The sequence below is a fragment of the Streptomyces silvae genome, assembly GCF_016745505.1.
Lineage (GTDB): Bacteria > Actinomycetota > Actinomycetes > Streptomycetales > Streptomycetaceae > Streptomyces > Streptomyces silvae.
Genome location: NZ_JAERUC010000064.1, coordinates 1 through 50176 on the forward strand (window position 1 = coordinate 1; position 50176 = coordinate 50176).

General features: G+C 72.1%; 51 protein-coding genes and 1 pseudogene. 21 read left to right on the forward strand and 31 right to left on the reverse strand.

Annotation, left to right across the window (positions count from 1 at the left end; all coding sequences use genetic code 11):
- Positions 1–36 precede the first annotated feature (36 nt).
- The 12 genes from moeZ to JKV81_RS08315 all read right to left on the reverse strand — a co-directional run bounded on the left by moeZ (position 37) and on the right by JKV81_RS08315 (position 14603).
- Positions 37–1215, reverse strand: a complete 1179-nt coding sequence (moeZ, locus tag JKV81_RS08265; RefSeq protein ID WP_124274576.1) for an adenylyltransferase/sulfurtransferase MoeZ — start codon at positions 1213–1215, stop codon at positions 37–39.
- Between the two features lie 84 nt (positions 1216–1299).
- Positions 1300–2142, reverse strand: a complete 843-nt coding sequence (locus JKV81_RS08270) for a spherulation-specific family 4 protein (protein ID WP_202075282.1) — start codon at positions 2140–2142, stop codon at positions 1300–1302.
- Positions 2130–3095, reverse strand: a complete 966-nt coding sequence (locus JKV81_RS08275) for an NAD-dependent epimerase/dehydratase family protein (protein WP_129265345.1) — start codon at positions 3093–3095, stop codon at positions 2130–2132. Before JKV81_RS08275 ends, JKV81_RS08270 begins: the two co-directional genes overlap by 13 nt.
- A gap of 132 nt (positions 3096–3227) precedes the next feature.
- Positions 3228–4424: a hypothetical protein gene (locus JKV81_RS08280; protein WP_202075283.1), complete on the reverse strand. Its 1197-nt coding sequence runs from the start codon at positions 4422–4424 to the stop codon at positions 3228–3230.
- A 34-nt stretch (positions 4425–4458) separates the two neighbouring features.
- The gene (locus JKV81_RS08285; RefSeq protein ID WP_202075284.1) at positions 4459–6309 is read right to left on the reverse strand and encodes a DUF3492 domain-containing protein; all 1851 of its coding nucleotides are present in this window, start codon (positions 6307–6309) and stop codon (positions 4459–4461) included.
- Between the two features lie 189 nt (positions 6310–6498).
- Positions 6499–8139, reverse strand: a complete 1641-nt coding sequence (locus JKV81_RS08290) for a dipeptide ABC transporter ATP-binding protein (RefSeq protein ID WP_202075285.1) — start codon at positions 8137–8139, stop codon at positions 6499–6501.
- Positions 8136–9125, reverse strand: coding sequence for an ABC transporter permease (locus JKV81_RS08295; protein WP_202075286.1), 990 nt, complete (start codon positions 9123–9125; stop codon positions 8136–8138). The genes JKV81_RS08290 and JKV81_RS08295 overlap by 4 nt, the downstream gene beginning before the upstream one ends.
- Positions 9122–10129 (reverse strand): ABC transporter permease, encoded by a 1008-nt coding sequence (locus tag JKV81_RS08300; protein WP_129265340.1) that lies wholly within the window; start codon positions 10127–10129, stop codon positions 9122–9124. Before JKV81_RS08300 ends, JKV81_RS08295 begins: the two co-directional genes overlap by 4 nt.
- A gap of 2 nt (positions 10130–10131) precedes the next feature.
- The gene (locus JKV81_RS08305) at positions 10132–11871 is read right to left on the reverse strand and encodes an ABC transporter substrate-binding protein (protein ID WP_202075287.1); all 1740 of its coding nucleotides are present in this window, start codon (positions 11869–11871) and stop codon (positions 10132–10134) included.
- A gap of 209 nt (positions 11872–12080) precedes the next feature.
- On the reverse strand, positions 12081–12176 hold the full coding sequence (locus tag JKV81_RS36780; protein WP_315985674.1) for an Ms4533A family Cys-rich leader peptide: 96 nt from the start codon (positions 12174–12176) through the stop codon (positions 12081–12083).
- Between the two features lie 88 nt (positions 12177–12264).
- Positions 12265–13629: a DUF3152 domain-containing protein gene (locus tag JKV81_RS08310; protein WP_202075288.1), complete on the reverse strand. Its 1365-nt coding sequence runs from the start codon at positions 13627–13629 to the stop codon at positions 12265–12267.
- An 8-nt stretch (positions 13630–13637) separates the two neighbouring features.
- A complete protein-coding gene (locus JKV81_RS08315; protein WP_129265337.1) occupies positions 13638–14603 on the reverse strand; it encodes an alpha/beta fold hydrolase in 966 nt (321 codons plus the stop codon).
- A gap of 110 nt (positions 14604–14713) precedes the next feature.
- Here JKV81_RS08315 and JKV81_RS08320 point away from each other — a divergent pair, with 110 nt between their 5' ends.
- From JKV81_RS08320 to JKV81_RS08335, 4 genes are all read left to right on the forward strand, one after another.
- Positions 14714–14929 carry an Rv3202a family protein gene (locus JKV81_RS08320; protein WP_129265336.1) on the forward strand — a complete coding sequence of 72 codons (216 nt, stop codon included), beginning with the start codon at positions 14714–14716 and terminating at the stop codon, positions 14927–14929.
- A 168-nt stretch (positions 14930–15097) separates the two neighbouring features.
- Complete coding sequence (locus tag JKV81_RS08325; protein WP_099174612.1) at positions 15098–15739, forward strand: TetR/AcrR family transcriptional regulator; 642 nt, start codon at positions 15098–15100, stop codon at positions 15737–15739.
- 135 nt (positions 15740–15874) lie between these two features.
- Positions 15875–16102: a DUF3107 domain-containing protein gene (locus JKV81_RS08330; protein WP_161198847.1), complete on the forward strand. Its 228-nt coding sequence runs from the start codon at positions 15875–15877 to the stop codon at positions 16100–16102.
- 196 nt (positions 16103–16298) lie between these two features.
- On the forward strand, positions 16299–16571 hold the full coding sequence (locus JKV81_RS08335) for a hypothetical protein (RefSeq protein ID WP_099174614.1): 273 nt from the start codon (positions 16299–16301) through the stop codon (positions 16569–16571).
- Between the two features lie 8 nt (positions 16572–16579).
- Here the strand turns inward: JKV81_RS08335 and JKV81_RS08340 are convergent, their stop codons facing one another.
- Entirely contained in the window at positions 16580–17326 is a 747-nt protein-coding gene (locus JKV81_RS08340; protein WP_129265335.1) for a ferritin-like fold-containing protein, read from the reverse strand.
- Between the two features lie 450 nt (positions 17327–17776).
- Here JKV81_RS08340 and JKV81_RS08345 point away from each other — a divergent pair, with 450 nt between their 5' ends.
- Positions 17777–19780: a DEAD/DEAH box helicase gene (locus tag JKV81_RS08345; RefSeq protein WP_236055799.1), complete on the forward strand. Its 2004-nt coding sequence runs from the start codon at positions 17777–17779 to the stop codon at positions 19778–19780.
- Between the two features lie 143 nt (positions 19781–19923).
- The gene (locus JKV81_RS08350) at positions 19924–20778 is read left to right on the forward strand and encodes an alpha/beta fold hydrolase (protein WP_202075289.1); all 855 of its coding nucleotides are present in this window, start codon (positions 19924–19926) and stop codon (positions 20776–20778) included.
- Between the two features lie 24 nt (positions 20779–20802).
- Here JKV81_RS08350 and JKV81_RS08355 read toward each other — a convergent pair whose 3' ends face one another.
- A complete protein-coding gene (locus JKV81_RS08355; RefSeq protein WP_129265332.1) occupies positions 20803–21714 on the reverse strand; it encodes an NYN domain-containing protein in 912 nt (303 codons plus the stop codon).
- Positions 21715–21924: 210 nt separating this feature from the next.
- Here JKV81_RS08355 and JKV81_RS08360 point away from each other — a divergent pair, with 210 nt between their 5' ends.
- The gene (locus JKV81_RS08360; RefSeq protein ID WP_014154223.1) at positions 21925–22077 is read left to right on the forward strand and encodes a DUF8834 family protein; all 153 of its coding nucleotides are present in this window, start codon (positions 21925–21927) and stop codon (positions 22075–22077) included.
- 107 nt (positions 22078–22184) lie between these two features.
- Here JKV81_RS08360 and JKV81_RS08365 read toward each other — a convergent pair whose 3' ends face one another.
- From JKV81_RS08365 to JKV81_RS08375, 3 genes are all read right to left on the reverse strand, one after another.
- The gene (locus JKV81_RS08365) at positions 22185–22790 is read right to left on the reverse strand and encodes a MarC family protein (RefSeq protein WP_202075290.1); all 606 of its coding nucleotides are present in this window, start codon (positions 22788–22790) and stop codon (positions 22185–22187) included.
- A 114-nt stretch (positions 22791–22904) separates the two neighbouring features.
- On the reverse strand, positions 22905–23771 hold the full coding sequence (locus JKV81_RS08370; RefSeq protein ID WP_129265330.1) for a PHP domain-containing protein: 867 nt from the start codon (positions 23769–23771) through the stop codon (positions 22905–22907).
- A gap of 86 nt (positions 23772–23857) precedes the next feature.
- On the reverse strand, positions 23858–24502 hold the full coding sequence (locus JKV81_RS08375; RefSeq protein ID WP_202075291.1) for a DUF6758 family protein: 645 nt from the start codon (positions 24500–24502) through the stop codon (positions 23858–23860).
- Positions 24503–24659: 157 nt separating this feature from the next.
- Here JKV81_RS08375 and JKV81_RS08380 point away from each other — a divergent pair, with 157 nt between their 5' ends.
- Positions 24660–25892, forward strand: a complete 1233-nt coding sequence (locus JKV81_RS08380; protein ID WP_202075292.1) for an MFS transporter — start codon at positions 24660–24662, stop codon at positions 25890–25892.
- Between the two features lie 78 nt (positions 25893–25970).
- Here the strand turns inward: JKV81_RS08380 and JKV81_RS08385 are convergent, their stop codons facing one another.
- The gene (locus tag JKV81_RS08385) at positions 25971–26555 is read right to left on the reverse strand and encodes a suppressor of fused domain protein (RefSeq protein WP_129265327.1); all 585 of its coding nucleotides are present in this window, start codon (positions 26553–26555) and stop codon (positions 25971–25973) included.
- A gap of 413 nt (positions 26556–26968) precedes the next feature.
- On the opposite strand from JKV81_RS08385, the gene JKV81_RS08390 reads away from it, so the two are divergent.
- Entirely contained in the window at positions 26969–28084 is a 1116-nt protein-coding gene (locus JKV81_RS08390; RefSeq protein WP_129265326.1) for a magnesium and cobalt transport protein CorA, read from the forward strand.
- 13 nt (positions 28085–28097) lie between these two features.
- Complete coding sequence (locus JKV81_RS08395) at positions 28098–28616, forward strand: hypothetical protein (protein ID WP_129265325.1); 519 nt, start codon at positions 28098–28100, stop codon at positions 28614–28616.
- A 35-nt stretch (positions 28617–28651) separates the two neighbouring features.
- On the opposite strand, the gene JKV81_RS08400 is transcribed toward JKV81_RS08395, so the two are convergent.
- Positions 28652–29404 carry a hypothetical protein gene (locus JKV81_RS08400; protein WP_202075293.1) on the reverse strand — a complete coding sequence of 251 codons (753 nt, stop codon included), beginning with the start codon at positions 29402–29404 and terminating at the stop codon, positions 28652–28654.
- Between the two features lie 173 nt (positions 29405–29577).
- Here JKV81_RS08400 and JKV81_RS08405 point away from each other — a divergent pair, with 173 nt between their 5' ends.
- Genes JKV81_RS08405 through JKV81_RS08415 form a run of 3 tightly spaced genes read left to right on the forward strand, consistent with a single transcriptional unit; the run spans position 29578 to position 32579 of the window.
- Complete coding sequence (locus JKV81_RS08405; RefSeq protein WP_202075294.1) at positions 29578–30852, forward strand: magnesium transporter MgtE N-terminal domain-containing protein; 1275 nt, start codon at positions 29578–29580, stop codon at positions 30850–30852.
- A complete protein-coding gene (locus JKV81_RS08410; RefSeq protein ID WP_129265322.1) occupies positions 30842–31402 on the forward strand; it encodes a DUF1003 domain-containing protein in 561 nt (186 codons plus the stop codon). Before JKV81_RS08405 ends, JKV81_RS08410 begins: the two co-directional genes overlap by 11 nt.
- A gap of 43 nt (positions 31403–31445) precedes the next feature.
- Entirely contained in the window at positions 31446–32579 is a 1134-nt protein-coding gene (locus JKV81_RS08415; RefSeq protein ID WP_099174629.1) for an Mrp/NBP35 family ATP-binding protein, read from the forward strand.
- Positions 32580–32650: 71 nt separating this feature from the next.
- Here JKV81_RS08415 and JKV81_RS08420 read toward each other — a convergent pair whose 3' ends face one another.
- The 5 genes from JKV81_RS08420 to sigE form a co-directional block, all read right to left on the reverse strand.
- Positions 32651–33397 carry a hypothetical protein gene (locus tag JKV81_RS08420; RefSeq protein WP_236055813.1) on the reverse strand — a complete coding sequence of 249 codons (747 nt, stop codon included), beginning with the start codon at positions 33395–33397 and terminating at the stop codon, positions 32651–32653.
- Positions 33398–33521: 124 nt separating this feature from the next.
- The gene (locus JKV81_RS08425; protein WP_099174631.1) at positions 33522–33998 is read right to left on the reverse strand and encodes a sec-independent translocase; all 477 of its coding nucleotides are present in this window, start codon (positions 33996–33998) and stop codon (positions 33522–33524) included.
- Positions 33999–34115: 117 nt separating this feature from the next.
- A complete protein-coding gene (locus JKV81_RS08430) occupies positions 34116–36086 on the reverse strand; it encodes a trypsin-like peptidase domain-containing protein (RefSeq protein WP_202075295.1) in 1971 nt (656 codons plus the stop codon).
- Between the two features lie 89 nt (positions 36087–36175).
- A complete protein-coding gene (locus JKV81_RS08435) occupies positions 36176–37138 on the reverse strand; it encodes an anti-sigma factor family protein (RefSeq protein ID WP_202075296.1) in 963 nt (320 codons plus the stop codon).
- A complete protein-coding gene (gene sigE / locus JKV81_RS08440; protein ID WP_187281819.1) occupies positions 37135–37896 on the reverse strand; it encodes an RNA polymerase sigma factor SigE in 762 nt (253 codons plus the stop codon). The genes JKV81_RS08435 and sigE overlap by 4 nt, the downstream gene beginning before the upstream one ends.
- Before the next feature lie 177 nt (positions 37897–38073).
- Between sigE and JKV81_RS08445 the strand changes: the two genes are divergently transcribed.
- Entirely contained in the window at positions 38074–38739 is a 666-nt protein-coding gene (locus JKV81_RS08445) for an O-methyltransferase (protein WP_099174635.1), read from the forward strand.
- A gap of 138 nt (positions 38740–38877) precedes the next feature.
- Here the strand turns inward: JKV81_RS08445 and JKV81_RS08450 are convergent, their stop codons facing one another.
- A complete protein-coding gene (locus JKV81_RS08450; protein ID WP_003966491.1) occupies positions 38878–39045 on the reverse strand; it encodes a DUF3117 domain-containing protein in 168 nt (55 codons plus the stop codon).
- A gap of 315 nt (positions 39046–39360) precedes the next feature.
- Between JKV81_RS08450 and chcB the strand changes: the two genes are divergently transcribed.
- The gene (gene chcB, locus JKV81_RS08455; RefSeq protein WP_202075297.1) at positions 39361–40170 is read left to right on the forward strand and encodes a 2-cyclohexenylcarbonyl CoA isomerase; all 810 of its coding nucleotides are present in this window, start codon (positions 39361–39363) and stop codon (positions 40168–40170) included.
- A gap of 29 nt (positions 40171–40199) precedes the next feature.
- On the opposite strand, the gene JKV81_RS08460 is transcribed toward chcB, so the two are convergent.
- The gene (locus JKV81_RS08460) at positions 40200–40784 is read right to left on the reverse strand and encodes a DNA-3-methyladenine glycosylase I (protein WP_129265317.1); all 585 of its coding nucleotides are present in this window, start codon (positions 40782–40784) and stop codon (positions 40200–40202) included.
- Entirely contained in the window at positions 40781–41173 is a 393-nt protein-coding gene (locus tag JKV81_RS08465; RefSeq protein WP_236055848.1) for a DivIVA domain-containing protein, read from the reverse strand. Before JKV81_RS08465 ends, JKV81_RS08460 begins: the two co-directional genes overlap by 4 nt.
- A gap of 102 nt (positions 41174–41275) precedes the next feature.
- Here JKV81_RS08465 and folP point away from each other — a divergent pair, with 102 nt between their 5' ends.
- The gene (folP, locus tag JKV81_RS08470; RefSeq protein WP_202075303.1) at positions 41276–42136 is read left to right on the forward strand and encodes a dihydropteroate synthase; all 861 of its coding nucleotides are present in this window, start codon (positions 41276–41278) and stop codon (positions 42134–42136) included.
- A gap of 79 nt (positions 42137–42215) precedes the next feature.
- On the opposite strand, the gene JKV81_RS08475 is transcribed toward folP, so the two are convergent.
- Positions 42216–43001, reverse strand: a complete 786-nt coding sequence (locus tag JKV81_RS08475; RefSeq protein WP_014154245.1) for an LOG family protein — start codon at positions 42999–43001, stop codon at positions 42216–42218.
- Positions 43002–43086: 85 nt separating this feature from the next.
- A complete protein-coding gene (dapE, locus tag JKV81_RS08480; RefSeq protein WP_129265314.1) occupies positions 43087–44166 on the reverse strand; it encodes a succinyl-diaminopimelate desuccinylase in 1080 nt (359 codons plus the stop codon).
- Positions 44167–44228: 62 nt separating this feature from the next.
- On the opposite strand from dapE, the gene JKV81_RS08485 reads away from it, so the two are divergent.
- Together JKV81_RS08485 and JKV81_RS08490 are read left to right on the forward strand one after the other, a co-directional pair.
- Positions 44229–45125, forward strand: coding sequence for a VldE C-terminal domain-containing protein (locus JKV81_RS08485; RefSeq protein WP_129265313.1), 897 nt, complete (start codon positions 44229–44231; stop codon positions 45123–45125).
- Positions 45126–45423: 298 nt separating this feature from the next.
- Entirely contained in the window at positions 45424–45786 is a 363-nt protein-coding gene (locus tag JKV81_RS08490) for an ATP-binding protein (protein WP_129265312.1), read from the forward strand.
- Positions 45787–45946: 160 nt separating this feature from the next.
- Here the strand turns inward: JKV81_RS08490 and dapC are convergent, their stop codons facing one another.
- Both dapC and fdxA read right to left on the reverse strand, forming a co-directional pair.
- A complete protein-coding gene (dapC, locus tag JKV81_RS08495) occupies positions 45947–47050 on the reverse strand; it encodes a succinyldiaminopimelate transaminase (protein ID WP_124274542.1) in 1104 nt (367 codons plus the stop codon).
- A 99-nt stretch (positions 47051–47149) separates the two neighbouring features.
- Positions 47150–47470, reverse strand: coding sequence for a ferredoxin (gene fdxA / locus JKV81_RS08500; RefSeq protein WP_014154250.1), 321 nt, complete (start codon positions 47468–47470; stop codon positions 47150–47152).
- Between the two features lie 117 nt (positions 47471–47587).
- Here fdxA and JKV81_RS08505 point away from each other — a divergent pair, with 117 nt between their 5' ends.
- The 3 genes and pseudogenes from JKV81_RS08505 to JKV81_RS08515 all read left to right on the forward strand — a co-directional run.
- Complete coding sequence (locus JKV81_RS08505) at positions 47588–48589, forward strand: GNAT family N-acetyltransferase (RefSeq protein ID WP_202075299.1); 1002 nt, start codon at positions 47588–47590, stop codon at positions 48587–48589.
- A gap of 30 nt (positions 48590–48619) precedes the next feature.
- Positions 48620–49471, forward strand: a complete 852-nt coding sequence (locus JKV81_RS08510) for a transglutaminase-like domain-containing protein (protein ID WP_202075300.1) — start codon at positions 48620–48622, stop codon at positions 49469–49471.
- Between the two features lie 256 nt (positions 49472–49727).
- A pseudogene (locus JKV81_RS08515) lies at positions 49728–50176 on the forward strand (coagulation factor 5/8 type domain-containing protein); the annotation flags it as partial.

The following is a 50176-nucleotide window of genomic DNA, read 5'->3' on the forward strand; positions in this document are numbered from 1 at the left end:
CCCTCCGGGCGGACGGCGCTACTTTCAAAACACGCCCTAGTAGACCGGCTTCTCCGGCTCGACCTGGTTGACCCAGCCGATGACGCCGCCGCCGACGTGCACCGCGTCGGCGAAGCCCGCCGACTTGAGGACCGCGAGGACCTCGGCGCTGCGGACACCGGTCTTGCAGTTCAGGACGATGCGCCTGTCCTGCGGAAGGTCCTGGAGGGCGTTGCCCATCAGGAACTCGTTCTTCGGGACCAGCCGGGAGCCCGGGATCGAGACGATCTCGTACTCGTTCGGCTCGCGGACGTCGATGATCTCGATCTTCTCGTCGCCGTCGATCCACTCCTTGAGCTGCTTGGGAGTGATCGTGGAACCGGCCGCCGCCTCCTGGGCCTCCTCGGACACGACGCCGCAGAAGGCCTCGTAGTCGATGAGCTCGGTGACGGTGGGGTTCTCGCCGCAGACCGCGCAGTCGGGGTCCTTGCGGACCTTGACCTGGCGGTACTGCATCTCCAGCGCGTCGTAGATCATCAGACGGCCGACCAGCGGGTCACCGATGCCGGCGAGCAGCTTGATGGCCTCGTTGACCTGGATGGAGCCGATGGACGCGCAGAGCACGCCCAGGACACCGCCCTCGGCGCAGGACGGAACCATGCCGGGGGGCGGGGGCTCCGGGTAGAGGCAGCGGTAGCAGGGGCCGTGCTCGGACCAGAAGACGGAGGCCTGACCGTCGAAGCGGTAGATCGAGCCCCAGACGTACGGCTTGTTCAGCAGGACCGCGGCGTCGTTGACGAGATAGCGGGTGGCGAAGTTGTCCGTGCCGTCCACGATCAGGTCGTACTGGGCGAAGATGTCCAGCACGTTGTCGGCTTCGAGCCGCTCCTCGTGAAGGACCACGTTCACCAGGGGGTTGATCCCCTGCACGGTCTCCTTGGCCGACTGGGCCTTGGACTTGCCGATGTCGGCCTGGCTGTGGATGACCTGACGCTGCAGGTTCGACTCGTCGACCTCGTCGAACTCGACGATGCCGAGCGTGCCGACACCGGCCGCGGCCATGTACATCAGGGCCGGCGAGCCGAGGCCGCCGGCTCCGACACAGAGCACCTTCGCGTTCTTCAGCCGCTTCTGTCCGTCCATCCCGACATCCGGGATGATCAGGTGGCGGGAGTACCTGCGGACCTCGTCGACGGTGAGCTCAGCAGCTGGCTCGACCAGGGGTGGCAGCGACACAGGAACCTCAACAATGCAGGTGGTCGGTTTCTACGTACTTCATCTACGTACGGTTGTTCTCCCGTAACACTGCCACGCCGCTCCTCATTCCGAGATACCAGGTCCGATCCGCGAGACGAATTCGTCCCAGTAGCTGGGCAGTGCCGCAAATGGATCGGTTTGCCCCTGCACTCCGTTCCGGTTCGTTCCGTCCCGGTCCGTGAAGAAGATCGTGCCCGCGCCCTGCCAGCGCGCGATGCGCATGGCCTCCTCCAGGTGGGTGCGCGGGACGCCGTGGACGAAGTGGGCGAAGCGGCCCGGTTCGTACGCGGCGGTCCACTCGGCCACCTGGGACCAGCGGTAGTCCGTCCACGGCCCCCGGAAGGTGACCAGCTGGTCGGCGGCCTCGGCGTAACCCGGGTGCGGGTGGGTGCCGTGGCCGAGGACCAGCCGCCCGCCCTCCTCGTCCGCGCTGTCGCTGTCGGCCAGAAGGGCGGAGAGGGTGCTGGTCAGGCGGCGGACCGGCTGGAGCCCGTCCCGCCCGGCCGGGCAGTGGTCCAGGTAGAAGCCGCCCACGCGGTACCAGTCGAGGTAGGACTGGGCGTCGGCGATCAGCTCGCCGAAGGGGCGGCCGCCGAAGGCCAGGTCGAGGTGGCCCAGCAGCCTGCCCCCGGAGGCGCGCACGGTGTCCTCGGGGGCCTCCCCGTGCAGAGCGCGCTCGCGGGCGTTGCGCAGCCGGCCGGCGGCCTCCAGGCAGTGCGGGTCGGGCCGGGCCCCCGGCCCGTTGTCGATGTTGAGGACGGCCCAGTGCAGCGGGGTGCCCGGCCGGTTGAGCCCGGCCCACTCGGCGGGCGCGAGCAGCGGGTGCGCGTATCCGGGAATGCCGACGCCGAGCTGCTCGGCGCCGCCGGTCCGCAGGGTGGAGCCGGTACTGGTCAGATGCGGCACGCCGCCTCCATCCAGATGTCGGCGAGGGACTCCTCCAGATTGATCCGGGGGCGCCAGCCGAGCCGGTCCCTGGCGGTGCGCACATCGGCCTGCTGCCAGGCACCGCAGCCGTCGGGGTAGGGCGACGGGGTCGCGGCGAGGTGCTCCACGATCGATTCCGAGGAGGCGCGGGGGGCGCCGATGGGGAGCCGGCCGGGGGGCGTGTCGAGCTCGTGGAGCGCGCCCGCGTAACCGGCGACCCTGGCGAGGACCGCCGCCGCGTCACGCAGCCGTACGGCCCGCCCGGTGCCGATGTTGACCACGCCCTGGGCGGCGGAGAGCGAGGCGGCGTGCACGGCGCGCGCCACATCCCGTACGTCGACGAAGTCACGCTGCACCCCGAGGCCGCTGAGCTTCAGCTCGGGGTCGCCGGTCTGCATGGCGCGGCGCATGGTCTCGGCGAGCCGGCCGAGCGGGGAGCCGGCCGGGGTGCCGGGCCCCACCGGCGAGAAGACCCGCAGGACGACCGCGTCGAGACCCGAGCCGAGGACCAGCTCGGTGGCGGCGAGCTTGCTGACCCCGTACGGCCCTCCCGGACGCGGTACGGCGTCCTCGGCGGTGGACGAGCCGGGCTGCGAGGGCCCGTACTCGGAGGCACAGCCGACCTGGACGAGCCGCGCGCTGCACCCGCTGCGGCGCATCGCCTCGCAGACGGTGGCCACGGCGACGGTGTTGTGGCGGGTCAGGTCCCGGGCACCGCCACGGGTGGCACCGGCGCAGTTGACGACGACCCCGGGGTGGACGGCGTCCAGGAAGCGGGTGAGCGCTCCGGGGCTGCCGCCCGCGAGGTCGAAGCGCACATCGGCGTCGTCGCCGCGGCCGAGTGCCGTGAGGTGCACGGCGGGGTCGGCGAGCAGACGGTCGGCGACGAAGCGTCCGAGGAACCCGTTGGCTCCGAGCAGCAGAACCCTCATCGCGCGCCCCCTCGGTGCCGACGGCGAGCTGCCGGTGCGGGGGATTGGGGGGTCATGTCGGTGTCTCCTTGAGGAAGTGGTGTGCGGTACGGGGAGACCCGCGGCGTCGGCTCCGCGGGGGTGGGGCGGGGCCTAGGCGGCGTGGGCCGATGCCCGGGTGAGGGTGACCGATGCGTGGACCAGCAGCCCGAACGCGGCGACACCGCAGGCCAGGACCGGTACACCGGCGGGGCCGGCTGCGGTGAGCACGGCGTCGACCGGCCGGGCGAGGAGGCCGAGACCGGGCAGCCGGCCGGCCAGGACCAGGAAGGGGGCCGCGACTTCGACGGCGCAGGCCGCGGCGAGCCCGGTGGCGGCCGGTTCCGGGAAGCCGTGGACGGCCAGCAGGCGGGCCAGGAAGAGCAGGGCGCCGAGGGCAGCGGGTCCCAGGAGGCCGCCGCCAGCGCCGGGATGGCCGAGGCGGGCGAGGAACAGCAGCGCGGTCAGCGCGCACAGGAAGAGCGCGACCGTGCCGAAGAGCAGGGGGCGTACGCCCGCGCCGAAGTCCGACAGCCCGTGGGACCCGGCGAGCCGGCGGCGCGCCTGTACGGAGAACAGGTGGGCGCACCAGGCCCCCGGGGCCAGCGCGAGCGTGAGCCCGAGCAGGGGGGCGGGCGCGGCGGTCCAGTGGCCGTCGGGTCCGCCGCTGACGACCTGGGCGAGCAGGTCGTCGCCGTACACCGCGTAGCCGAGGAGCCAGCAGACGTACAGCGTGACGCCTCCGGTGCCGTCCGGGGCGCGCAGCGGCCCGGCGCGCAGAGCGAGCCGGAGCCCGAGGACGACGAGCAGCGCCCCGGCGGCCGTCACGGCGAACCGGGCCTCGCCGCCGAGCACCCCCTCGGTGACCCTGAGGGCCCCGGCGGTCGCCAGGCAGGCGGCGCCGGGCAGCAGCGCCTGGAGCGTCCAGCCGGCCCGCGCCTCCCCGCCGGGGTCCGGCTCCGTGCCGGGGGTCCGGGGGGCGGGCCTGCCGGCTCCGGGGACGCGGGCGTAGAGCTCCTCCGCGAGGGAGAAGACGTCGCGGTGCCGGTAGCGGGCGGCGGCGCGGTCGGTGAGCCCGTGCGCCTCCAGGCCCGCGGCGATCTCCAGCGGGTCCACCGCGCGCTCGCAGAGCTCCCGGTGGCGGTGCATGAGCACCTTCACGGGGTCGGCGGGTCCGCGCCTGACCACGGTCCTGCGGGCGGGGTGGTAGGCGATCTCGGGTGCCCGGACGGCGGAACGGACCGCGCTCCTGCCCTCGTCCGCCGGCTCGCCCCCGGCGTCCTGGTCCGGGGCGTCGTTAGGTCCGCCCATCGGGGCTCCTCCGTGGTCGTGGCCCTTCATGTCGTCACGCATCGCCGTCCCCCGCCCCGGGTGCGCCCGCGCACACGCCCTCCGCGTCGAGCGCCCAGCTCGGCACCCGCGAGGCACCGGCGGCGGCCGGGGCGCCGACGGCCACTCCTGCGGTCGGCCGGGCGGCCCCCGCGGGCAGCGCACCGGCGATCCGTCCGGGTGGCAGGGCGCCCAGCACATGGGCCTCCGGCGGGGTGGCGAAGGGGCGCGGCGGGCCGGCCGGGTCGCCGGGATCCGGCGGTGTCGCCCAGCGGGACGGGGCATGGCCCACGAGGTCCAGGTAAATGCCGCGAAATGCCGCGAGGTTCTGCTCGACGGTGAAGAGTTCGAGCGCCCTGGCGCGCGCCGCCGCGCCCAGGCGTGCGCGGCGCTCGGGGTCGCGCAGGAGCGCGACGCAGGCGTCGGCGAGCGCCCGCGGATTGCGCGGGGGCACCACCAGTCCCGTACCGCCGACGACCTCGACCACGGCGCCCACGTCCGTCGACACCGTGGCCCGGCCGCAGAACATCGCCTCGACCAGGCTGATGGGGAAGCCCTCGACGACGCTGGAGAGCACGACGACGCCGCCCGCGGCGTAGGCCTCGGCGAGGTCGGGCACCTCGGGGCCGCCGATCTCCTCGAAGGTCACCGGGTTGTCGCCCACCGCGTGCGCGTCCGTGGCCTCGTCGGGGAAGAGCTGGGCGGCCAGCGCCCTGCACTGGGCGAGGTAGGTGTCGCCCTCGGCCCCCTGGACCGGCGCGCCGAAGATCCGCAGCCGGGCGTCCGGTTCGGCCCTGAGCACCTCGGCGAAGGCGTGGAGCAGGGCGATCAGGTCCTTGGCGGGTTCGATCCGCCCGATCCACACCAGCGTGGCGGGGCCGCCCTCGTCGTCGCCCTCCCCCACGGCCGCGAACCGCTCCGCCTCCATGCCCGGGTAGACCGTGCGCAGCTTGTTCCGGTCGGCGCCGAAGCGCTCCTGCCAGCGGCGGACATGGGTGTTGCCGGGGGTGATGAGCGCGGCCTGCCGGTAGACCTCGGAGGCGAGCAGCCCGTGGAAGTTGGCCAGCAGGGCGCGCACCGGCGCGCCGAGCGGCGCTTCGGGCGCCGCGAGGTAGTGGGCCCGCAGCGGCACGGCGTGCTCCGTCACCAGCAGGGGTACACCGAAGAAGCGTTTGGCCAGCAGACCCGGCAGAGCGGCCGCGCCGCCCGACGCCGCGTGACAGAGGTCGACCGCGCCGAGGCCGTCCTCGTCGTACCAGTCGAGGGAGAGGGGACGCAGGGAGCGCTCCAGCTCGGCGACGAAGGCGAGGTAGTCGGGGACGGTGGCACCGTGCACGGTCCGCCCGGTGCCCGGGGCGCGGCAGGCCGTCTCCACGATGCGTACGGTCGTCTCGGAGCGCAGGGCGTGGTGCAGTCCGCCGCCCTCCCCGGCCAGTTCGGCGAGGCCGTAGAGGCCGTCCGTGAAGAGGCCGGCCGCCGTCCCGGCGTCCACGCCCTCGGATTCCGGACCGGTCTCCGCGCCGGCGCAGACCGCGCCGACGAGTGCCGCCATGTGCGCCGTGAAGCGCCGGCGGTCCCGCCGTCCGTACGAGCGCCCCAGGCCGGTGGCGAGTCTGCCCGTCAGTCCCCGGGGGCGGCCGGTGTGCCGCGTGTCCTCCGAGAAGTGCGTCCACATCGCCGCGGTCCGCACCCGGCCGACCCGGTCGGGGAGTCTGACCCAGCCCTGCTGTTCCTGGTCGGCGGAGCGGCTGAGCGCGAAGAGGTCGAACTCGTGCTGGGGAAGACCGCGCACCAGACGGTCGCACCAGAGTCTGGACTCACCGGTCGCATACGGATAACCACCGTCCGTGAGGAGTCCGATCCGCACGAGCACACCCCCGATCTCCCTTGTGGGCGGCCGCCGTTGATCGGCGACTCGCAGCGGGACGACCGTATGCGGATTCATGGGTGGTGCGACGGACGGTTGTCCGTCACACCACCGAAAGGGGTGAACCGGAGTAACTTTCCCGCCCCAGTCGCGTTCTGTTGCGATAGGCAGGGGTTCGGTGACTCAGGGTCAGGCTGCGGCCAGCTCCGAGCGGGTCGCACGGCGTGCCGCGGCGTGTGCGGGGTCCAGCGCCGGCACCGCCGCCAGGAGCTGCTTGGTGTACGGGTCCTGGGGCGAGCCGTACACCTCGTCGACGGCCCCCTGTTCGACGATCCGGCCCTGCCGCATCACCGCGACCCGGTCGCTGACCTGCCGTACGACGGCCAGGTCGTGGGCGATGAAGACGAGTCCGATGCCGAGCTCGCGCTGGAGCTCGCCGAGCAGGGCGATCACCTGGGCCTGGGTGGTGACGTCGAGCGCGGAGACCGGCTCGTCGCACACGATCAGCTTCGGTTCGGCGGCGAGCGCACGCGCGATGCCGATCCGCTGGCGCTGACCGCCGCTGAACTCGTGCGGGTAGCGCTCGTACCGGCTTCCGTCGAGCCCGACCCGTTCCAGCAGTTCACGCACCCGGTCGCGGATCCGGGTCTCGTCGCTCTCCCCCGCGGCCCTGAGCGGATCGGCCACCGACTCGCCGATCGAGCGGCGCGGGTTGAGCGAGGCGACCGGGTCCTGGAAGACCATCTGGAGCTCGCGGCGGTGCGGGAGGAAGGCCTTCTCCGAGAAGGAGCCGATCTCCTCGCCGGCGTACCGGAGCCGGCCCGACGTCGGGTCGAGCAGCCGGACGAGCATGCGCCCGAGGGTCGTCTTGCCGCTGCCGCTCTCGCCCACGATGCCCAGGGTCTCGCCGGCGTGGACGGTGAGCGAGACCCCGTCCACGGCGGTGACGCGGCGCGCGCCCCGGCCGAACTCACGCCGGAGGTCCACGGCTTCCAGGAGCGGTGCGGCGTCCGGGTCCGCGGCCCGCGGTCCGGGGACGGCCGCGCGCTTCTCGTCGATCCGGGGCACCGACGCCAGGAGCTCGCGGGTGTACGGCTGCCGGGGGGCGCCCAGCACCTCGGCGACGGGGCCGCGCTCCACGGCGCGGCCGTGCTGCATCACCAGGACGTCGTCCACGCTCTCCGCCGCGACGCCCACGTCATGGGTGACCAGCAGGAGCCCCATGCCCGTCTCGCGGCGCAGTTCGTGCAGCAGGTCCAGGATCTGGGCCTGCACGGTGACGTCGAGGGCGGTGGTCGGCTCGTCCGCGACGATCAGCCGGGGTTCGCAGGCCAGGGCCATCGCGATGAGCGCCCGCTGCCGCATCCCGCCGGAGAACTCGTGCGGCCGGGACCGGGCGCGGCGGGCCGCGTCCGGGATGCCGACCCGGTCCAGGACCTCGACGGCCCTGGCCCGCGCCGCGCGCCGGGAGGCGGAGTTGTGCACCCGGTACACCTCGGCGATCTGGTCGCCGACCGTGTAGTACGGGTCGAGTGAGGAGAGCGGGTCCTGGAAGACCATGGCGGCCTTCGCGCCCCGCAGCGCCCGCAGTTCGGCCTCGCCCGCCGTGCCGACGTCCGTGCCGGCGACCCGGACGGTCCCGGTGACCCGGGCGCCGGTGCCCCGGTGCAGCCCGAGCAGCGCGGAGGCGGACGCGCTCTTGCCGGAGCCCGACTCGCCGACGACGCCGAGGGCGGCGCCCGCCTCCAGGGTGAAGGAGAGCCCGTCCACGGCGCGGACGGTGCCGAAGTCGATGGTGAGGTCCTCGACCTGGACCAGCGGTGTTGTCATGACAGGACCACCCGTCGGTCGGCCAGCGCGTACAGGAGGTCCGCGACGGCATTGGCGAGCACCACGAAGAACCCGGTCACCAGCACCATGCCGACGACCACGGGCAGGTCGACGACCTTGACCGCGTGCACCAGTTCGCGCCCGATGCCCGGGATCCCGAAGAGGGACTCGGTGAGGACGGCGCCGCCGAACATGGAGCCGAAGTCCAGGGCGCTGAGCGCGATCACCGGGGCGACCGCACCGCGCAGGGCGTGCCGCCGCATGATGGCGGGCTCCCCGACGCCGTACGCGCGGAAGGTGCGCACATGGTCCTCGGCGAGCGTCTCCAGCATGGAGCTCCTGGTCAGCCGGGCGTATTTGGCCGACTCGATGAGCGCCAGGGACACCCAGGGCAGCAGGAGGCCCCAGGCCCACTGCTCGGGGTCCTCGGTGAAGGGCACGTACGTGGGCGAGGGCAGCCACTGGAGCGTGGAGCAGAAGATGATGATGAGCAGCAGCCCGATGACGAAGACCGGGGTGGCGATGCCGGCCAGGGTCAGCCAGGTGAGGACCCGCTCGGTGATCCGGCCGCGCCGCCACGCGGACAGCACGCCGGTGCCGACGCCGAGCAGGATCCACAGGGCGAACGCGCCGATGACGAGCGATCCGGTGACCGGCAGCTTCGTCAGGATCAGCTGCATGACCTGCTGGTCGCTCTGGTACGAGACCCCGAGGCAGGGGGCGGCGCAGTGCTCCACGCCCGTGCCGGTGGAGAAGTCCCGTCCGGCGACGATGCCCTGGAGGAAGTGCCAGTACTGCGTGTACACGGGGTCGTCGAGCCGGAGCTGCTCGGTGACCTGGGCGACCTGGGCGGGTGAGCAGCGTGGGCCGCAGGCGATCTGGGCGACGTCGCCGGGGGCCACGTAGAAGACCGCGTACAGGATGACGGTCAGGGAGAGCAGCACGAAGACGGCGCCGCCGAGGCGCCGCAGCAGGAATCCGGTCACGACGCCCGCTCCTTCGTACGTTCCCCGCGCTCCTCGCGTCCGGTGCCGATCCGCAGCCGGGAGGCGGCCCGCGGGTCGAGTGCCGTGCGGACGCCCTCGCCGAGGACGGTCAGCGAGAGCACGGTGACGAAGAGCAGCCCGGCGGGGATGAGGAGGTAGGTGGGGGCCGACTGGTACCAGGTGTCGGCCTCGGTGAGCATCTGTCCCCAGGACGGTGTGGGCGGTTTGATGCCGACGCCGAGGAAGGACAGGGCCGCCTCCACGGTGATGTTGACGGGGAAGAGCAGCGCGGCGTACGTGATGACGGGCGCGGCCAGCGAGGGCAGCAGTTCGCGCCGGGCGATGCTCCACCGTCCGCGGCCGGCGAGCCGGGCCGCGGAGACGAAGTCGAGGGACTTCAGGGCGAGTGCCTGGGCCCGGACGATCTTCGAGGTGCCCGCCCAGTTGATGCCGCCGATGACCAGCGCGATCAGGACGGGCCGGGGGAAGGAGGGCGGCACGATCGCCAGCAGGGCGAGGGCGATGACCATGAGGGGCAGGGCCACGTTGATGTCGGTGATCCTGCTGAGGACCTGGTCGATCCAGCGGTTGCCGAGGGCGGCCGCCAGTCCCACGACCAGGCCGATGGCGACCTGGAGGACGGTGGCGGCGACGGCGACGCCGAGCGAGACCCTCGCTCCGTACACGACGCGGGCGAAGAGGTCGCGCCCCGTCTGCGGTTCGACGCCGAACCAGTGGTCGGCGCTGATGCCGCCGAAGGAGCCGATGGGTACCCCGCCGGCCGCCGAGTCGACGAGGTCGGGGTGGTAGGTGTCGGGGTCCTGGCCGGCGAGCGCGGCGAGCAGCGGCGCCGCGAGGGCGGCCAGGAGGAGCAGGAGGACCACGGCGGCGGCGACCGCGGCCGCGCGCTGTGCGCGCAGCCGCAGCCAGAACTGCCGGGCCCCCGAGGCGGGGGCGGCGACCGGCGCCGCTCCCGCCTCCTGGACCAGAAGTGCTTCCGACATGGTTACTTGACCGCGGCCTGCGAGATGTCGAGCACGCCGGTCCAGTCGCTGATGACCACGTTCTTCACGTCCTGGCCGAAGAGCCGCTTGTAGACCGGGTGGAAGAGCGGCACCGTCAGCGCCTGCTCACCGATCTTCTTGTCGAGCGCGCCCCAGCGCGTGGCGGCGGCGTCCAGGTCGGTGAGCTTGTTGATCTCGTCGATCTCCTTGTTGACCGACGCGTCGTTCAGGAAGCCGGTGTTGAAGTTGGCACCGTCCTTCACGATCTGTCGGCCGTCGAAGATCGGCGCGAGGAACGGGCCGCCGGAGGGCCAGTCGGCTCCCCAGTGGGCGAGGAAGAAGCCGGGCTCCTTGGACGCGCTGTGGATGGTGTCGGAGTAGTCGTTGCTCTCCAGGCCCTTGAGCTCGACGGTGATCCCGGCCTTCTTGAGCGCGGCCTGGAGCGCCGTGGCGATCTCCGGGCTGGTCTCGAAGTCCTTGTCGTTGGAGTGCGTGAGGGTGACCTTCAGGCCCTTGGGGTAACCGGCCTCCTTCAGCAGCTCCTTGGCCTTGGAGGCGTTGCCGGTCCCGCCCGCCGGGAAGTGGTCGTACGGGGTGTAGCCGAAGGACTTCTGGTTCGGCAGGTAGGTGGTGGCGGGCTCGGCGAGCGAGGAGCCGCCGGCCGCGTTGATCACGGAGGAGCGGTCGACGGCGTACGAGATCGCCTGGCGCACCTTGGGGTTGTCGAACGGCTTCACCTTCGGGTTGAAGGCGATGTAGTTCGTGTAGCCGAAGTGGCCGGTGCCGACGCGGGCGGCGAGCTTCTTGTCACCGGAGACCTTGGCGAGCTCGGCCGGGCCGAGGTTGGTGTCGGTCGTGACGGCGGCCGCGTCGACGCCCTGCGAGGCGGAGAGCCGCTGGTTGATGACGGCGGAGTCCAGGCCGGAGCGTACGTCGATCTTGTCCGGGTAGGCCTTGCGCTCCTCGTCGGTCTCCGCCGACCAGTGCTCGTTGCGCTCCAGGACGAGCCGCTCGCCGTCGTTCTCGTTCGTGACGACCTTGTACGGCCCGGAGGAGACGGGGTGCTCCTCGTACTTGGTGCCCGTGTCCTTGGCCTTCGGCACCGGGGTCGTCTGGGTCTGGGTGGCGAGGAAGGGGAATTCGCCCTCGGGCTTGTTCAGGTGGAAGACGATGGTCTTGTCGTCCGGCACCTCGATCGACGCGAGGCCCTTCTTGTCCTTGTACGGGCCCTGGTAGTCGGCCCCGCCGATCAGCCAGTCGCGCAGGTAGGGCGCTCCGCCGGACAGCTCGGCGGCGAAGGACCGCTCGATGCCGTACTTGATGTCCGCGCTGGTGATCGCGGTGCCGTCCTCGTACTTCAGCCCGTCCTTGAGGGTGTACGTCCAGACGGTGGCGTTCTTGCTGGGCGTGCCCAGGTCCGTGGCGAGGTCGGGGACGACCTCGGCGCCCGCCGCACCGTTCTCACGGTTGCGGGTGGTGAGCGTACGGAAGACCAGCGAGGGGACGTTGCCGCCGCCGGAGGTGTAGAGCCGCGCCGGGTCGAAGTCCTCCTGCGGGTTGCTGTTGAGGACCGTGAGGGTGCCGCCCTTCTGCGGCTTGCCCGAGGTGCCGGAGCCGCCGCTTCCCCCGTCGGCGTCGTCCGAGCTCTTGGGGCCGGCGCAGGCCGCGAGACCGGCGACCAGGGCGAGGCTGACGGCGGCGGCGGTTGCCACACGGCGCGATATGACGGACGGCTGACTCATCGGAAGATGACCTCTCGGTGTGCTGCGGCGGGAAGAGACGGGACGGGATGTCCGCGGCGGCGCAGCGGGTCCCGCCCCGCTGAGGGGAGAGGGACCGGATACCGGAATGCCGCGCCTGCGGACGGAGTACGCCCGGGCGCGGCAGAGATGGGGCCGAGGAGCCCGGAAAGAGGGGCTCGTCAGGGTGCCGACGCGCGCTCGAGCAGGCGTCAGCGACAGAGAATGTCGGCTACGCAGTGCCCGGCCACGCCGAGGAGCGCCAGCTCAAGGGCGGCGCGCTCGGAGGATGCGGGGCTGCGTGACATGCGGAGAAATATCTACGACCCCTCTCCCGATGTCAACGCGCACTGAGACGGCCGTCCCGCCATCCGGACAGGACGGTCCGACCGCGGCTCAACTTCCCGGATACACCCAGGGGTTGGGGCGGCACTTGATGCCGTCCAGGTCCAGGGTCTTGGTCTGCTGCTGCATCACGGGCGCCAGGGCGCCGGGGGTGCGGCAGCTCACATGGTTGTGGCCCAGCCGGTGGCCGACCTCATGGTTGATCAGCATCTGACGGTAGGGCAGAAGCTTGTCCGGCCCGAAGGTCGAGGCGCCCTGCGCCCAGCGGTAGGCGTTGATCATCACGCGGTCGGTGGCGGCGGAGTCGCAGGAGACGTTGTCCTCGGTGGTGTCCAGGCCCGACTTCTCGCACCACTCCGCCGTGGTCCCCGGACTCGCGAGGGTGATCACGAAATCGGGCTGCCCGGAGGAGATCCGCTCGAAGGTCATGGCGCCGTTGTGCGCCCAGCTGCGGTCGTCGTTCAGCGTCTTCTGCACGGCTTCGGCGAAGAGTCCGGCGTCGAGGCCGAGCCCCTTCTCCACATCGATGCGGTACCGGTGCTTGGTCCCCTTGCCCGGAGCCTTCGCCAGCCCCGCCACCGCCTCGAACGCTCCGGACCCCTTCAGGTCCGCGGCCAGCGGGAAGGGGGTGGCCATCTTCTGCGCGTACGACAGGGGCTTGACCTGCTCGCGCGACTTCGCCTCGGGAGTGGACCGGTCCACCGAGCGGGAGGCGTCCCCGGAGTCCTGGCGGTCGACGCCGGTGGAGGACGGACCGTCCGTGGTGCTCCCGGAGTCCTGCGCCACCTGACCGGCCACCACGACGGCGAGCACCGTGGTCACGGCGGCGGCGGCGATTCCGGTGAACACGCGGCCCTTGCCCCCCTTGGCACCCTGGGTCTCCGCACCGTCCGGGGTGTCGGGGCCGCCGGGCTCCATGGAGGTGGCCGCGGCGCTCTCGCCGGTCTCGGGCTCCTCCGGCCGGAGCGGGGGCGCGGGGCGTGAGGGCGCGGTGTCGAACGCCTCCAGGAACTCCTTGCGCGGGCCCGGTATCAGCGTGGCGCTGCCGGTCTGCGGCCCGGCCGTGGGGCGCCGTCCGGCCGCCTGCTGGGCGGCCTGCTGCCGCGCCACGGCGGCCTGCCTGGCGCGGAAGAGCTCCTGGGCGCCCGGCCCGTCCGGGTCGCGCCGGCTGTCGTACTGCGGCTGCGGTCCCGTGCCCCAGCCACCGCCCGGCTCGCGCTGCTCGGGGTGGCCGCCGCGCACCTGCGGGGCGTCGTGGAACGGGGTGCGGCCGTCCCGCGGAGGAGGCGGCGCGGGGGCTTCCCGCCCGCGCCTGCCGGTGCCGCGCTCCACACCGGTGCCGGTGCCGGTACCGGTGCCCGGGGTCCCGGTCTCGCGCCGGGTGACCCCGGGGCCCTTTCGACTGTGTCGTCCCACGCCCCGGATCAGCTCCCGCCGCGTTCGTCGAGCAGTTCCCGGAAGGCCTGGGCGACCGCCTCCGGGTACTCCATCATCGCCACGTGCCCCGCGTCGGGCAGTGTCAGAAGGCGCGAGTCGCGGAAGGCCGCGGACGCCTTGCGTGCCATCCGGTACGAGACCAGCTGGTCCCGTCCGCCGTACACCAGGAGGGTCGGTGCGAGCACCCTCTCGGCCTGGCGCCACAGCCCGTGCTGTCCTCCCAGCGTGTAGGCATCGACGATGCCCCGCGCCGAGCGTGTCATGGCGTCCCAGAAGTACGGCAGTTCAAGCCGGCGCTCCATCTCGGCCACCGCATGGCGGAAGGCTTCGTCGGAGATACGTGCCGGATCGCCGTAACAGAGTGCCATGGCGCCACGGGTGCGCTGTTCCGCGGTCCAGTCCCGGGTGAGCCGGGCGAACAGGGTTGCGACGCCCGGGAGTGCGAGCAGGGCGGTCGGCACGGCGGGCCGCTGCACCCTGATCTCGGGCAGAGCCGGGGAGATCAGGGTCAGGGTGCGCACCAGATCGGGCCGGGCGGCCGCGACCCGGGTGGCAACGGCGCCGCCCAAAGAGTTACCGAAAAGGTGAACGGGCCCCCGGCCGCCCGCGTCCAGCAGCCGGATCACCGCACGGGCGTGGCCGGTCAGGGAGTAGTTGCCGTCGTCCGGCGGCGGGGAGTCCCCGAAGCCGGGCAGGTCGACGGCCTCGCTGTCGAGCGTGTCCGCCAGCAGCGGCATCAGGGCCGACCAGTTCTGGGAGGAGCCGCCCAGGCCGTGGACGAGGAGGGCGGGCTCCGCCCCCTCCGCCTCCGCCGGGCGGGAACGGACGGTCAGGGTGAGGCCGGCCAGCGTGACGGAGCGCAGCTTCTCCCCCTCCGCGACCCGGACGGCACTGACCGTGGGCGCCACCGCGGCAGCGGCGGCTTGGATACCGGGCAGCTCGGTCGAAGACATGCGGCAATGTTACGAGACGATCACGCGGTGGTTCATGTGTTCGCGGTCACAGGCCGCATAGCGTCCCCCGTGGGTTGCTCCTAGGCTGCAAGGGAAGGAAGGGAGCCACCATGACGGTCGATCCGAGCGACCCGGAGACGTTCGAGGATCCGCAGCCGGACGAAACGGACCCCGAAGCCCCCGAAGCCGACACCGCCGAACAGCAGGCCGCCGTCCGCCCGGAGAGCGACGAACCGCTCACCGACCTCGACCGCACCACCGCGAACGAGGCGGATGCGGCGGAACAGGCCCGCGTGGTCACACATGATGAGGACGATTACCGGTAAAACGCACCGCTTTGCGGCATGGGCCGACGAATCCGTGGCTACCGCAGCCGTCCGGTCCGTGAAATTCTGCGTCCGCGCCGCGCGCACCCGGGTTACTCAAAAGTACGATGGCCCCACGGCGCAGCGTGCACGGTACGGCTGTGTTCGAACACGAATTTGGGAGGCGGCGTGACAGCCATCGAGCAGACAGAGGCGGCGCGCCCGCGGGGCACCCGGCTGCCCCGCCGTGCCCGACGCAATCAGCTGCTGGGCGCCGCCCAGGAGGTCTTCGTCGCCCAGGGCTACCACGCCGCGGCGATGGACGACATCGCCGAGCGGGCGGGCGTCAGCAAGCCGGTGCTCTACCAGCACTTCCCCGGCAAGCTGGAGCTCTACCTCGCCCTCCTCGACCAGCACTGCGAGTCGCTGCTCCAGGCGGTCCGTACGGCGCTCGCCTCGACCACGGACAACAAGCTGCGCGTCGAGGCGACGATGGACGCCTACTTCGCGTACGTCGAGGACGAGGGCGGCGCCTTCCGTCTGGTCTTCGAGTCCGACCTGACCAACGAGCCGGCGGTCCGCGAGAGGGTCGACCGGGTCTCGCTGCAGTGCGCGGAGGCCATCTCCGACGTCATCGCGGGTGACACGGGACTGTCCAAGGACGAGTCCATGCTGCTGGCCGTCGGCCTCGGCGGCGTCTCGCAGGTCGTGGCGCGCTACTGGCTGTCCAGCCCGTCCGGCATTCCGCGCGACTCCGCCGTGCAGCTGCTGACGTCTCTCGCCTGGCGGGGCATCGCGGGATTCCCGCTGCACGGAGCCGATCAGCACTGAGCCGGGCGTGAGCCGCGGCCGGTGTTCGCTGCGGGCGTTGCCGGTCGACCCGTGGTCCGTCCCTTCACCGGGCTAATGTGTGCTGCGTACGGCGCGGTTCACCGCGCAGAGACGGACCGTCGGAGGGACATAGCCGTGGAGGTCAAGATCGGGGTGCAGCACACGCCCCGCGAGATCGTTCTGGAGAGCGGACTTTCCGCCGAAGAGGTCGAGAGCGCGGTCGGCGAGGCGCTCAACGGCAAGGCGCAGCTGCTCAGCCTCACGGACGACAAGGGCCGCAAGGTCCTGGTGCCGGCCGACCGGATCGCCTACGTGGAGATCGGCGAGCCCACCGCCCGTCGGGTGGGGTTCGGCGCGCTGTAGCCCGCGCGACACGGCAGCAGAGGTGGAGGCCCGGCGGAATCGTCCGCCGGGCCTCCACCTTTTCTCCTCCGGATCCGCTCCGGGTCCTTCCCTCGATGGGCTTCCCACCGGCCGGGGAGGGTTGTATTCCGCCGGCCCCGGGTAGGACGGCCTGTGACCGACCGACCGCCGCGCAATCAAGCGAGGTGACCCCTTAGTGCTCTGGGAATCCATCAGCTCCGTCGTGCTCGGACTCGCCCTGTCATGGGTCGCGCTCCGCACCCTGCCCGGCCGGCTCCCGTCCCTCCGCGTGGTGTTCGTCACGGGAGGACTGGGCGCCCTGTTCGGCGCGTATCTGACGCACTCGACGGTGGGCTCCGGCCATGCCCTGACCACGGTCACCGGCGCCGTGCTGGTCGCGGCGGTGACCCTGTCCCTGCTGATCCGCCCGCGCGGCAGCCGCCCGGTGCGCTCGGCGGCCGCCCAGTAGGTCCCTGATCAGGCGGCGAGGCCCAGCGCGGCCATCCGCTTGGTGTGCGCCTCGGTGATCCGGGAGAACATCCGGCCGACCTCGGCCAGGTCGAAGCCGTCCGCCACGCCGCCCACGAGCATCGTGGACAGGGCGTCGCGGTCGGCGACCACCCGCTGCGCCTGCGAGAGGGCCTCGCCCATCAGCCTGCGCGCCCACAGGGCGAGCCTGCCGCCGACGCGGGGCTCCGCCTCGATCGCGGCCCGCACCTTCTCGACCGCGAAGTTCCCGTGGCCCGTGTCGTCGAGCACGGACAGGACGAGGGAGCGGGTGTCCGTGTCGAGGCGGGCGGCGATCTCCCGGTAGAAGTCACTGGCGATCGAGTCGCCGACGTACGCCTTGACCAGGCCCTCCAGCCAGTCCGACGGGGCCGTCTGGCGGTGGAAGTCGTCCAGCGCCTTGGCGAACGGCTCCATGGCGGCGGTCGGCGGCTCGTCGACGGCCGTGAGCCGGTCGGTCAGCTGCTCGAAATGATGGAATTCGGCGGACGCCATCTTCGCCAGTGCCGCCTTGTCGTCGAGTGTCGGCGCGAGTTTCGCATCCTCGGCGAGCCGCTCGAAGGCCGCGAGTTCCCCGTAGGCGAGTGCGCCGAGCAGATCCACGACCGCGGCGCGGTACTGCGGGTCGGCGGACGCGGTGGCCCAGTCCTGGGCGGCGATCCCGGTCGGTGCGGGTGCTTCGTCGGATGCTTCAGTGGCGTTGTCAGGCGTCTCCATGCAGCGCAGAATAGCCCGCCCCGAAGGGTGCGGAAGGGCCTGGTCAGCAGGAGACATCACACCGTTCCGATGAATTCGCCCAACACACATGCGCGAATCCGGGGTACAGTGGTATTGCGCTTACTGAGCATTTTCTTGTGCCAGGAGCGCGACCTTGAATGAGGATGCCCGGTCGGTGGCCCGATCGGCTCCGACCCGACAGCCCTCCACGCGGGGCGTACACCACGTACGACCGCAGAGGAGGGGACCCCTCAGCGGCACGAGCGCTCGAGCGACGGCAGTGGTCCCGCGCCACCCGGCCCCTCCATGGCCGGATGACCAACCCCGGCACGGTACGACCCCCAGCGTTCGCCTCGGTCCGCGTCTCACAGAAGAGGCAGCACCCTGACTACGTTCCGCGACCTCGGAATCCTTACCGAGACGGCCGAAGCCCTCGAGGCGGTCGGCATCATGTCCCCCTTCCCCATCCAGGAGATGACGCTCCCCGTAGCGCTCTCCGGCTCCGACGTCATCGGCCAGGCCAAGACCGGCACCGGCAAGACGCTCGGCTTCGGCCTGCCGCTCCTGGAGCGTGTGACCGTCCCCGCCGACGTCGAGGCCGGCCGCGCCGCGCCCGAGAAGCTGACGGACGCGCCGCAGGCCCTGATCGTCGTTCCCACCCGCGAGCTGTGCCAGCAGGTCACCAACGACCTGCTGACCGCCGGCAAGGTGCGTAACGTCCGCGTTCTCGCGATCTACGGCGGCCGGGCGTACGAGCCCCAGGTCGAGGCCCTCAAGAAGGGCGTCGACGTGGTCGTCGGCACCCCGGGGCGCCTGCTCGACCTGGCGGGCCAGCGCAAGCTCGACCTCTCGCACATCCGTGTCCTCGTCCTGGACGAGGCCGACGAGATGCTCGACCTGGGCTTCCTGCCCGACGTCGAGCGCATCATCACGATGCTGCCGCCGAAGCGCCAGACGATGCTGTTCTCGGCCACCATGCCCGGTGCCGTCATCAGCCTCGCGCGCCGCTACATGTCGCAGCCGACGCACATCAACGCCACGTCGCCCGACGACGAGGGCACGACCGTCAAGAACACGGTCCAGCACGTCTACCGCGCGCACAACATGGACAAGCCCGAGATGGTCTCGCGCATCCTGCAGGCCGAGGGCCGCGGGCTGGCGATGATCTTCTGCCGTACGAAGCGGACGGCCGCCGACATCGCGGAGCAGCTGGAGAAGCGCGGCTTCGCGTCCGGCGCGGTCCACGGCGACCTCGGACAGGGCGCCCGCGAGCAGGCGCTGCGCGCCTTCCGCAACGGCAAGGTCGACGTCCTCGTCTGCACCGATGTCGCCGCACGCGGCATCGACGTCGAGGGTGTGACCCATGTCATCAACTACCAGTCGCCGGAGGACGAGAAGACGTACCTCCACCGCATCGGCCGTACCGGCCGCGCGGGCGCCAAGGGCATCGCGATCACGCTGGTCGACTGGGACGACATCCCGCGCTGGCAGCTGATCAACAAGGCCCTGGATCTGAAGTTCCCGGACCCGCCGGAGACGTACTCCACGTCCCCGCACCTGTACGAGGAGCTCAACATCCCGGCCGGCACCAAGGGTGTCCTGCCGCGCACCGAGCGGACCCGTGCGGGTCTGCGCGCGGAGGAGATCGAGGACCTCGGCGAGACCGGTGGCCGCGGCCGCAAGTCCGCCCCCGCCTCGGCACCGGCTCCCCGCGAGGAGCGCCCGCCGCGCACGCCGCGTCAGCGCCGTCGTACGCGGGGCGGCAGCGTCCTCGACGAGGCCGCCGCCGTGACCGTGCCCGCGCCCGCCGCCGAGGCGGCCGGTGAGGACACGCCGGAGCCCCGCACCCCGCGCCGCCGGCGCCGTACCCGTGGAGCGGCCCCCGAGGCCGTGACCGAGGGCGCGGTGGCCGTGGCGGAGGCCGCTGTGGCCGAGACCCCGGCCCCGGTCGTCGAGCCGACGGTCGTGACCGAGGCCGAGCCGGCCGCGGAGACCAAGCCGCGCCGTCGCCGTGCGCGTGCCACGACCACGGCCGCGAAGTCCGATGCCGCGCCGGCCCCCGCCGCCGAGCCCGTCGTCGACTTCCAGACCGTGGCGGTCGCCGCCCCCGTGGCGGAGCCCGTGGCCACCAAGCCGCGCCGCCGCACCCGGGTCGTGAAGCCGGCCGACGAGGTCGACTTCCAGATCGCCCCGGCCTCGGAGCCGGTGACCGAGACCAAGCAGCGTCGCCGTCCGCGCGCCGCGACCAAGCCGAAGGCCGAGGCGGTGGCCTCCACGGCGACCGCCGAGGACACCGGTGAGACCAAGCCGCGCCGTCGCCGGCCGCGTGCCGCCGCGGAGAAGGCGGAGACCGCCGCGGTGACCGAGACCGGGGCGGCCGGCGAGGCACCGGCGAAGCCGCGCAGGCGCCGGTCCCGCGCGGCGGCCACCGCCGGCGAGACGACCGAGGCCTGATCCCCGGCCGCAGTCACCTCCGTACGGCCCCGGTTCCCGCACCTGCGGGGGCCGGGGCCGTACGTCTGTCCGAGCGCTCGCCCGTACGCCTGCCGGGACGCCTGCCCGGGCAGGGCCCGGCGCCCGGCGATACGCTCGGGCCCATGAGCCGGCCGCCCACCTTCACCCCGCCCCCCTGTGCCCGTGCCCGCGTACTGCGTACCGGGCGTGGGGACTTCGCCGTGCTGGACGCCGCGCCGCCCGCCGGCGCGCACTCCACCGCCCTCCTGCTGCCCGGGTACACCGGCAGCAAGGAGGACTTCATCGCGCTGCTCGAACCGCTCGCCGACGCCGGGTTCCGGGTGCTGTCCGTCGACGGGCGGGGGCAGTACGAGACCGAGGGCGCGGGCCGGCAGAACCCTTACGCCCAGGCCGAGCTGGCCCGGGACGTGCTGGCCCAGGCGGCGGCCGTGGACGAGGTCCCCCCGCCCGGCGGCATCCATCTGCTCGGGCACTCCCTCGGCGGCCAGATCGCCCGCGCGGCGGTGCTGCTGGACGCCACGCCCTTCCGCTCGCTGACGCTGATGTCCTCCGGCCCCGCCGAGATCGACCCCGCCCAGCAGAAGAAGGCCCGGCTGCTCAGCGACGCGCTGGGCCGCTGGAGCATGGACGAGGTCTGGCAGATGATGCGCGCGATGGACCCGCCCGAGGACGCGGACACGGGCGACGGCGAGGATCTGCGCCGCCGCTGGCTGCGCCACGACCCGGCGCAGCTGATCGCCACCGGCGCGCAGCTGTCGTCCGAGCCCGACCGGGTGGACGAGCTCGCCGCGCTGGCCCTCCCCGTCCATGTGGTCTCGGGCGAGCGCGACGACGTCTGGCCGGTGCCGCTGCTCGACGGGATGGCCCGGCGGCTGGGCGCCCGCCGCACCGTGATCGAGGGCGCCGAGCACTCCCCCAACACGGCCCGGCCCGAGGAGACCGCGGCGGCCCTGGCCGCGTTCTGGAACGCCGTCTGACCCCGGGGCCACGCCGGGGTGCCGTCAGTACTGCGCCTGGAGGTGCTGCCAGAAGCCGTCGCGCAGTGCCCTGCGCAGATGGGCGTGGCCGCGCAGCGAGTGCTGGAGGAGCCGTTCGGCCTCGACGAGCAGGTCCTGGTCGACGGAGCCCGGCAGATAGGGGTGCCCGGGCAGCAGGTCGGCGAGGGCGTCCCGGCCGCGCGAGGAGAGCCAGCCCGCGGCGATCTGCGCGCCGACGAAGCGGACGTCCTCGCGTGCGGGCGCCGGGCTCTCGTCGTCGTACATCGTGACGGAGCGCCGGGTCACGTACGGGCGGCAGAAGTCCAGGTCGAAGGTGCGCTGGCTGTCGACCTCCCAGAGCAGCGGCTCGGCCTGGTTGCGGCCCTCGCCCGCCTCGATGCCCCAGAGGTGGACCCGGGCGCCGTACCCCTGGGCGGCCTCGACGGCCGAGACCAGGTCCTCGTCGCCGCCGACGAGTGCCGCGTCGCTGATGGCGCGGTGCCGGGCGAGGGACTCCAGGTCGGTGCGGATGAGTGAGTCGACGCCCTTCTGCTGGTTGTTGGCGTTGAGGTTGCCCAGCCGGACCTTGACGTCGGGGAGTTCGGCGATGGACTGCTGCTCGACGGTGTGGATCCGGCGCCTGGCCCCGTCGTACCAGTACACGCGCAGCAGCCTGCTGTCCGCGAAGATCGTGCGGGCCTTGTCGATGAAGGCCTCGATCAGCCCCTCCGCGTCCAGGTCGAAGGACCGGCGGTCCTCGGTGCCGGTGACGAGCAGTCCGGCCGCGGCGTAGACGTAGCCCGCGTCCACGAAGATCGCGTGGGTGGAGGGGGTCTTCGACACCTCGGCGAGTACGCGCTGGAGCAGCGCGTTGGTGCGGTCCAGCTGCTCGCGGATGCCCGCTCCCTCGTCCGTCCCTGTGTCCGGGTGGTTCATGCGGACCTCATCGTCCGCGCATGGCTGATTACCGACGGGTACTTAGGCATCCAAAAAATTTCCTTAGCGTAGGGAATGTTCGCGCCGGTCACCTCGTTGTACCCCCTGAGGGGCACGGGACCTGACCGTCCTGCGCTCCCCATCCTTGTGGACGGCGAGCCCGTCCTCCCAGTAGTTCTCCAGCAGGAGGATCAGACGAAGGGAAGCCATATGCGCTTCGAGATCATGCGACTCGACGATGTCGACGGTACCGCCGTGGACAGCACCGTCGTGGACGCCGCCTCCGTCAACCGGATCGTGCAGCAGGCCGCAGCCATGGGCCAGCGCATCTACATCCGGCCGGCCGACACGTCGGCTTCGTAACACCTTGCCTTGCTTGGCGTCGCTGATTTCGGGCGTATGACGAGCTGAAGACGAAGCGCCCCCGCACGGAGAGCCTGTGCGGGGGCGCTGTGCTGTCCGGGGCCGGGTCAGGAGTTCTGGATGACCTGGGTGACGCCGTTGATGATCTGCTGTACGGCGATGGCCGAGAGCATCATCCCGGCGAGCCTGGTGACCAGCACGACGCCGCCGTCCTTGATCACCCGGATGATCAGCAGCGAGTAACGCATGGTCAGCCAGAGCACCACGTGCATCGCGACGATCGCCGTCCAGACCGAGATCTGGCTGCCCATGCTGTCGGCGTGCTGCACCGCGAGGATCACGGAGACGATCGCACCCGGCCCGGCGAGCAGCGGCATGCCGAGCGGCACGAGGGCGACGTTGACGTCCTTCGTCTGCGTCGGCTCGTCCGTCTTGCCGGTGAGCAGGTCCAGCGCGATGAGCAGCAGGAGGAGCCCGCCCGCGATCATCAGCGCGGGGACGGAGACATGCAGGTAGTCGAGGATCTGCTGGCCCAGCAGGCCGAAGACGGCGATCACGCCGAACGCGACGGCGACGGCCTGGAGGGCCATCCTGCGCTGCACCTTGGCGGGGCGGCCCGCGGTGAGGGCCAGGAAGATCGGGGTGATTCCGGGCGGATCCATAATCACAAAAAGGGTGAGAAAAAGGGATCCGAAGACAGCGATGTCGAACACGGTGAGCCTTGCGAGAGAAGAGCGGGCCGAACAGGAGGAGGCGTGCGCCGGCGCGTCATGAGGACGCCCGGCCGCGCGGGGGGTGGGACGGGGAAGAGGGTGAGGAGAGCCCCGTTACGCGGGGACGGGTCCACCGGCGCCCGGCACGGGGAAGGCTCCCGTGGCGCGCCGGGTGATCTCGCCGTAGATCTCGGGGTCGGTGGTGTACTCCCCGAGCCGGACGGTCTTGCGGGAGCCGTGGTAGTCGCTGGACCCGGTGGGCAGCAGTCCCAGCTCGGCGGCGAGCCCCCGCAGCCGGGCCCTGGTGGGCTCGTCGTGGTCCATGTGGTCGACCTCGATGCCGTCCAGTCCGGCGGCGGCCAGCCGCGCGATCACGCTCTCCGGGACCACCGCGCCGCGCTTGACGGCGAGCGGGTGGGCGAAGACGGTGACGCCGCCCGCGGCCTTGACCAGCCGGATCGCGTCGAACGGGTCGAGCTCGTGCTTGTCGGCGTACGCGCGCCCGCCGTTGCCCAGCCAGGCCGGGGTGAAGGCGTCGGAGACGGTGTCGACGACGCCCAGCTCCACGAGTGCGGTGGCGACGTGCGGGCGGCCGACCGAACCGTCCCCAGCGATCCGCGCGACCTGCTCCCAGGTGACCGGGACGTCCAGCTCCTGGAGCTTGCGCACCATGGCCTGCGCCCGCGGCACCCGGTCGTCCCGGACGAGCTCGCGCTCACGGGCCAGTTCGGGCTCGGACGGGTCGAAGAGGTAGGCCAGCATGTGCAGGCTGATGCCGTCGACGCGGCAGGAGAGCTCGGCGCCGGTGACGAGGGTGAGGCCCTCGGGGAGTGCGGCCGTCGCCTCCGCGTGACCGCCGACCGTGTCGTGGTCGGTGAGGGCGACGACGTCGAGGCCCGCCGCCGCGGCGTTGGCCACGAGCTCGGCGGGGGTGTCCGTGCCGTCCGACGCGGTGGAGTGGGTGTGCAGATCGATGCGCACGACGCGGACTCCAGTGCTGGGGACGGACAGGGGACGCTCAAGGATAACCGCCGTACGTCACCCCTCCGGCCCCCTCCCGCGCGGGGTCAGGGCCGTGTGAGCAGCCGGGGTGTGAGCGCCCCGCAGGGCAGGAGGTCCACTTCGCCGCCCGCGTCGCGCAGGTCGGTCAGCACCAGTTCGTCGTACATCAGGAGCCCGGACTGCTCGGGCCAGATGATCGCCCAGAGCCAGAGGCCGCGCGCCTCGCCCGCGAAGACCGCGCGGTCGGCGGGGGCGTCCTTGACGTGCCAGAGCGGGGTGGGGCGTCCCGCCGCGAGCGCCTTGGCGTCCGGTGCCGCGTCGATGCCCAGGCCGGAGCCGGGGTCGGGGCCGTCGATGCCGGCGTAGCGCGCGCCGAGTCCCACGCCGAGCTCCTCGGCGACGAGGAGCAGCTCCCCCATGCCGCCGAGCGGGCCGGGGCCCGAGCACGTGACGGCGGTGGCCCGGCCGCCGCTGCGGTCGTCGCCCGCGTACGCCGCGCCCGTGAACAGCCAGCCCACCGGGAGCGGCCAGGGCATCCACACCGGCACCTGGGCCCGGTGCACCACCACGCCCAGCGCCTCGACGCTGGGCGGGACCACCGGCTGCATCGGGTGCACCTGGCCGTGCGCGGAGCACTGCCAGGCATCGGCGAAAAGGCCGGGCGCCCTGACCCGGCCACCGCACTTCGGGCAACTGGGTTCGCCCCTCATACCGCCCAACGGTCCTCTCCGGTCGTCGCCGCGTCAAGGACGATCACCCGTCCGCAGCGCGGCTCTGACCGGGAGAGATAGATGTGGGTTGCACTTATTAGAGTGCCTAACTTATTCTGTGTATAACGCAACGGTCTAGTGGAGAGCGAGAGAACCCATGCCGGCAGAGGATCCGTTCGACGAGGGAGCGACCAGCATCCTGCGTCAGCCGAAGGCCGTCTGGGCCACGGCGGGCGCCTCGGTCGTGGCCTTCATGGGGATCGGCCTGGTGGACCCGATCCTGCCGTCCATCGCCAAGGGACTCCAGGCCACGCCCAGTCAGGTGTCCCTGCTGTTCACCTCGTACTTCCTGATCACCGCCGTCGCGATGCTCGTGACCGGCTTCGTCTCCAGCCGCATCGGCGGACGCAAGACCCTGCTGGCCGGCCTGGCGCTGGTCGTCGTCTTCGCCGCGCTCTCCGGCACCTCGTCGTCCGTCGCCGAACTGGTCGGCTTCCGGGCGGGCTGGGGCCTGGGCAACGCCCTCTTCGTGTCGACGGCCCTCGCGGTGATCGTCGGCGCCGCCGCGGGCGGCAGCGCGGCCGCGATCCTGCTGTACGAGTCCGCGCTCGGCCTCGGCATGGCGTGCGGGCCGCTGGTCGGCGCCCTGCTCGGCGACGCCAGCTGGCGCTACCCGTTCTTCGGCACCGCCGCCCTGATGGCGATCGGCTTCCTCTGCATCACGGCGTTCCTCAAGGAACAGCCCAGGCCGGCCCGGAAGACCTCGCTGCTCGACCCGGTCAGGGCGCTCGGCCACGGCGGGCTCGCCTCGGTCGCCACCTCGGCGTTCTTCTACAACTACGCGTTCTTCACGATCCTGGCCTTCACGCCGTTCGTGCTGAACATGTCGCCGTACAGGTCGGGTGCGGTGTTCTTCGCCTGGGGCCTGCTGCTCGCCGTCTTCTCGGTGCTCGTCGCACCGCGCCTGCAGCGGCGCTTCGGCTCGCTGAAGGTGGTCGGCGGCTCCCTGGTGCTGCTCGCCGCGGACCTGGTGGTCCTCGGGTACGGCGACCACACGACGGCCATCGTCTGCACCATCGTCTCCGGCGCCTTCATCGGCATGAACAACACCGTCTACACCGAACTGGCCCTCGGCGTCTCGGACGCCCCGCGCCCGGTGGCGAGCGCCGGCTACAACTTCGTCCGCTGGTTCGCCGCCGCGGCGGCGCCCTACCTCGCCCCGAAGATCGAGGAGTGGAGCGACATCCACACGCCGTTCGTCGTCGCCGCCGTCGCGGCCCTCGTCGGCGCGGTGGTCGTGTGGGTCCGGCGCGCGGCGCTGACCCACGAGGCGCGGGGGCTGGAACCGCGGCACGCGGCGGAGGACGGCGTCACCGTCTTCGCCGACTGACCCGGCGGCCCGTCCCACCGGCCCCGCCCGCGGCTCCCCCTCCTGGCCGCGCGGCGGGGCTTCCCACGTCCAGGGCCGTCAGTCCAGCGGTACGGAGGCGCGCAGCGGGTCCCTGAGGTCGGTCCCCTGCGAGAGCCAGCGCTCCTGGAGCTCCTGCGCGCCCCGGACCCGCTTCCAGGCCGCCTCGTTGTGCGTCATCGGCAGCAGCGGCAGGAATTGCACCGGGTCCATCGGCTCGTCCAGCTCCAGGTCCTCGACCAGGCCCCCCGGCTCGGCCACCAGGACGGAGCTGAAGGGAGCCCCGGTCCACAGCGGCTGCCCGAGGTCCAGCGACGCCCCCGGGGCCACGATCAGGCCCTCGACCTGCGGGGAGGCGGCCAGCACCGCGAGGGGCCGCAGCACCTGGTCGGTGTCGGCGAGCCCCACCCGTACGGACAGGACCAGTTCGGCGCGCGGCCCCTTCACCGGGTCGGCCAGCGGCGAGGTCGGGTCGGCCATCGGCTGGGCGGACATGCCGAGTGTGGCGTAGCGCACCACATCCCCGTCGATGAAGCGGAGCACCTCGATGCGGTCCGTGCCGAGGAACGTCACATCGGCGCGTGCGTCCGGCTCCCCCAGCGCCGTACGGAGCCGGGCCTCGACCAGATCAAGAATTTCTCCCATGCCGCGAGCATAGAACGCGTCCCGAACGGGGAAAGGAAGGGATTGGCTCCTCACCTGGCTGATAGCCTGAGGCGTCGGCCGGGACAGCACGCAGAAGCGTCGCTCTCAGTCCTGGCAACACGTGATCCCCCACGGGGGACCGGCCGGAGGAGGTGGGGCTGCGGTGGATCCAAGTCGACCGTGCAGTACCAACCGCCCTTCCGCACGACGCCTTCCTTCTGTGGCCTGACGCCCTCCCCGGCCGTCACCACGGCAGTTCGCGCACCGGAAGAGCCCCGCGTTTTTGCCTGTCTGTAGCGAACGCCGTCATCGTGCCCGCGCGGTGCCGCCCGCTTTGCGGACGTGAGCGCACGTCCCCATTCCGGGCTGTTCCACGTGCCCACCCGACGGCCCTCCGTGAAGAGGAGCCAGCCATGTCGATGATCCGTGACCTGCGCGCCGCCGTGCGCCCGTCCCTGCGCAAGAGCAACACCCCGTACAACAGCTACGACACCACCCGTGACCCCTCCGCCTCCAGCGCCGTCGTCGACTGCGCGGTCTACCGGGACGGGCGCCGGCTCACCGAGGCCTCCTGCCTGACACCGCGTGAGGCGATGCTGCAGGTACGGGAGGAGGGCGGCTTCGCCTGGATCGGCCTGCACGAGCCGACCGAGGAGGAATTCGCCGGTATCGCACGGGAGTTCGGCCTCCACCCGCTGGCCGTGGAGGACGCGGTCCACGCCCACCAGCGGCCCAAGCTGGAGCGGTACGACGACACCCTGTTCACCGTCTTCAAGACGATCCACTACGTCGAGCACGCCGAACTGACCGCGACCAGCGAGGTCGTCGAGACCGGTGAGGTGATGTGCTTCACCGGACGGGACTTCGTGATCACCGTCCGGCACGGCGGACAGGGTTCGCTGCGCGCCCTGCGCCACCGCCTCCAGGAGGACCCGGAGCTGCTCTCCAAGGGCCCCTCCGCCGTGCTCCACTCCATCGCCGACCATGTCGTCGACGGCTACATCGCGGTGGCGGCCTCGGTGCAGGACGACATCGACGAGGTGGAGATCGACGTGTTCTCCACCCCGGCGAAGGGCGGTCCGCGCGGGTCGGACGCGGGCCGGATCTACCAGCTGAAGCGCGAGGTGCTGGAGTTCAAGCGCGCGGTGTCGCCGCTGCTGCGGCCGATGCAGCTGCTGAGCGAGCGCCCCATGCGGCTGATCGACCCCGACATCCAGAAGTACTTCCGTGACGTGGCCGACCACCTGGCCCGGGTGCACGAGGAGGTCATCGGCTTCGACGAGCTGCTGAACTCGATCCTCCAGGCCAATCTGGCGCAGGCCACCGTCACGCAGAACGAGGACATGCGCAAGATCACCTCCTGGGCGGCGATCATCGCCGTACCCACGATGATCTGCGGGGTGTACGGCATGAACTTCAAGCACATGCCCGAACTCCGCTGGACGTACGGCTATCCGATGGTCCTCGCGCTCATCGGCGTCGTCTGCTTCTCCATCCACCGCACCCTCAAGCGCAACGGCTGGCTCTAATACAGTTCAGCCCATGACTGCTGCTGACGTGTTGCTTGCCCGGGCTCTCGTCGAGGAGGCCACCAAGAAGTCCGGTCTGATCTGGGTGCGGGGCACCGGCCCCTCCCGGGCGCTGTGGCACGTGTGGCACGAGGGTGCGGCCGTGCTCGTCGGGGACGGCCCCGGGGAGCAGCCGCTCCCCTCCGGGCTGGACGCCGGCGGGGCCGCCGAGGTGACCGTACGCAGCAAGGACAAGGGCGGCAGGCTCGTGACCTGGGCCGCCACCGTCACCGTGCTGGAGCCTCGCTCCGAGGCGTGGGAGGCGGCCGTCGCCGAGCTCAAGGGCAAGCGGCTGAACGCCCCGGACGCCGAGCAGCTGACGGAGCGCTGGGCGCGTGAGTGCCGGGTCGTCCGGCTGACGCCCGGCGACTCCCGCACGGACCTGCCGGACGGTTCGCTGGCCGCCGCACCGCTGCCCACCGCGGCGACCACGCGGCACACGGCGCCCGCCGCGCTCCCCCGGCTGCTGCTGAAGCGCCGCGGGAAGCGCTGACTCCCGTTCCGTCAGCCGGAGGACCCGCGGTCCCGTCAGCCGGAGGACCTGGGCAGCTCGCCGCCGTAGTCGACGGTGTCGTCCTCGGCCGGCGCCTCCAGCGGGAAGGCCTTGCCCCAGTCGGCGAGGGAGACCGTGCCACCGCCGCCGCCACGCGCCACCCGCAGGGGGTACGGAGTCCCCTTGAGGGAGACGTCCAGTGCGCCACCCTCACCCTTTCCCCCCATGATCTGCACGGTGCGCACCCCGCCGACCGTGCCCCGGTCGCCCTTGTTGACCTTCCCGTGGAGGGACAGCATCCCGTCGAGCAGCGTCTCCTTCTCCGTGAAGCCGCGCAGCTGCTGGTAGGTGGGGTCGTCCTCGGGCACCTTCACGTACTTGCCGCCGAGCTTGTCGGCGGCCTGGTCGTTCCCGTCGTCGGCCTTCTCGTCCTTCCAGAAGCCGGCGTCGGCCTTGAGGAAGAGCTCGTCGCCGATGCGCAGCAGCGCGAAGGTGTTCTTGCTCGACGTGACCGAGCCGGTGCCGCCCTTGCCGCTGAGCTGCATGTTCAGGCTGTACGTCCCGCCCTTGCTGACCAGCTTGCCCGTCAGCCGTACCGCCTCGGCGGCGTCGGCCGCGGCGAGCGCCTTCTTCTCAATCTGCGCGGCCGTCAGCTTGCCGACACCGTTGGTCCCCTGGTCGGGGTCCTCCCCCGCGCAGGCCGTGAGCGCGACGGTCAGCCCCGCGCTGAGCACCACGGCGAGTGCGGTCCGGTGGTGGGCCCGGACGGCCGGGGCGGAAGAGGTCACGGGCGCACTGCCTCTCATCTGTGTGTCTGGGGTTGGCAGACGGCAGCGTACCCGTGCCGCGTACGCCGTTCGGCAGAGCGCCGTACGGACGGCCCACCAAGACGTCACGGACCGGTACGGGCTAGCCTGATCACGGCGAAGGAGGACGTGAGGGACCGAGGGAGGCGCACAGGATGGCGGCAGTGACTCCCAGGGTCTTCGTCTCGCACCTCGCCGGCGTACCGGTGTTCGACCCGAACGGCGATCAGGTGGGCCGGGTCCGCGACCTGGTGGCGATGCTCCGGGTGGGCGGCAAGCCGCCACGGTTGCTCGGCATGGTCGTCGAGGTCGTGAGCCGGCGGCGCATCTTCCTGCCGATGACCCGGGTGACCGGGGTCGAGTCCGGCCAGGTCATCACCACGGGCGTGGTCAACATGCGGCGCTTCGAACAGCGCCCGACCGAGCGACTCGTCCTCGGCGAGTTCCTCGACCGGCGGGTGCGCCTGAAGGAGACGGACGAGGAGGTGACCGTCCTCGACGTCGCCATCCAGCAGCTCCCGGCCCGCCGCGACTGGGAGATCGACAAGTTCTTCGTACGCAAGGGACGCGGCGGAGCGCTGCGCCGCAAGGGCGAGACCCTGACGGTCGAGTGGTCGGCGATCAGCGGCTTCTCGCTGGAGGAGCAGGGGCAGGGCGCCGAGAGCCTGGTGGCGACCTTCGAGCGGCTGCGTCCGACCGACGTCGCCAACGCCCTGCACCACCTGACGCCCAAGCGCCGTGCCGAGGTCGCGGCGGCGCTGGACGACGAGCGGCTCGCGGATGTCCTGGAGGAGCTCCCCGGTGACGACCAGGTGGAGATCCTGGGCAAGCTGGCGGAGGACCGTGCCGCGGACGTCCTGGAGGCGATGGACCCGGACGACGCGGCCGACCTGCTCTCGGAGCTGCCGGAGGCGGACAAGGAACGGCTGCTGGCCCTGATGCGGCCGGACGACGCCGCCGACGTACGGCGTCTGCTGTCGTACGAGGAGCGGACCGCGGGCGGTCTGATGACGACCGAGCCGATCATCCTGCGGCCGGACGCGACGGTCGCGGACGCGCTGGCCAGGGTCCGCCAGCAGGACCTCTCCCCCGCGCTGGCCGCCCAGGTGTACGTCTGCCGGTCGCCGGACGAGACCCCGACCGGCAAGTACCTGGGCACCGTGCATTTCCAGCGGCTGCTGCGTGATCCGCCGTACACGCTGGTCAGCTCGATCGTCGACAGCGATCTGGTCCCCCTGGCGCCGGACACGCCGCTGCCCGCCGTGACCAGCTATCTGGCCGCGTACAACCTGGTCTCGGTGCCCGTGGTGGACGAGAGCGGCTCGCTGCTGGGCGCGGTGACCGTCGACGACGTGCTGGACCACCTGCTCCCCGAGGACTGGCGCGAGACGGACTTCCTGGGCGAGGGGGAGATCAACGGTGGCCGCTGAGGACCGCGCGAGGGCCGTGCCGACGGGTGCCTCGGGCATCGCGCGCCCGCCGCGTCCCCGGCTCGACCAGCCGAAGGCACCGCGGCGCCGGCTGCTGCCCGAGTACGACCCCGAGGCGTTCGGCCGGTTCTCCGAGCGCATCGCCCGCTTCCTGGGCACCGGGCGGTTCATCGTCTGGATGACCCTGATCATCATCGTGTGGGTGGTGTGGAACATCTTCGCGCCGCGGGAACTGCGGTTCGACCAGTACCCGTTCATCTTCCTGACCCTGATGCTCTCCCTCCAGGCGTCCTACGCCGCGCCCCTGATCCTCCTCGCGCAGAACCGCCAGGACGACCGCGACCGGGTCACCCACGAGCAGGACCGCAAGCAGAACGAGCGCTCCATCGCCGACACCGAGTTCCTCAGCCGGGAGATCGCCGCGCTCCGGATGGGCCTCGGGGAGGTCGCCACGCGGGACTGGATCCGCTCGGAGCTGGAGGCCATGGTGAAGGACATGGAGGAGCGCCGGATCCTCCCGCAGGCCGAGAGTGACGAAGGTGACCGCTGAGGGGCTACCCGCGCGTAGCCCCCGGCGCCGTACCATCGTCCGTATGGCTACGGAAGACGCGGTGCGCGAAGCGCTGGCGACAGTGAACGACCCGGAGATCCACCGACCGATCACCGAGCTGGGCATGGTGAAGTCGGTCGAGATCGATCCTGACGGTGTAGTCGCTGTCACCGTCTATCTCACGGTTTCCGGCTGCCCGATGCGCGAGACGATCACCAAGAACGTGACCGACGCGGTGGCCCGTGTCGAGGGTGTGTCGCGGGTCGAGGTCACGCTCGACGTGATGAGCGACGAACAGCGCAAGGAGCTCGCCTCCTCGCTGCGCGGCGGCACGGCGGAACGGGAGGTGCCGTTCGCCAAGCCGGGCTCGCTGACCCGGGTCTACGCGGTGGCGTCCGGCAAGGGCGGCGTCGGCAAGTCCTCGGTGACGGTGAACCTCGCGGCCGCGATGGCGGCCGACGGCCTCAAGGTGGGCGTGGTCGACGCGGACATCTACGGGCACAGCGTGCCCCGGATGCTCGGCGCCGACGGCAAGCCCACCCAGGTCGAGAACATGATCATGCCGCCGTCCGCGCACGGCGTGAAGGTGATCTCCATCGGCATGTTCACCCCGGGCAACGCCCCGGTGGTGTGGCGCGGCCCGATGCTGCACCGCGCGCTCCAGCAGTTCCTGGCCGATGTGTACTGGGGCGACCTGGACGTCCTGCTGCTGGACCTCCCGCCGGGCACCGGTGACATCGCGATCTCCGTGGCACAGCTCGTCCCGAACGCCGAGATCCTGGTCGTCACGACCCCGCAGCAGGCCGCCGCCGAGGTGGCGGAGCGGGCCGGCTCCATCGCCGTACAGACCCACCAGAAGATCGTCGGTGTCGTCGAGAACATGTCGGGCATGCCGTGCCCGCACTGCGACGAGATCGTCGACGTGTTCGGCGCGGGCGGCGGACAGCGGGTCGCCGACGGGCTGACGAAGACGGTCGGCGCGGAGGTGCCGGTCCTCGGGTCCATCCCGATCGACGTACGGCTGCGTGAGGGCGGCGACGAGGGCAAGCCCGTCGTCCTGTCCGACCCGGACTCCCCCGCGGGCTCCGCGCTGCGCTCCATCGCGGAGAAGCTGAGCGGCCGTCAGCGCGGCCTGTCGGGCATGTCGCTGGGGCTCACCCCGCGCAACAAGTTCTGAGCGCCGAACGGGTGGGGGCGGCCTCCTGAGGAGGCCGCCCCCACCCGTTCGCGTGTCGCCGAGTTCCGTCCCTAGCTCCGGCTGTCGCTCCCGTCCGGGTTCATGTGGCCGGTGACGCCCTCGGCCCCGTTCCGGTCCGCGTTCTCGTTCTCGTTCTCGTTCTCGTACGAGGCGATGTCGCCGATCACCGAGAATCCCAGGCCGTAGGCGCTCATGCCGCGCCCGTAGGCGCCGATGTGCACCCCTTCGGGGGCCGATCCCGCGAGCACCCAGCCGAACTCGGACTCGCGGTAGTGGAAGTCCACCGGCACGCCGTCCACCGGCAGCGACAGCGTCGACCAGGGGTCCCGGCCCAGATCGTCCGCGAGCTCGAACGCGGTTTCGATCTGCTGGTTCAGCCATTCGCCACGCAGGGTGTGGTCCATCTGCGGGGGCCAGGTGCAGTCCAGCAGGCCAGAGCCCGCCAGCCAGGCCGCCGACGAGACCGTGGTGGCGTCCAGGACCCCCGTGCCGTCGTCGCTGTGCCGCACGGGGCTGCTGCCCACGGTCACGACCACGGCGAAACGCGCCTTCTCGGCTCCCGCGTCCGCCCGTACGACCGGCTCCTCACCGTGTCCGGTGGAACCGTGCTGCACCGTGTCGTCCGCCGCGGCGGTGACGTGCATCAGCCAGCGCGGCCCTGTGAAGGCCTCGTCCAGCCCGTACCACGGGAACGATGCCTTGAGATAGCCGTCGACAGTACGCCGGGTCGCCGGCACCCCCTCTGCGGTGACTGTGCTGGGCGCACCATCCGCCCCTGCCCGACTCGTCGTCTCCATCTGCCCGGCCGCCTCCTCGATCTTTCATGATCCGGAGCGGCCCTCCCCCCGTGGGCATGGGCAAACGCGCAACCGGACAGATGGAGAATAGCCATACCGTCCGGACGAGTCGGGATTGACGGGCTCAGGTGGCGTCTGCGTCGAAGGGCGGGCGCTCGTCCGCGGCCGGCTGCGCGGGCTTCTTCAGGAGGTCCGGGGAGGACTTCTTGAGAAGGTCCGGGCCGGCGGCTGCACCCGCCGCGGCGGCCGCCGTGCCGGTGGACGTGGCGCTCTCGCGGCCGTTCACCGCGTCGGTGACCTCGGCCATCTCCTTGCGCAGGTCGAAGCTCTCGCGGATCTCCTTGAGCCCCAGATCGTCGTTGCCGTCCATGAGCTGCTTGCGGACGAACGTCTTGGGGTTGAGGTCCTCGAACTCGAAGTCCTTGAACTGCGGACCGAGCTCCGAGCGGATGTCTTCCTTGGCACTGTCCGAGAACTCACGGATCTTGCGGATGGTGCGCGTGACGTCCTGGATGACCTTGGGCAGCTTCTCCGGGCCGAATACGAGCACGGCGAGAACCACGAGCGTCAGCAGCTCGAGTGCGCCTATGTCATTGAACACCTTGCTGCTCCTCGTGTTCTCTGCGTGGTCTCCGCGTGGTCTCCGCCGCCAGGTCAGGGGCCCGGACCGCTCCACGGTACCCGGCGAAGCTGTCCGTGCGGTACCTGCCGGTGGCTGTCAGGTGCCGCTCGCCGACCCCAGGGTCAACGTCATGGACAGGTCTTTGCCACCGCGGGTCAGGACGAGCCGGAGCTGGTCACCGGGCCGGTGGGCGCGGATCTTGACGATGAGTTCCTCGCCGCTGTGCACGCGCTGGCCCTCCACCTCGGTGATGATGTCGCCCGTCCTGATGCCCGCCTTGTCGGCCGGGCCGCCCTTGGTCACGGCCGCTCCGCCGTCGGACACCTTGCCTCCGACCTTGGCGCCGTCGCCGGTGAACTCCATGTCCAGCGTGACGCCGATCACGGGGTGGGTGGCCTTTCCGGTGTTGATCAGCTCCTCGGCGACCCGCTTGCCCTGGTTGATCGGTATCGCGAAGCCGAGCCCGATGGAGCCGGACTGGCCACCGTCGAGACCTGATCCGCTGTCGGCCGCGCGGATGGCGCTGTTGATGCCGATGACCCGGGCCTCGGTGTCGACCAGGGGGCCGCCGGAGTTGCCCGGGTTGATCGGCGCGTCGGTCTGCAGTGCGTCGACGTAACTGACGTCGGTCCCGTCGCCCTTCTCACCGCCCGCGGTGATGGGCCGCTGCTTGGCGCTGATGATGCCGGAGGTGACGGTGTTGGAGAGGTCGAAGGGGGCGCCGATGGCCACCACCGGGTCGCCCACCTGCACGTTGTCGGAGTTGCCCAGGGGCAGCGGCTTGAGGCCCGAGACGCCGGTCACCTTGACGACGGCCAGGTCGTAGCCGCTGTCCTTGCCGACGATCTCGGCCGGGGCGCTCTCCCCGCCGCTGAACGTGACGGTGATGTCGCCGGTGGAGCCGGCGGGGGCGACCACATGGTTGTTGGTCAGGATGTGGCCCCTGTCGTCGAGGACGAAGCCGGTGCCGGTGCCGGACTCGGCGGTGCCGTTGACATGCAGGGTGACCACGCTGGGCAGGGCGCTGGAGGCGATCCCGGCGACGCTGTCGGGCGCCCGGCCGCCGCTGTCCCGGCCGGCCTGGGGCAGTTCGACCGTGGTCAGCCCGCCGTTGCGCTCGACGTACGCGCCGATGCCGCCGCCGATCCCGCCGGCCACGAGGGCGAGCAGCGCGGCGCCGACGAGGAGCGAGCCGGGGCGGCCCCTGCGCGGCGGGGCGTCCGTCCCCTGGCCCGGGCCGGGGTGGCTCAGCGGCTGCTGGGGCGCGCCCCAGGGGTCGTACCGCAGCCACTGCGAGGGCTGCTGCGGGCTCTGCTGGTCCTGTACGGGGGGCTGCTGACCGGGCTGGGCCGCCGTGTGCTGCGGCGGCACGGTGTGCCCCGGGGGCGGGGGCGGCCAGCCCTCGGCGTGTCCCTGGGCGTCCGGGACGGGCACGGGCGCGGGGAGGTGCGCGGCCACACCGTGGCCGTTCGTCCCCGCGTACGGCGGCGGTACGGGGGTCCCGTGGGCCGGGGTCGCCACGGGGCGCTGCACGGGCGGCGCGGGCGCCCAGGGCCCCGGGCCGCCGTACGGCGGGGTGCTGTACTCGTCGGGCGCGTGCAGGGGCCCCGTACGGTGCGGGGGCTCGGCGGCGGAGGGCGCGGTGTCCGCCGGCGCGGCGGCGAGGGGCGCGGGGTCCATGAGCCGGGTGTCCGTGGGTGCGGGGCCCATGAGTGCGCCGGGCGCGGTGTCCATGGGTCCGTCGGCCGTGGGCGCGGGGCCCGTGGATGCACTGACCGCCGGTGCGGGCGCCGCCGGTTCCGCGGCCGGCGGCGCGGAGGCCTGCTGCCGGGGGGCGGGCGGTGCCGGGGTGAAGTCGCCGTCGTCGTCCTCGGGCGTGGGCGGTACTCCGGCCGCAGCCGTGGGCGCGGCCGGTCGACCGGCCGCCGCCTCTCCGCGCTCCCCGCCCGGGGGCGGGACCGTGCCCGCGTCGGGCGACGCGTCCTCCGGGCCGGCCTGACGGTGCCGTTCCCCGGAGGGACGGCTCCACCACTTCGTCTTCGGCCCGCTGGGCTTCCCGTCGTCCATGCTCTCCCCGCAACTGGCCCTTGCACGCCTCACGGAGGCGTCCCTCCCGGAATTCAACCAGGTTTGCGAATCCCCGCGCAGGGTCCTGGTCAGCGCAGCGGGGTGAGCGGCATCGCGCGGTCGTACAGCGGCGGGGCGGAGGCCGTCGCGGACGGCGCGGACGGCTTCGGGTCCGCGCTCGCGCCGAGCCCCGGCGAGTACAGCGGGCCGGCGTCGGTCGGGCGTATCAGCGGCGGCACGGTCACGTTCAGCACGGGGAAGGCGAACGTGCCCCCGGTGAGGGCCGAGGTGCTCAGCAGCGAGGGCGCGGAGGCGGGCACCGGCCGGGCGGACGAGGACGGCGCGGCGCTCGGCCGGAGGTCCTGTCCCTCTCCGGCGGCGAGTGCGCCGCCACCGCTGCGGCTGGCCGCCGCACTGGCGGTGCCGGTCCGCTCCTCGGCGTCGAGGGGGGTCACATTGCTGCCCGTGCCCTCGGCGCTGAGCGGTGAGTCGGGGCTGTGGTCGAGCGGGAGGGAGCCTCCCAGCGCGATGGCCGCGAGCGAGACCGCGCTGGCCGCGACGAAGGCGAAGCGCCGGGCGCGCCAGGGGGAACGGTCCGGCTCCCGGGCCACGTCGTGGATGCGGAAGCCCGTACCGGACGCGCCGCCCGGCAGCACGGCGGTCGAGCCGTGGGCGGTGGGGAGATATCCGAAGCCGTCCAGCGGGGAGCGCGGCTGTTCGCCGGGCCCGCCGGGGTGCACCACCGGGAAGACCCCGTCCCCGAAGCGCCGGCGGCCGCGCGGCCCGTCGCCCGGACCGTCGTCACCGCCGCTGGGGCCCCCGGGGAGGCCCTGCAGACGGGCGAGGAAGCCCTCGGAGGGCGAAGGCGCGGCGGAGGTCGCGAAGGCGCTCTTCAGCCGCCGCTGGGCATCGGCCTCGGCCTTGCACCTGGAACAGGTCGCCAGATGGGCCAGGACCCGCTCCCGGGCATCGTGTTTGAGCTCGCCGTCGACAAGCGCGGCGAGGCGGTCCCCCAGATGCTGCTCCGCGGGGGTCGGACCTGTGCCACTCACGCCGTGCCGCCCTCCCCTGCCAGGACCGCGTCCGCGAGGGAACGCTGCTCGGCGCGGGCCTCGGGCGAACGGTGCTTGAGCGCCTTGCGCAGGTGCGAACGGCCACGGTGGATACGGCTGCGCACCGTCCCGAGCTTGACGCCGAGCGTGGCGGCGATCTCCTCGTACGAGAGTCCCTCGATGTCGCAGAGCACGACCGCCGCACGGAACTCGGGCGCGAGCGTGTCCAGCGCCTGCTGGACGTCCGCGTCGAAGTGCGTGTCGTTGAAGACCTGCTGCGGGGAGGGCTCACGGCTCGGCAGCCGCTCGGCCGCGTCGTCGCCGAGGGAGTCGAAACGGATCCGCTGCTTGCGGCGGACCATGTCCAGGAAGAGATTCGTCGTGATCCTGTGCAGCCAGCCCTCGAAAGTGCCCGGCGTGTAGGTCGACAGCGACCGGAAGACACGGACGAAGACTTCCTGGGTGAGGTCCTCGGCGTCGTGCTGGTTACCCGTCAGCCGGTAGGCCAGGCGGTACACCCGGGCGCTGTGCGTGCTGACGATCTCTTCCCATGAGGGCGGGGTCCACGCCTGTGAATCCGCATCTGAGGCGAAGGTCGCGGTCGGTGCGGAATCGTTGGAAGAACGGTCAGCAATGTCGGTCACGGATTTCGGCTCACCCGCCGACCTGAGAAGACGCCGCAGCGCACCTCTCCGATCCACAGGCGCAGCCGCACCTCCCCTATCGGCTCTGGTGGTGTCCAGTGGAGCCCCTACCATAGCCACCTCGCCCGTTAGCTCCGGATAAGCCTTTTTACCTGCTGGTGTCCCGGTCTCCCGGGAGCAAGAGGCACATTCCGGGCCAGGCCACAGGGCCCGGTCCACGTGTTCTCCCCTGCCCCCTCCTAACGCCTGGTCCCATCTGCGGGTTCCCGGGTCCAGCGGATACAGTCACCGTTGCGCCAACTACGGGGACAGGAGAGGGTCATTACCGCCAACCGGCAGACGAGCTGGGCATTCGCCGACGCCTTTGTCGCCGAGGAAGAAGCTCTGCTCTGGGCCCGGGACCGGGCCCACGAGACAGGGCTCCGCCCGGTGTCGTCAGGCACCGGTGCGGCACTGCGCCTGCTCGCTGCCACGGCGGACGCCAAAGCCGTGGCCGAGATCGGCACCGGAACCGGCGTGTCCGGTATCTATCTGCTGCAGGGCATGCGCCCGGACGGCGTACTGACCACCGTCGACCCGGAGCCCGAGCGCCAGCAGTTCGCCCGGGAGGCCTTCCGTGCCGCGGGCTTCGCCACGAACCGGGCCCGTTTCATCCCGGGGCGCGCCCTCGACGTACTGCCGCGGCTCGCGGACGGCGGATACGACCTCGTCTTCTGCGACGGCGACCGCCTGGAGAGCCTCGACTGCCTCGCTGAATCGTTGCGCCTGCTGCGGCCGGGCGGCCTGGTCTGTTTCGAGGGCGTCTTCGCCGACGGCCGCACGATCGACTCGGCCGCGCAGCCGGCCGAGGTGCTGCGCCTGCGCGAACTGCTGCGGGCCGTGCGCGAGAGCCAGGAGCTCATGGCGACACTGCTGCCGGTGGGCGACGGCCTGCTGTGCGCGGTACGGCGCGGCTGACCCCCGTCCGCCTCCGGCTCCCACGCGGCCCTGGTCCGCCCCCGGCTCGAAAGCGCCCCCGCCACCCTGCCCCCGGCGCACCACTGCCCCGGCACGGAGTCCGTGCCGGGGCAGTGGTGAAGTGTGGGCGCCTCCGCCTCAGCCGACGACCTTCTTCAGCGCGTCACCGAGTGCATCGGCCTCGTCCGGAGTCAGCTCGACGACAAGCCGACCGCCGCCTTCGAGCGGAACGCGCATGACGATGCCCCGCCCCTCCTTTGTCACCTCGAGCGGGCCGTCGCCCGTCCGCGGCTTCATGGCCGCCATGCTCGTTCCCCTTCCTGAAACCAGCTCATCGCAGCCGGCGGCCCCATGACAGGCGCTGCCTCACCGGCGTCGAACACAATGCTTCCTCCGCATTATCCCGCATCAGGGACCCCGATGACCAACATCGGTCGGCATCGCTTGCGCAACGCGCTCTCTCAAAACCACTCAATTCGGCGATCCAACTGCGATACTGCGCCGCCGTCGGCCCCCAGCCGAAGTCCAATCGTTAGACGCAGGTCACATGTCCCGTGCCCCCGAAGTCCGCCATGCTTGCCTGGACAGGCACGACGCCGGACCCGTAAGGAGACCCTGCACATGGCCGACACGGCTGACACGGTGCTCACCGACGTGAGCGACGGGCTCGCGACGATCACGATCAATCGCCCCGACGCGATGAACGCCATGAACACCGCCGCGAAGGTCGCGCTCCGCGACGCGCTGCTGAGGGTCGCGGACGACTCCGCCGTGCGCGCGGTTCTGCTCACCGCCACCGGGCGCGCCTTCTGCGTCGGCCAGGACCTCAAGGAGCACGTCGCCAAGCTCTCCGAGGCCCGCGAGTCGGACGGCGGCAACGCGCTGAGCACGGTGCGCGAGCACTACAACCCCATCGTCCGCGCCCTCACCGAGATGGAGAAGCCCGTCGTCGCGGGGGTCAACGGGGTCGCCGCGGGGGCGGGCTTCGGCTTCGCGCTCGCCGCCGACTACCGCGTGGTCGCCGACACCGCCGCCTTCAACACGTCCTTCGCGGGTGTCGCGCTGACCGCCGACTCCGGCGTCTCCTGGACACTGCCGCGGCTGATCGGCCAGAGCCGCGCGGCCGACCTGCTGTTCTTCCCGCGCTCGATCTCCGCCCAGGAGGCGTACGAGCTGGGCCTGGTGAACAAGGTGGTGCCCGCGGCCGACCTGGCGAAGGAGGCCCAGGCGGTGGCCCGCGCCTTGGCGGACGGGCCGACGGTGGCCTACGCGGCCCTGAAGGCGTCCATGGCGTACGGCGCCGGGCACACGCTCCCCGAGGCGCTGGAGAAGGAGGACGAACTCCAGACGAGGGCGGGCGCGTCGCAGGACCACACGATCGCGGTCGAGGCGTTCCTCGCCAAGCAGCCGCCGAAGTACCTCGGCAGGTAGCGGGGAGGGCGGCGGGCGGCCGGCAGGGCTTACCGGCCGCCGCCCCGGGCCACGCAGTCGGCCAGGTGGTCGTCGACGAGCCCGCAGGCCTGCATCAGGGCGTACGCGGTCGTGGGGCCGACGAAGCGGATGGACCGCTTCTTCAGCTCCTTGGCCAGCGCGGTGGACTCCGGGGTGACCGCCGGCACGTCGGCGAGGACCCTGGGGGCCGGCCGCGTGGCCGGATCGGGTGCGTACGACCAGATGAGCGCGTCGAGCTCACCCTCGCCCCAGCCGGCCAGCACCTTGGCGTTGGCGAGGGTGGCGTCGATCTTCGCGCGGTTGCGGATGATGCCGGCGTCGCCGAGGAGGCGCTCCCTGTCGGCGTCGGTGAACTCCGCCACGGCGGAGATCTTGAATCCGGCGAACGCGCTGCGGAAGCCCTCGCGGCGGCGCAGGATCGTCAGCCAGGACAGCCCCGACTGGAACGCCTCCAGGCAGAGCCGCTCGAAGAGGGCGTCGTCGCCGTGGACGGGGCGGCCCCACTCGGTGTCGTGGTAGACGAGGTAGTCCTCGGTGGACAGGCCCCAGGGGCAGCGCGGACGCCCGTCCCCGGCCGGTTCGGCGCCGCTCATCGGCCGTCCTCCCGGTCCTGCGGTCCGTCCTCGGCGGCGGGCGCCTCGCCCGGCCGCTTGAACAGGTCCGGGCCGTTCACCGCGGTCGCCTGGGCCCCGGCGAGCGCCGACTCCAGCTCGGCGATGTGGGCGTCCCGCTCGGCGAGCTCCGCCCCCAGCCTGCCGAGGGCCTCGTCCACGTCGGTCATGCGGTAGCCGCGTACGGCCATGGGCAGCCGCATGGCCTCGACATCGGCACGGCCGACGGGCCGGTTCGCGGGCAGCGGGTCGGTGAGCCGCTCGGGCTCGACCTCCTGCAGCACCGCGCTCCCGCCTCCACCGACCACCGCCAGGGTGACCGCGGCCACGACCACGACCATCGTCAGCAGCAAGAACCAGAACACGCGCATCTCCCTGGGGGCGGAATACCTGTCCAGGTCAGATCGTGCCATGCGGCACCGACAGTTAGGGTCGCAGGCGGACTACAGGGAGGAAGAGGGATGCGAAGCGGTGTGCTCAGGCTGGGGCGGCGGGAGTTCGGGCCGCACGAGCCGGTGATCATGGCGATCGTGAACCGGACTCCCGATTCCTTCTACGACCAGGGGGCCACGTTCCGCGACGAACCGGCGCTCTCCCGGGTCGAGCAGGCCGTCGCCGAGGGCGCCGCGATCATCGACATCGGCGGGGTGAAGGCGGGCCCCGGCGAGGAGGTCTCGGCCCAGGAGGAGGCGCGCCGCACGGTCGGCTTCGTCGCCGAGGTGCGCCGTCGTCACCCGGACGTCGTGATCAGCGTGGACACCTGGCGGCACGACGTGGGCGAGGCCGTCTGCGAGGCCGGGGCCGACGTGCTGAACGACGCGTGGGGCGGCGTCGACCCGAAGCTGGCGGAGGTGGCCGCGCGGTACGGAGCGGGGCTGGTGTGCACGCACGCGGGCGGCGCCGAGCCCCGGACCCGGCCGCACCGGGTCGCGTACGACGATGTGATGGCGGACATCCTGCGGGTGACCCTGGGGCTCGCCGAGCGGGCCGTGGAGCTCGGGGTCAGGCCGGACGGGATCATGATCGACCCGGGGCACGACTTCGGGAAGAACACCCGGCACTCCCTGGAGGCGACGCGCCGGCTGGAGGAGATGACGGCGACGGGCTGGCCCGTCCTGGTCTCGCTCTCCAACAAGGACTTCGTCGGGGAGACCCTCGACAGGCCGGTCAAGGAGCGTGTGATCGGCACGCTCGCCACGACGGCCGTGTCGGCGTGGCTGGGGGCGCAGGTGTACCGGGTGCACGAGGTCGCCGAGACCCGGCAGGTCCTGGACATGGTGGCGTCCATCGCGGGACACCGGCCGCCGGCGGTCGCACGGCGCGGCCTCGCGTAGACCCGTACGCCGCTCCCCCACGGCCGTACGGGCGAGCGGGGGCAGGGAGCCACCCGGCCCCTGCCCCGCCCTGCCCCTGCTACCGGCCGACTTCCTTCGTCACCAGCCGGACCGCCTCGTCCACGTCGTCCGTGACGTGGAACAGCATGAGGTCGTGCTCGGACGCCTTGCCGCCCGCGACCACGGTGTCCCGCAGCCAGTCGACCAGGCCACCCCAGTACGCCGTACCGAACAGGACGATCGGGAAGCGCGTCACCTTGCCCGTCTGCACCAGGGTCAGCGCCTCGAAGAGCTCGTCCAGCGTGCCCAGGCCGCCCGGCAGGACGACGAATCCCTGGGCATACTTCACAAACATCGTCTTTCTGACGAAGAAGTACCGGAAGTTGACGCCGATGTCGACATGTGGATTCAGCCCGGACTCGAAGGGCAACTCGATGCCCAGCCCGACCGAGACGCCCTTGGCCTCCCTGGCCCCCTTGTTCGCCGCCTCCATCGCGCCGGGGCCGCCGCCCGTGATGACGGCGAAGCCTGCCTCGACGAGCGCCTTGCCGATCTGTACGCCCGCCTCGTAGTCCGGTCCGCCCGCCGGTGTGCGGGCCGAGCCGAAGACGCTGATGGCGCTGGGCAGTTCCGCCAGCGCGCCGAAGCCCTCGACGAACTCGGACTGGATCCGCATGACCCGCCAGGGGTCGGTGTGGACCCATTCCGAGTCGCCCTCGGAATCCAGCAGCCGCTGATCGGTCGTGCCCGGCTGGACCTGGTCCCTGCGGCGCAGTACCGGACCCAGTCGCTGTTCCTCCGGCTTCACCGCACCCTCGGGAATCTGCGCGCCCTCGGGGATCCGTGCGTCCTCCGGGTTGCCCATGACCTGCTCCCTCCGCCGACCTGCGATGTGCGTGTGTCGCTTCAGCGTAGATCGGCCGAGGTTACGCGCAGGGGAATGCCGTGAGTCAGCTGGTGAGCCAGGAGCGGAGGCGCTCCTCGCAGTGCGTGATCCGCTCGACGCGCACATGCTCGTCGCGCTTGTGGGCGTACAGCGGGTCACCGGGGCCGTAGTTCACCGCGGGGATGCCCAGGGAGCCGAAACGGGACACGTCCGTCCAGCCGAACTTGGGCCGTGCGACGCCGCCGACCGCGTCCATGAACGCCTTGGCCGCCGGGTGCGAGAGCCCGGGCATCGCGGCACCGGTGTGGTCGTCCACGACGAACTCGGCGACGCCGCAGTCCGCGAAGACCTCCTGGACGTGCGCCTCGGCCTCCTCGGCCGTGATGTCGGGGGCGTAGCGGTAGTTCACGACGAGGGTGCAGGCGTCCGGGATGACGTTGGTGGCCACGCCTCCCTCGATGCCCACGGCGTTGAGCCCCTCGCGGTACTCCAGCCCGTCGATGACCGGGCGGCGCGGCTCGTACGCGGCCAGCCGGGCCAGCGCGGGGGCGGCCGCGTGGATCGCGTTGGACCCCATCCAGCCGCGCGCGGAGTGCGAGCGCTCGCCCGCGAACCGCAGATGGACGCGGAGGGTGCCCTGGCAGCCTCCCTCGACCTCGCCGTTGGAGCCCTCCAGGAGGACCGCGAAGTCCGCGTCGAGCCACTCGGGGTGCGCCTCGGCCACGTGCCCGAGGCCGTTGAGGTGGGCGGCGACCTCTTCGTTGTCGTAGAAGATGAACGTGAGGTCGCGGTTGGGCTCCGGCACCGTCGCCGCGATGCGCAGCTGCACGGCGACGCCCGACTTCATGTCGGAGGTCCCGCAGCCCCACAGCACGCCGTCGCCGTCGAGCCTGGACGGCACGTTGTCCGCGATCGGGACGGTGTCGATGTGCCCGGCGAGCACGACACGCTCGGCACGGCCCAGCCGGGTCCTGGCCACGATGTTGTTGCCGTGCCGGTCGACAGTCAGGTGCGGCAGCGGGCGCAGGACCGCCTCGATGGCGTCGGCGAGGTCCTTCTCCTGCCCGCTGACCGACGGGAAGTCGACCAGCCGGGCGGTGAGCTCCGGCCCGTCCAGGGCGAGGTCGAGCGTGTGTCCATCCATGGTCACGAGCCTAAGGGACCGAGCTCTCCGCCCCGGTCCTACCCTCCAGTACGGTGGGCCCCGTGCCCCGGTCCAGCTCCTCTCCCCGACGTAGCCGCCTCCTCCGCGTCGCGGCCGCCCTCGCCGTGCTCGTGGCGCTGGCCGGCTATCTGGCCGTGCAGTACCTCTCCGGCAACAAGGGCTCACCCCGCTGCACCGTGGGCCCCGCCGACGGCGGCGAGGGGCGTACGTACGAGCTGAGCCCCGACCAGGCGGCCAACGCCGCCACGATCTCCGCCGTGGGCACCACACGCGGGCTGCCGGAGCGCGCGGTGACCATCGCCCTGGCGACCGCGCTCCAGGAGTCCGCGCTGCGCAACCTCGACCACGGCGACCGGGACTCGCTGGGGCTCTTCCAGCAGCGCCCCTCGCAGGGGTGGGGGACGCCCGCGCAGATCATGGACCCGGTCTACGCGTCGGGGAAGTTCTACGAGCACCTCGCCGAGGTCCCGGGCTACTCGCGGCTGCCGCTGACCGTCGCGGCCCAGCGGGTGCAGAAGAGCGGCTTCCCGCAGGCGTACGCCAAGCACGAGCCGGACGCCACACTGCTGGCCGCCGCGCTGACCGGCCGGGCCCCCGCCTCGCTGACCTGCTCGGTGCAGGCGCCGTCGGCCGAGGGCCCGGGGGACGCGGCCGAGGTGCGGTCCGACCTGGTGCGCGCCTTCGGCAAGGACGTCCTGCCGTCCGCCGGGTCGGCGGGCTCCTCCGCGGCGGGCACGGTGTCGGTGCCCGTGCGGGCCGGGGACGGGAGCACGTCGCAGCACGGCTGGGAGCTCGCCCACTGGGCGGTCGCACGGGCCGGCACCCTGCGGATCACGGAGGTCTCGTACGCGGGCCGGGTGTGGACCAGCGACACGGGCTGGCGGACGGAGCGTAAGGAATCGGGCGCCACAACCGTCCGAATGCGCCTCGCTCAGTAGTACGGCCCGTCGTCCGTACGGGGTGTCGGGCGCCCGCCGGACTCCACCGTCCCGACACCCCCGACTTACGGGCCGATTCCCTTGCGGGCCAAGGGAAGTGACGGTTCATCAGGCGTCCTCCGAATGCGCCGTTCGCCCGGGTTCCTCCGTTGCGGATTATCTGACGCATTACCCAGTCTTTGCCTTGATGCCCCGCAACCTTCCCCGCCCCCGGACCGGTTGTTCAGTGCGTCCGATCACCGGACAGGCGGATTCCACATCCGCCGCGAACCCGTTGACGTCCCGTCGAAGGAGCATCATGTCCCTCCCCCTGACCCGCCGGATCGCCCGTGCCGCGCTGCTGATCGCCGCAGGTGCGGCCCCCGTGGTCGGCGCGGCCGGAGCCGCGGGTGCCGCGGGGCTGCCGCAGACCCCCGCGCTCGGCGGCCTCACCTCGCTGGACGGCGCCGGACTCAGCAGCACGCTGGACTCCGCCTCCAAGCAGGGCTCCGAGGTGGCGAACGAGACCGGCGGCAAGGTGGTCGGCACGACCCTGCCCGCCGCGGGCAAGACCCTCCAGAAGGCCGGCACCGTGGCCGACGGCGAGCTGTCGGAGGACACCCTCCCGACCAAGGGCCTGCCGACCAAGAACCTCCCCACCAAGGGCCTGCCGATCGGCTGATCCGCCGGACGGCACGACCGTGCCGGGCATGCGAAGGGGCCTCGGGAGTGCGCACTCCCGAGGCCCCTCGCCGTACAGCCGCTCCGCCGCACAGCCGCTCGCCGTCCGTACAAGGCCGTCCCGGGACAGCCGCCCCGTACAAACCCGCCGTACAGGCCGCCTAGGACAGCCGCTTGACCGCCGCGTCCACCCGCTCGTCCGAGGCCGTCAGCGCCACCCGTACGAAGCGGTCCCCGGCCGGCCCGTAGAAGTCGCCCGGCGCCACCAGGATGCCGAGCTCCGCCAGGTGCGCCACGGTCTCCCAGCAGGGCTCGTCGCGCGTGGCCCAGAGGTAGAGGCTCGCCTCGCTGTGCTCGATCCGGAAGCCGTGGGCCTCCAGTGCGGCCCGCAGCACCGCGCGCCGCCGCGCGTAACGCTCCCGCTGCTCCGCCACGTGCGTGTCGTCGCCCAGCGCCGCGACGGTCGCCGCCTGGACCGGGGCCGGCGTCATCATCCCGCCGTGCTTGCGGATCTGGAGCAGCTCGCCGAGGACGGCCGCGTCGCCCGCGATGAAGGCCGCGCGGTAGCCGGCCAGGTTGGAGCGCTTGGAGAGCGAGTGGACGGCGACGAGGCCCTCGTACGAACCGCCGCAGACGTCCGCGTGCAGCACGGAGACGGGCTCGGCCTCCCAGCCGAGCTCCAGGTAGCACTCGTCGCTGAAGACCAGCACCCCGTGCTCGCGCGCCCAGGCGACGATCCGGATCAGCTCGTCCTTCGGCAGGACGCGGCCCGTCGGGTTGGACGGCGAGTTGAGCCAGAGCAGCTTCAGGCCCTCAGGGTCCAGCTCCGTCGGGTCGTCGTAGACGACGGGCTCGGCGCCGCAGAGCCGCGCCCCGACCTCGTACGTCGGGTAGGCGAGCCGGGGGTAGGCGACCTTGTCGCCCGCGCCGAGACCCAGCTGGGTCGGCAGCCAGGCCACCAGCTCCTTGGAGCCGACGACCGGCAGCACGTTCCCGTGCGTCACACCCGTCGCGCCGAGCCTGCGCTCCACCCAGCCGGTCAGGGCGTCACGCAGCGCCTCGGTCCCCCACACCGTCGGATAGCCGGGGCTGTCCGCCGCGCCGATCAGCGCCTGCTGGATCAGCTCGGGCACCGGGTCGACGGGCGTACCGACGGACAGGTCCACGAGGCCGTCCGGATGGGCCACGGCCGTCGCCTTGTAGGGCGCCAGCTTGTCCCAGGGGAAGACCGGGAGACGGGAGGAGACGGGAACTGCTGCGGACACGGAACTCTGCTTTCTCGTACGGGGCCGTGGCGGCCGGAAAACACCTCGGTCCCGCACGGTGACAAGCCGTACGGGACCGGGCGGCGCTCGTGCGGCCGCTTACTGGTTCTGCGGCGGCAGCGCGGCGATGAACGCGTGGTCGCGCTCGATGAGGCCCAGCTTGGAGGCACCACCCGGCGAGCCGAGGTCGTCGAAGAACTCGACGTTCGCCTTGTAGTAGTCCTTCCACTCCTCCGGGGTGTCGTCCTCGTAGAAGATGGCCTCGACCGGGCACACCGGCTCACAGGCTCCACAGTCGACGCACTCGTCCGGATGGATGTACAAGGACCTGGAGCCCTCGTAGATGCAGTCGACGGGGCACTCTTCGATGCAGGCCTTGTCCTTCACGTCGACACAAGGCTGCGCGATGACGTAGGTCACGCTGTCGTTCCTCCTCGGTAGGGCGTTGGCTCTCGCGCGGGAGCGCGGCGTCGTCGATGCCCGCCCCTAGTATCTCCGTTCCGGGGCACGATCCGAACAGGAGGGGCAGACAGAGCTGTGGAATTCACCATCGGCGGACGGCTCGAGGTTCGCATAACACCCGCTGACGTGGGCAAACGCGTGTCCGTGCGGCGCGTCGCCGACGTGCCCGGCGAGGGTGCGAAGTTCACCGACACGGTCGGCGTTCTCACATCGTGGGACGACGGAGTGCTGTCGGTCACGACGAAGAGCGGCGAGACCATCCGCATCGCGGAATCCGCGCTGGTGGCGGGCAAGGTGGTGCCCCCGGCCCCGGCACGCCGCCGCGGTCCCGCGGCCTCCTTCGGTGAACTCGCCCTGGTGACCGCGCGCGCCTGGCAGCCCGTGGAGAGCGAACTCCTGGGCGAGTGGCGGCTGCGCGCGGCCGGCGGATTCACCCGCCGCGCCAACTCCGTGCTGCCGCTCGGCGATCCGGGTCTCCCGCTCGGCGAGGCACTCGGGCGTGTCACCCGCTGGTACGAGGACCGGGGCCTGCCCGCCTGCATCCAGGCGGCCACCGGAGCCGAGGGGACGCAGGAGCGGCTCTGCGCGGGCCTGGAGGAGCACGGCTGGCGGCGCGAGGTGACCGCCGAGGTGCGGATCGCCGCGCTGGCACCGGTCGGCGACCTGGACACGGACATCTCCGCCGTACGGCTGGCCCGGGAGCCGGACGACGCGTGGCTCTCCCGGTACCAGCGCTTCGGGACTCCCGGGCCCCATGTGCGCGCGGTGCTGGGCAGCGGGCCCTCCGTCCTGTTCGCCTCCGTGCCGGGCGACGATCCGGCGGGGGCGCCCGCGGCGATCGGACGCTGCGTGGTGGACGGCCGCTGGGCGGGCTTCATGGCCGTCGAGGTGGACCCCGCACAGCGGCGCCGCGGTCTCGCCACGGCCGTCATGACGGCGCTGGCGCGTACGGCGCTGGACGAGGGCGCCTCGGCCGCGTGGCTCCAGGTGGAGGCGGACAATGGAGGTGCCCGTGCGCTGTACGACGGCATGGGCTTCGCCACCCACCACAGCTACCACCACTTCCGGCCCGCGTAGCGGGGACAGCAGCAGGGGGACGTGTCGCACATGAGCGCCGAGGATCCGGCCACGGCCGAACGACGGCGGCGGTTCGCCGAGGAGGCCCGCGCCGAACGGCCCGACCTCGCGCTGCTCTGCCTGCTGCTGGGCGCGGAGGCGGCCCCTCCGGCGCCCGGGGACGCCGATCCCCATGGCATCGACGCGGCGCAGATCGAGCTGGACCGGCTGGCCGGCCTCCTCCCGTACGGGGCGCGCGGGCCCCGCGTGTGGGCGTCCGCGCTCGCCGAACTGCTCGGCGAGCGCTGCGGTTTCGCGGGCTCCTCCCAGGACTACCAGCGGCTGGACTCCTCGGTGCTCCAGCAGGTGCTGCGGCGGCGCAGGGGCCTGCCCATCCTGCTGTCCGTGGTCTGGATCGAGGTCGCCCGGAGAGCCGGTGCCCCCGTCTACGGGCTGTCGCTCCCTGGCCATTACGTGGTCGGGTTCGGCGACCCGGCCGAGCGGGTGCTGGCCGATCCCTTCTCCGGCGGCGCCCCGCTGAGCGGTGAGGACGCGGAGCTGATGGTGGCCGGGGCGACCGGGGCGCCGCCCTCGGCGACGACGCAGGTGCCCGCCAGGCCGCTGGAGACGGTGCTGCGGATCCTGAACAACATCCGGGCCTGGGCGGCGGCGCGCCCCGAGCGCACGGATGTGGCGCTGTGGGCGCTCGACCTGTCCCTGCTGCTGCCCTCGCACCCCGCGAGGCTCCGCTACGAGCGGGCGCAGCTCCTCGTGCAGCGCGGGGAGTTCCTGCGCGGGGCGGCGGAGATGGACGAGTACGCGGAGATCGTCGACGGCATCGAGCCGACGGCCGCCGAGGCGATCCGCCACCGCGCCCAGGCCGCCAGGGCGCTGCTGAACTGAACGCGTACGCACCGGACGGCCCCGCCGCGTGGTCATCCTCTGAACTCACGGGCCGGGCCGACTGGGCGCAAAGTCTCCCAATTGCCGTACGGCCGAAGCCATTTGTTGCCCGTACGGCAAACAGTTGAGGCTCCTGATGCACACCTCTTGACGTGTCCAGGGCGACGGCGGTTACATCGGCGAAACGAGAGAGCGCTCTCTCGCCTCTCTCGAGGTTCCGTCGTGCACCCGTACCACGACCCAGGAGACGTCATCCATGCAAGCTCCCCCCACGAGTTCCGCGCCCCCCACCGCTCCTCGCCGGCACCGCCGTTCCAAGGCCGTCGGTTTCGCCGCGCTCGCCGTTTCGCTGCTCATGGCCTTCCCCACAGCCCAGTCGGCGTTCGGCGACGAGACCGCGGAGCTGCCCGGCGGCGGCGACCTCGGCCCCAACGTGCTGGTCTTCGACCCGTCCACCCCTGACATCCAGGGCAAGGTCGACGAGGTCTTCAAGAAGCAGGAGTCGAACCAGTTCGGCACCGACCGCTACGCGCTGATGTTCAAGCCGGGCACGTACGACAACATCAACGCCCAGATCGGCTTCTACACCTCGATCGCCGGGCTCGGCCTGAACCCCGACGACACCACCTTCAACGGTGACGTGACCGTGGACGCCGGCTGGTTCGACGGCAACGCCACCCAGAACTTCTGGCGTTCGGCCGAGAA

What these genes read in the sequence shown, in the direction of transcription:
- JKV81_RS08395 (WP_129265325.1), top strand. Translation starts at nt 28,098, where the DNA reads ATGACTGCTGCTGACGTGTTGCTTGCCCGGGCTCTCGTCGAGGAGGCC.
- JKV81_RS08510 (WP_202075300.1), top strand. Translation starts at nt 48,620, where the DNA reads ATGAGCGCCGAGGATCCGGCCACGGCCGAACGACGGCGGCGGTTCGCC.
- JKV81_RS08430 (WP_202075295.1), bottom strand. Translation starts at nt 36,086, where the DNA reads ATGGACGACGGGAAGCCCAGCGGGCCGAAGACGAAGTGGTGGAGCCGT.
- JKV81_RS08375 (WP_202075291.1), bottom strand. Translation starts at nt 24,502, where the DNA reads ATGAGGGGCGAACCCAGTTGCCCGAAGTGCGGTGGCCGGGTCAGGGCG.
- JKV81_RS08290 (WP_202075285.1), bottom strand. Translation starts at nt 8,139, where the DNA reads ATGACAACACCGCTGGTCCAGGTCGAGGACCTCACCATCGACTTCGGC.
- JKV81_RS08450 (WP_003966491.1), bottom strand. Translation starts at nt 39,045, where the DNA reads ATGGCGGCCATGAAGCCGCGGACGGGCGACGGCCCGCTCGAGGTGACA.
- JKV81_RS36780 (WP_315985674.1), bottom strand. Translation starts at nt 12,176, where the DNA reads ATGTCACGCAGCCCCGCATCCTCCGAGCGCGCCGCCCTTGAGCTGGCG.
- dapE (WP_129265314.1), bottom strand. Translation starts at nt 44,166, where the DNA reads ATGGATGGACACACGCTCGACCTCGCCCTGGACGGGCCGGAGCTCACC.
- JKV81_RS08320 (WP_129265336.1), top strand. Translation starts at nt 14,714, where the DNA reads ATGACGGTCGATCCGAGCGACCCGGAGACGTTCGAGGATCCGCAGCCG.
- JKV81_RS08475 (WP_014154245.1), bottom strand. Translation starts at nt 43,001, where the DNA reads ATGGGCAACCCGGAGGACGCACGGATCCCCGAGGGCGCGCAGATTCCC.
- JKV81_RS08280 (WP_202075283.1), bottom strand. Translation starts at nt 4,424, where the DNA reads ATGGGCGGACCTAACGACGCCCCGGACCAGGACGCCGGGGGCGAGCCG.
- JKV81_RS08460 (WP_129265317.1), bottom strand. Translation starts at nt 40,784, where the DNA reads ATGAGCGGCGCCGAACCGGCCGGGGACGGGCGTCCGCGCTGCCCCTGG.
- JKV81_RS08360 (WP_014154223.1), top strand. Translation starts at nt 21,925, where the DNA reads ATGCGCTTCGAGATCATGCGACTCGACGATGTCGACGGTACCGCCGTG.
- JKV81_RS08390 (WP_129265326.1), top strand. Translation starts at nt 26,969, where the DNA reads ATGTCGATGATCCGTGACCTGCGCGCCGCCGTGCGCCCGTCCCTGCGC.
- JKV81_RS08385 (WP_129265327.1), bottom strand. Translation starts at nt 26,555, where the DNA reads ATGGGAGAAATTCTTGATCTGGTCGAGGCCCGGCTCCGTACGGCGCTG.
- sigE (WP_187281819.1), bottom strand. Translation starts at nt 37,896, where the DNA reads ATGGTAGGGGCTCCACTGGACACCACCAGAGCCGATAGGGGAGGTGCG.
- JKV81_RS08300 (WP_129265340.1), bottom strand. Translation starts at nt 10,129, where the DNA reads ATGTCGGAAGCACTTCTGGTCCAGGAGGCGGGAGCGGCGCCGGTCGCC.
- chcB (WP_202075297.1), top strand. Translation starts at nt 39,361, where the DNA reads ATGGCCGACACGGCTGACACGGTGCTCACCGACGTGAGCGACGGGCTC.
- JKV81_RS08340 (WP_129265335.1), bottom strand. Translation starts at nt 17,326, where the DNA reads ATGGAGACGCCTGACAACGCCACTGAAGCATCCGACGAAGCACCCGCA.
- JKV81_RS08420 (WP_236055813.1), bottom strand. Translation starts at nt 33,397, where the DNA reads ATGGAGACGACGAGTCGGGCAGGGGCGGATGGTGCGCCCAGCACAGTC.
- JKV81_RS08345 (WP_236055799.1), top strand. Translation starts at nt 17,777, where the DNA reads ATGTCCCCCTTCCCCATCCAGGAGATGACGCTCCCCGTAGCGCTCTCC.
- JKV81_RS08465 (WP_236055848.1), bottom strand. Translation starts at nt 41,173, where the DNA reads ATGCGCGTGTTCTGGTTCTTGCTGCTGACGATGGTCGTGGTCGTGGCC.
- JKV81_RS08350 (WP_202075289.1), top strand. Translation starts at nt 19,924, where the DNA reads ATGAGCCGGCCGCCCACCTTCACCCCGCCCCCCTGTGCCCGTGCCCGC.
- JKV81_RS08415 (WP_099174629.1), top strand. Translation starts at nt 31,446, where the DNA reads ATGGCTACGGAAGACGCGGTGCGCGAAGCGCTGGCGACAGTGAACGAC.
- JKV81_RS08305 (WP_202075287.1), bottom strand. Translation starts at nt 11,871, where the DNA reads ATGAGTCAGCCGTCCGTCATATCGCGCCGTGTGGCAACCGCCGCCGCC.
- JKV81_RS08405 (WP_202075294.1), top strand. Translation starts at nt 29,578, where the DNA reads ATGGCGGCAGTGACTCCCAGGGTCTTCGTCTCGCACCTCGCCGGCGTA.
- JKV81_RS08315 (WP_129265337.1), bottom strand. Translation starts at nt 14,603, where the DNA reads ATGTCTTCGACCGAGCTGCCCGGTATCCAAGCCGCCGCTGCCGCGGTG.
- JKV81_RS08355 (WP_129265332.1), bottom strand. Translation starts at nt 21,714, where the DNA reads ATGAACCACCCGGACACAGGGACGGACGAGGGAGCGGGCATCCGCGAG.
- JKV81_RS08490 (WP_129265312.1), top strand. Translation starts at nt 45,424, where the DNA reads ATGTCCCTCCCCCTGACCCGCCGGATCGCCCGTGCCGCGCTGCTGATC.
- JKV81_RS08275 (WP_129265345.1), bottom strand. Translation starts at nt 3,095, where the DNA reads ATGAGGGTTCTGCTGCTCGGAGCCAACGGGTTCCTCGGACGCTTCGTC.
- JKV81_RS08380 (WP_202075292.1), top strand. Translation starts at nt 24,660, where the DNA reads ATGCCGGCAGAGGATCCGTTCGACGAGGGAGCGACCAGCATCCTGCGT.